Annotated in this window: 47 protein-coding genes, 2 pseudogenes and 1 CRISPR repeat array (1 of these 50 running past the window's edge); of the genes and pseudogenes, 20 read left to right on the top strand and 29 right to left on the bottom strand. The window is 69.4% G+C overall.

The window, feature by feature from the left end; genetic code table 11:
- The 5 genes from araB to ABZU75_RS13205 all read right to left on the bottom strand — a co-directional run.
- On the bottom strand, positions 1-299 hold the 5' portion of the coding sequence (gene araB, locus ABZU75_RS13225; RefSeq protein ID WP_355553146.1) for a ribulokinase. Its footprint begins 1378 nt before the window's first position; 299 of the gene's 1677 nt are visible here — the first part of the coding sequence; it begins with the start codon at positions 297-299; its stop codon lies beyond the left edge, outside the window.
- 52 nt (positions 300-351) lie between these two features.
- Entirely contained in the window at positions 352-1338 is a 987-nt protein-coding gene (yjfF, locus tag ABZU75_RS13220; protein WP_355553143.1) for a galactofuranose ABC transporter, permease protein YjfF, read from the bottom strand.
- Positions 1335-2384, bottom strand: a complete 1050-nt coding sequence (locus ABZU75_RS13215) for an ABC transporter permease (RefSeq protein WP_355553140.1) — start codon at positions 2382-2384, stop codon at positions 1335-1337. The genes yjfF and ABZU75_RS13215 overlap by 4 nt, the downstream gene beginning before the upstream one ends.
- Positions 2381-3898 (bottom strand): sugar ABC transporter ATP-binding protein, encoded by a 1518-nt coding sequence (locus ABZU75_RS13210; protein WP_355553137.1) that lies wholly within the window; start codon positions 3896-3898, stop codon positions 2381-2383. The genes ABZU75_RS13215 and ABZU75_RS13210 overlap by 4 nt, the downstream gene beginning before the upstream one ends.
- Before the next feature lie 242 nt (positions 3899-4140).
- Positions 4141-5130 (bottom strand): LacI family DNA-binding transcriptional regulator, encoded by a 990-nt coding sequence (locus tag ABZU75_RS13205; protein ID WP_355553187.1) that lies wholly within the window; start codon positions 5128-5130, stop codon positions 4141-4143.
- 550 nt (positions 5131-5680) lie between these two features.
- On the opposite strand from ABZU75_RS13205, the gene chvE reads away from it, so the two are divergent.
- The 4 genes from chvE to ABZU75_RS13185 all read left to right on the top strand — a co-directional run bounded on the left by chvE (position 5681) and on the right by ABZU75_RS13185 (position 10835).
- Complete coding sequence (gene chvE, locus ABZU75_RS13200) at positions 5681-6817, top strand: multiple monosaccharide ABC transporter substrate-binding protein (RefSeq protein WP_350915129.1); 1137 nt, start codon at positions 5681-5683, stop codon at positions 6815-6817.
- A 95-nt stretch (positions 6818-6912) separates the two neighbouring features.
- On the top strand, positions 6913-8421 hold the full coding sequence (gene mmsA / locus ABZU75_RS13195) for a multiple monosaccharide ABC transporter ATP-binding protein (protein WP_355553184.1): 1509 nt from the start codon (positions 6913-6915) through the stop codon (positions 8419-8421).
- 7 nt (positions 8422-8428) lie between these two features.
- Positions 8429-9676, top strand: a complete 1248-nt coding sequence (gene mmsB, locus ABZU75_RS13190) for a multiple monosaccharide ABC transporter permease (protein ID WP_350956768.1) — start codon at positions 8429-8431, stop codon at positions 9674-9676.
- A gap of 121 nt (positions 9677-9797) precedes the next feature.
- Positions 9798-10835, top strand: coding sequence for a TerC/Alx family metal homeostasis membrane protein (locus ABZU75_RS13185; protein ID WP_355553132.1), 1038 nt, complete (start codon positions 9798-9800; stop codon positions 10833-10835).
- Positions 10836-10884: 49 nt separating this feature from the next.
- Here the strand turns inward: ABZU75_RS13185 and ABZU75_RS13180 are convergent, their stop codons facing one another.
- Complete coding sequence (locus tag ABZU75_RS13180) at positions 10885-11613, bottom strand: maleylpyruvate isomerase family mycothiol-dependent enzyme (RefSeq protein WP_355553129.1); 729 nt, start codon at positions 11611-11613, stop codon at positions 10885-10887.
- Between the two features lie 42 nt (positions 11614-11655).
- Entirely contained in the window at positions 11656-13182 is a 1527-nt protein-coding gene (locus ABZU75_RS13175; RefSeq protein WP_355553126.1) for a protein kinase, read from the bottom strand.
- A gap of 170 nt (positions 13183-13352) precedes the next feature.
- On the opposite strand from ABZU75_RS13175, the gene ABZU75_RS13170 reads away from it, so the two are divergent.
- Both ABZU75_RS13170 and ABZU75_RS13165 read left to right on the top strand, forming a co-directional pair.
- Positions 13353-14066, top strand: coding sequence for a TetR/AcrR family transcriptional regulator (locus tag ABZU75_RS13170; protein ID WP_355553123.1), 714 nt, complete (start codon positions 13353-13355; stop codon positions 14064-14066).
- A 35-nt stretch (positions 14067-14101) separates the two neighbouring features.
- Positions 14102-16279, top strand: coding sequence for an SDR family NAD(P)-dependent oxidoreductase (locus ABZU75_RS13165; protein ID WP_355553120.1), 2178 nt, complete (start codon positions 14102-14104; stop codon positions 16277-16279).
- Between the two features lie 162 nt (positions 16280-16441).
- On the opposite strand, the gene ABZU75_RS13160 is transcribed toward ABZU75_RS13165, so the two are convergent.
- Together ABZU75_RS13160 and ABZU75_RS13155 are read right to left on the bottom strand one after the other, a co-directional pair.
- On the bottom strand, positions 16442-17116 hold the full coding sequence (locus ABZU75_RS13160) for a metalloregulator ArsR/SmtB family transcription factor (protein WP_355553117.1): 675 nt from the start codon (positions 17114-17116) through the stop codon (positions 16442-16444).
- Between the two features lie 5 nt (positions 17117-17121).
- Entirely contained in the window at positions 17122-17637 is a 516-nt protein-coding gene (locus tag ABZU75_RS13155; RefSeq protein WP_355553114.1) for a cupin domain-containing protein, read from the bottom strand.
- 383 nt (positions 17638-18020) lie between these two features.
- Between ABZU75_RS13155 and ABZU75_RS13150 the strand changes: the two genes are divergently transcribed.
- The 3 genes from ABZU75_RS13150 to ABZU75_RS13140 all read left to right on the top strand — a co-directional run bounded on the left by ABZU75_RS13150 (position 18021) and on the right by ABZU75_RS13140 (position 20492).
- Entirely contained in the window at positions 18021-18371 is a 351-nt protein-coding gene (locus tag ABZU75_RS13150; protein ID WP_355553111.1) for a YciI family protein, read from the top strand.
- Positions 18372-18455: 84 nt separating this feature from the next.
- On the top strand, positions 18456-19691 hold the full coding sequence (locus tag ABZU75_RS13145) for a sigma-70 family RNA polymerase sigma factor (RefSeq protein ID WP_355553108.1): 1236 nt from the start codon (positions 18456-18458) through the stop codon (positions 19689-19691).
- Positions 19692-19892: 201 nt separating this feature from the next.
- Entirely contained in the window at positions 19893-20492 is a 600-nt protein-coding gene (locus ABZU75_RS13140; protein ID WP_355553105.1) for a DUF1349 domain-containing protein, read from the top strand.
- A gap of 80 nt (positions 20493-20572) precedes the next feature.
- Here ABZU75_RS13140 and ABZU75_RS13135 read toward each other — a convergent pair whose 3' ends face one another.
- Together ABZU75_RS13135 and ABZU75_RS13130 are read right to left on the bottom strand one after the other, a co-directional pair.
- Positions 20573-21493: a sterol desaturase family protein gene (locus ABZU75_RS13135; protein WP_355553102.1), complete on the bottom strand. Its 921-nt coding sequence runs from the start codon at positions 21491-21493 to the stop codon at positions 20573-20575.
- Positions 21494-21679: 186 nt separating this feature from the next.
- Positions 21680-22897 (bottom strand): acyltransferase, encoded by a 1218-nt coding sequence (locus ABZU75_RS13130; protein WP_355553099.1) that lies wholly within the window; start codon positions 22895-22897, stop codon positions 21680-21682.
- A 221-nt stretch (positions 22898-23118) separates the two neighbouring features.
- Between ABZU75_RS13130 and ABZU75_RS13125 the strand changes: the two genes are divergently transcribed.
- Both ABZU75_RS13125 and ABZU75_RS13120 read left to right on the top strand, forming a co-directional pair.
- Positions 23119-24069, top strand: coding sequence for an ATP-binding cassette domain-containing protein (locus ABZU75_RS13125; RefSeq protein ID WP_355553096.1), 951 nt, complete (start codon positions 23119-23121; stop codon positions 24067-24069).
- Positions 24066-24875 carry an ABC transporter permease gene (locus ABZU75_RS13120; RefSeq protein ID WP_355553093.1) on the top strand — a complete coding sequence of 270 codons (810 nt, stop codon included), beginning with the start codon at positions 24066-24068 and terminating at the stop codon, positions 24873-24875. Before ABZU75_RS13125 ends, ABZU75_RS13120 begins: the two co-directional genes overlap by 4 nt.
- On the opposite strand, the gene ABZU75_RS13115 is transcribed toward ABZU75_RS13120, so the two are convergent.
- The 17 genes and pseudogenes from ABZU75_RS13115 to ABZU75_RS13035 all read right to left on the bottom strand — a co-directional run bounded on the left by ABZU75_RS13115 (position 24857) and on the right by ABZU75_RS13035 (position 42290).
- Entirely contained in the window at positions 24857-28009 is a 3153-nt protein-coding gene (locus ABZU75_RS13115) for a BTAD domain-containing putative transcriptional regulator (protein WP_355553090.1), read from the bottom strand. The genes ABZU75_RS13120 and ABZU75_RS13115 overlap by 19 nt on opposite strands.
- A 175-nt stretch (positions 28010-28184) precedes the next feature.
- Complete coding sequence (locus ABZU75_RS13110; RefSeq protein ID WP_355553087.1) at positions 28185-28994, bottom strand: 3-deoxy-manno-octulosonate cytidylyltransferase; 810 nt, start codon at positions 28992-28994, stop codon at positions 28185-28187.
- Between the two features lie 26 nt (positions 28995-29020).
- Positions 29021-29584 (bottom strand): NUDIX domain-containing protein, encoded by a 564-nt coding sequence (locus ABZU75_RS13105; RefSeq protein WP_355553084.1) that lies wholly within the window; start codon positions 29582-29584, stop codon positions 29021-29023.
- A gap of 5 nt (positions 29585-29589) precedes the next feature.
- Positions 29590-30711, bottom strand: coding sequence for an adenosylhomocysteinase (locus tag ABZU75_RS13100; RefSeq protein ID WP_355553081.1), 1122 nt, complete (start codon positions 30709-30711; stop codon positions 29590-29592).
- A gap of 33 nt (positions 30712-30744) precedes the next feature.
- Positions 30745-31542, bottom strand: a complete 798-nt coding sequence (locus tag ABZU75_RS13095; RefSeq protein WP_355553078.1) for an NAD-dependent epimerase/dehydratase family protein — start codon at positions 31540-31542, stop codon at positions 30745-30747.
- Positions 31433-31762, bottom strand: a pseudogene (locus ABZU75_RS13090) (NAD-dependent epimerase/dehydratase family protein); the annotation flags it as partial. The pseudogene ABZU75_RS13090 and the gene ABZU75_RS13095, both read right to left, overlap by 110 nt.
- Positions 31763-31793: 31 nt before the next feature.
- Positions 31794-32633, bottom strand: coding sequence for a phosphotransferase (locus tag ABZU75_RS13085; protein ID WP_355553075.1), 840 nt, complete (start codon positions 32631-32633; stop codon positions 31794-31796).
- Complete coding sequence (locus tag ABZU75_RS13080) at positions 32630-33268, bottom strand: histidine phosphatase family protein (protein ID WP_350915182.1); 639 nt, start codon at positions 33266-33268, stop codon at positions 32630-32632. The genes ABZU75_RS13085 and ABZU75_RS13080 overlap by 4 nt, the downstream gene beginning before the upstream one ends.
- Positions 33265-34035 carry a phosphotransferase gene (locus ABZU75_RS13075; RefSeq protein ID WP_355553071.1) on the bottom strand — a complete coding sequence of 257 codons (771 nt, stop codon included), beginning with the start codon at positions 34033-34035 and terminating at the stop codon, positions 33265-33267. Before ABZU75_RS13075 ends, ABZU75_RS13080 begins: the two co-directional genes overlap by 4 nt.
- Positions 34032-34874 carry a class I SAM-dependent methyltransferase gene (locus tag ABZU75_RS13070; protein ID WP_355553068.1) on the bottom strand — a complete coding sequence of 281 codons (843 nt, stop codon included), beginning with the start codon at positions 34872-34874 and terminating at the stop codon, positions 34032-34034. The genes ABZU75_RS13075 and ABZU75_RS13070 overlap by 4 nt, the downstream gene beginning before the upstream one ends.
- 34 nt (positions 34875-34908) lie before the next feature.
- Positions 34909-35427 carry a topology modulation protein gene (locus tag ABZU75_RS13065; RefSeq protein WP_355553065.1) on the bottom strand — a complete coding sequence of 173 codons (519 nt, stop codon included), beginning with the start codon at positions 35425-35427 and terminating at the stop codon, positions 34909-34911.
- Between the two features lie 96 nt (positions 35428-35523).
- Entirely contained in the window at positions 35524-36606 is a 1083-nt protein-coding gene (locus ABZU75_RS13060) for a hypothetical protein (RefSeq protein ID WP_355553062.1), read from the bottom strand.
- Positions 36591-38315, bottom strand: a complete 1725-nt coding sequence (locus ABZU75_RS13055; RefSeq protein WP_355553059.1) for a carbamoyltransferase C-terminal domain-containing protein — start codon at positions 38313-38315, stop codon at positions 36591-36593. The genes ABZU75_RS13060 and ABZU75_RS13055 overlap by 16 nt, the downstream gene beginning before the upstream one ends.
- Before the next feature lie 5 nt (positions 38316-38320).
- Entirely contained in the window at positions 38321-39259 is a 939-nt protein-coding gene (locus ABZU75_RS13050; RefSeq protein ID WP_355553056.1) for a thymidylate synthase, read from the bottom strand.
- Positions 39260-39325: 66 nt separating this feature from the next.
- Complete coding sequence (locus ABZU75_RS13045; protein ID WP_355553052.1) at positions 39326-41077, bottom strand: hypothetical protein; 1752 nt, start codon at positions 41075-41077, stop codon at positions 39326-39328.
- Entirely contained in the window at positions 41074-41778 is a 705-nt protein-coding gene (locus ABZU75_RS13040) for an HAD family hydrolase (RefSeq protein WP_355553049.1), read from the bottom strand. Before ABZU75_RS13040 ends, ABZU75_RS13045 begins: the two co-directional genes overlap by 4 nt.
- A 44-nt stretch (positions 41779-41822) precedes the next feature.
- Entirely contained in the window at positions 41823-42290 is a 468-nt protein-coding gene (locus ABZU75_RS13035) for an ATP-binding protein (protein ID WP_355553046.1), read from the bottom strand.
- Positions 42291-42576: 286 nt separating this feature from the next.
- Between ABZU75_RS13035 and ABZU75_RS13030 the strand changes: the two genes are divergently transcribed.
- The gene (locus tag ABZU75_RS13030) at positions 42577-43449 is read left to right on the top strand and encodes an SDR family oxidoreductase (RefSeq protein WP_355553043.1); all 873 of its coding nucleotides are present in this window, start codon (positions 42577-42579) and stop codon (positions 43447-43449) included.
- A gap of 2 nt (positions 43450-43451) precedes the next feature.
- On the opposite strand, the gene ABZU75_RS13025 is transcribed toward ABZU75_RS13030, so the two are convergent.
- On the bottom strand, positions 43452-44522 hold the full coding sequence (locus ABZU75_RS13025) for a hypothetical protein (protein ID WP_355553040.1): 1071 nt from the start codon (positions 44520-44522) through the stop codon (positions 43452-43454).
- A 1118-nt stretch (positions 44523-45640) separates the two neighbouring features.
- Between ABZU75_RS13025 and ABZU75_RS13020 the strand changes: the two are divergent.
- The 8 genes and pseudogenes from ABZU75_RS13020 to cas6e all read left to right on the top strand — a co-directional run.
- Positions 45641-45892: pseudogene (locus tag ABZU75_RS13020) on the top strand (HD domain-containing protein); the annotation flags it as partial.
- A 579-nt stretch (positions 45893-46471) separates the two neighbouring features.
- Complete coding sequence (locus ABZU75_RS13015) at positions 46472-46714, top strand: hypothetical protein (RefSeq protein WP_355553190.1); 243 nt, start codon at positions 46472-46474, stop codon at positions 46712-46714.
- Positions 46711-49074, top strand: a complete 2364-nt coding sequence (gene cas3 / locus ABZU75_RS13010) for a CRISPR-associated helicase Cas3' (protein WP_355553037.1) — start codon at positions 46711-46713, stop codon at positions 49072-49074. Before ABZU75_RS13015 ends, cas3 begins: the two co-directional genes overlap by 4 nt.
- A gap of 8 nt (positions 49075-49082) precedes the next feature.
- Complete coding sequence (casA, locus tag ABZU75_RS13005; RefSeq protein WP_355553034.1) at positions 49083-51071, top strand: type I-E CRISPR-associated protein Cse1/CasA; 1989 nt, start codon at positions 49083-49085, stop codon at positions 51069-51071.
- Positions 51064-51672, top strand: coding sequence for a type I-E CRISPR-associated protein Cse2/CasB (gene casB, locus ABZU75_RS13000; protein ID WP_355553031.1), 609 nt, complete (start codon positions 51064-51066; stop codon positions 51670-51672). The genes casA and casB overlap by 8 nt, the downstream gene beginning before the upstream one ends.
- Positions 51669-52790 carry a type I-E CRISPR-associated protein Cas7/Cse4/CasC gene (gene cas7e / locus ABZU75_RS12995; protein ID WP_355553028.1) on the top strand — a complete coding sequence of 374 codons (1122 nt, stop codon included), beginning with the start codon at positions 51669-51671 and terminating at the stop codon, positions 52788-52790. The genes casB and cas7e overlap by 4 nt, the downstream gene beginning before the upstream one ends.
- 5 nt (positions 52791-52795) lie before the next feature.
- A complete protein-coding gene (gene cas5e / locus ABZU75_RS12990; RefSeq protein ID WP_355553025.1) occupies positions 52796-53527 on the top strand; it encodes a type I-E CRISPR-associated protein Cas5/CasD in 732 nt (243 codons plus the stop codon).
- The gene (gene cas6e, locus ABZU75_RS12985) at positions 53524-54189 is read left to right on the top strand and encodes a type I-E CRISPR-associated protein Cas6/Cse3/CasE (protein ID WP_355553022.1); all 666 of its coding nucleotides are present in this window, start codon (positions 53524-53526) and stop codon (positions 54187-54189) included. Before cas5e ends, cas6e begins: the two co-directional genes overlap by 4 nt.
- Before the next feature lie 149 nt (positions 54190-54338).
- Positions 54339-57284: a CRISPR direct-repeat array (repeat unit 28 nt; unit sequence GTCGGCCCCGCGCCTGCGGGGATGGTCC).
- Positions 57285-57288 lie beyond the last annotated feature (4 nt).

Here is a 57288-nt window from a genome sequence, read left to right as displayed (position 1 = left end):
GTGCAGGCGGTGAAGTCGGTGCCCAGGCCGACGACCCGTGACGGGGAGATCCCGGCCGCCGCCACCGCCCCGGGCACCGCCACGCGCAGCACCTGCCGCCAGTCCTCGGGCGACTGCAACGCCCAGTCGGGGCCCAGCCGCACGGCACTGCCGGGCAGCCGTTCCTCGATCACCCGGTGTGCGTACTCGTGCACGGCCGTGCCGACCTCGGCGCCGTCGCTCACCCGCACCACCACGGCGCGGCCGGACAGCGTGCCGAAGTCGACACCGACCACGTAGCGGTCATTGTTAGCGTTCACACAATCTCCAGGACCTCGACGGGGTAGGGCTCCCGCGCGGGAGCCGGGGGGTTCAGGTGCGCCGCGCCGCACCGAGGCGTTGCAACAGGATGAAGGCGAAGAGCAGCAGGCCGATGAAGATCTTGGTCCACCAGGAGCTGAGGGTCCCCTCGAAGCTGATGATCGTCTGGATCAGCCCGAGGACGAGCACGCCGAGCACGGTGCCGAGCAGGTAGCCGTACCCCCCGGTCAGCAGCGTGCCGCCGATCACGACCGCGGCGATCGCGTCCAGCTCCATGCCGACCGCGTGCAACCCGTAGCCCGACAGCATGTAGAAGGAGAGCAGCACGCCGCCCAGCGCGGAGCAGAATCCGCTGATCGTGTAGACCGCGATCTTCGTCCTGGCCACCGGCAGGCCCATGAGCAGCGCCGACTGCTCGCTGCCGCCGGTCGCGTAGACGTTGCGGCCCAGCCGGGTGTAGTGCAGCACGTACGCTCCGGCGAGGATCACCACGACGGCGACGAGCACGCTCGGCGAGACGAACGCGCCGCCCGGCAGGTCGATCCTGGCCTGGGCGAGGCCGGTGTACGTCGGGTCGGTGATCGAGATCGAGTCGGTGCCGATGGTGTAGCAGAGCCCCCTGGCCAGGAACATGCCGGCCAGGGTCACGATGAAGGGCTGGATGTCGAAGTAGTGGATCACGCAGCCCATGGCGAGGCCGAGCACCGCGCCGACCGCCAGCACCAGCGGGATCACCAGCGCGGGCGGCCAGCCCCCGTCCGTCACCAGGCTCGCCGAGATCATCGTGGCGAGCGCGACCACCGCCCCCACCGACAGGTCGATGCCGCCGGTGAGGATCACGAACGTCATGCCGACCGCCACGACCAGCAGGAACGCGTTGTCTATGAAGACGTTGAGCACCACCTGCCCGGACGCGAAGCCCTCGTAGCGGATACCGCCGGCCACGAACATCGCGAGGAACAGCCCGCCGGTCACCAGGACCGGCAGGTACTTGCGGGGGATCGACCGGTTCGGCGAAAGCACGCCCAGGCTGGTCATATGGCGACCCTCACCTTCGTGTCGGCGCCGGTGGACGCGGGTGGAGCGCCACGTCCTCGGCGGTGGAACACCTTCTCCCTGAAGGTCGGTGACTGCAGCAGGCAGACCAGGGTGACGACGAGCGCCTTGAAGAGCAGTGTCGTCTCCGGCGGCACGCCGATCGAGTAGATCGTGGTGGTCAGCGTCTGGATGATGAGCGCGCCGAGCACGGTGCCGCCGAGCGAGAACCGGCCGCCCGCGAGCGAGGTGCCGCCGATCACGACCGCGAGGATCGCGTCGAGCTCGATCCAGAGCCCGGCGTTGTTGCCGTCGGCGCTGGACACGTTGGAGCTGATCATCAGCCCCGCGATGCCGGCGCACAGGCCGCAGAACGCGTAGACCACGATGATCAGGCCCCGGGAGCGGATGCCCGCCAGGCGGCTGGCCTCGGCGTTCCCGCCAACCGACTCGATGAGCAGGCCGAGGGCGAGGCGCCGGGTGAGGAAGGCGGTCACCGCGAGCACGACCAGCACGAGCAGGATGCAGAAGGGCACGGTGAGCCAGTAGCCGCCGCCCACCAGCTTGTACGGCACGCTGTTGACGGTGATGATCTGGCCGTCGGTGACCAGCTGGGCCAGCCCCCGCCCGGCGACCATCAGGATCAGCGTCGCGATGATCGGCTGGATGCCGATCCCGGCGACCAGGAACCCGTTCCACACCCCCAGCACCAGGGAGAGCACCAGCGCCAGGCCGATCGCCGCGAGGACGCCGCCCACCGCGTTCTGGTCGTCCAGCTCGCTGATCCGCAGGCAGGCGAGCGCCCCGGAGATGGCCACCATCGATCCCACGGACAGGTCGATGCCGCCGGTGGCGATGACGAGTGTCATGCCGACCGCCACCAGGATCAGCGGCGCGCCGAAGCGGATGATGTCGATGAGGCTGCCGTAGAGGTGGCCGTCCTTCATCTGCACCGACAGGAAGCCGTCGGTGAACGCGACGTTGGTCGCCAGCAGCAGGACGAGAACGAGCGTCGGCCACAGCAGGCGGTGCCTGGCGAGACGGTTCATGGGCGGGCTCCGCTGGCGATCGTCTCCATGAGGACGTCGACCGTGAGGTCGTCGTCGTTGGGCAGCTGCGCCACCAGGTGCCGGTCGCGCAGCACGCCGACCCGGTGGCTGAGACGGAGCACCTCCTCCAGCTCGGCGGAGATGAACAGCACGGCCATGCCCCCGTCGGACAGGGAGACGACCAGGCGCTGGATCTCGGCCTTGGCCCCGACGTCGATACCGCGGGTCGGCTCGTCCAGGATGAGCAGCCGTGGCTCGACGATGAGCCAGCGGGCCAGCAGCACCTTCTGCTGGTTGCCGCCGCTGAGGTTGCGCACGAGCTGTTCGGGATTGGGAGGGTTGATCCGCAGCGCGCCGATGTACTTCTCCACCAGCTCGTCCTGGCGGCGGCGCGGTATGGGCCTGGCCCAGCCGCGCGCCGCCGCCAGGGCCAGCACGATGTTCTCCCGTACGGTGAGGTCGGCGATCAGGCCCTCGGTCCGCCGGTTCTCCGGGCAGAAGGCGACTCCCCTGGCGGTCGCGGCGCGCGGGGTGCGCAGCGAGACCGGCGTACCGTCGATCGCCACCTCCCCGGTTCCCGCGTGGTCCGCGCCGAAGAGCAGGCGGGCGATCTCGGTGCGGCCGGAGCCGAGCAGCCCGGCCAGGCCCACCACCTCGCCCTGGTGGATGGAGAGCGTGAACGGCCGCACGGCCCCCGCCCTGCCGAGTTCCCTCGCCTCGATGACCACGTCGCCGGTCCGCGCCAGGTCCTTGGGCTTCTCGTCGAGCCGTGCCAGGTCGGCGAGCTCATTGCCGATCATCTTGCCGACCAGCTCGACCTGGCTCAGCTCGGCGGTGAGGTACTCGCCGACCAGCCGGCCGTTGCGCAGGATCGTCATCCGGTCGGCGATCTCGTAGACCTGGTCGAGGAAGTGCGAGACGAACATGATGGCGATCCCCTCGTCCTTGAGCCGCCGCATCACCTCGAACAGCTGCGCGACCTCCCCCGCGTCCAGGCTGGAGGTCGGCTCGTCGAGGATGAGCACGTTCGCGGAGATGTCGACGGCCCGCGCGATCGCCACCATCTGCTGCACGGCCGGCGAGTACGAGGACAGCGGCGCCGAGACGTCCAGGTCGAGGTCGAGCCTGGCGAGCAGCTCGGCCGCGCGCCGCCGCGTCTCCCCCCACCGGATGCGGCCGAAGCGGCGCGGCTCGCGCCCGATGAAGATGTTCTCGGCCACCGAGAGGTTCGCGCAGAGGTTGAGCTCCTGGTAGACCGTGCTGATCCCGGCCCGCTGCGCCGCCAGGGGCCCGGCGAAGGCGACCGGCGCGCCGGCCAGCTCGATCTCGCCCGCGTCGACGTCGTACACGCCGGTGAGCACCTTGATGAGCGTCGACTTCCCCGCGCCGTTCTCTCCCATCAGCGCGTGCACCTCCCCCGGCAGGAGTCTGAAGTCCACGCCGGTCAGCGCCTTGACGCCGGGGAACTCCTTGCTGATCCCGATCATCCGCAGGATCGGGTCGGGTGCGGCCATGCGACTCCCTTTCCTCCCAGGAGACGGGCCGCCCGCGAGGCGGCCCGCCGGGTCAGTTGCGGCGGGTGGGCGGCGCCGTTCCGGCCCGCTCCCGCGTGAGGATCGTCTTCGTACGGGCCGGCATCCGCCGGCCCGCCGCGACCTGCTCGACCGGGTCCGCCGGCCGGGCGTCCGGTGTCGGTGGGGTTCGCTGGGACTCGTCTGGCCGTTAACGCTAACATCAACGGGCGGGCTTGTTCGCGTCACGCGTGGACCGGTGCGGTGCTGGCCCTGGCCACGAACCTCGGCGGAACGACGTGCCGCTCGTGGGACCATTCCGCGCCCGCCTCCATCTGCCTGAGCAGCAGTTCGATGCTCCATCTCCCGACCGCCCCGAAGTCCTGCCTGACCGTGGTGAGCGGCGGGGTGAAGAACTCCGACTCCGGGATGTCGTCGAACCCCACGATGCTGATCTGCTCGGGCACCCGCACTCCCAGCTCGGCGAAGGCCCGCAGCGCACCGAGCGCCATCTGGTCGTTGGCGACGAACACCGCGGTGACACCCGGCACCGCCGCCAGGCGCAGACCCGCCTGGTAGCCGGAGCGCGGGCTCCAGTCACCGGGTAGCGGTTCGGGGATCGGACGGCCCGCGGAGACCAGCACGTCACGCCAGCCCTCGATCCGTCCCTCGACCTCCAGCCAGTCCGGCGGGCCGCCGATGTGCCAGACGGTCTCGTGGCCGAGGTCGAGCAGGTGCCTGGTGGCCAGCCGGGCACCGTGGACCTGGTCGACGCTGACCACCGACACGTCGCCGGAGTGGCCGCCCTCGACGGCCACCACGGGGATGTCGGTGGGCACGTCGGCCAGCGCGGGGGCGGCCGAGCGCTGCGGCGCGACCACCACGATGCCGTCGACGCCCTGCTCGGCCAGGTAGCCGAGCGCGTCGCGCACCCCCGCGGTGTCGATGGTCTTGAGGCTGACCATGCTGACGAAGTAACCCGCCGACCTGGCGGCCTGCTCGATGCCGTACACGGTGCTCGCCGGCCCGTACAGGGTCGTGTCGAAGCTGACCACGCCGAGGGTGCGGGTATGCCTCGTGACCAGGGCGCGGGCCACCATGTTGCGCCGGTAGCCGAGCTCGTGGATCGCCGCCAGCACCCGGGCGCGGGTCTCGGCACGGACGTTGGGGTGATCGTTGAGCACGCGCGAGACCGTCTGGTGCGACACGCCGGCCTTCGTGGCGACATCCGCCATCACCGGCGGGCGGCGCTCGTGGCTCGGGCTCACGGTCGGCTCCTTCTGGTGGCTTGGCACAGACTGTGAGCGCTAACAACACCTCGCGTCAAGCACCCGCCACATTGCAGTCTGGTTACACGGGAACCATTCGTTAACGTCTACTTGACGGCACCGTCATCACGCCCTTAACTGTCCCATACCCCCGTTGTTAACGCTCACATCTCCTCCGGGAAGGTCTTCATGACGCGAGGACTCCTGACCGCCCGGGGGTTGACAGCCGACCGACTCAGGCATTTGATGTCTCGTCACACAGCCGGCCGGATCTCCGCGGAGTCCCGCGCCGTCGTTGTGAACGCTCACAAAATGCTCACGGAATTGCTCACGGACCTGCTCATGGACGGTGGAGCGAGCCGGGTCACGGCTCGCTCCCGCATCGCCGCGGGCACGGCCCCGAAGGAACGCGCCCCGGTGGCGGCACGCGCCGCCCGCTCCCGGGACGCGCCGCCTCCCACCTCTCCCGCGGCCCTCCCCCGGCCAGGACCCCGGACCCCCACACTGGAGGTATTCGATGAAGTTCGCGAAGCTGGTCACCTTCTCGGTGAGCCTGGCTCTCGCCATGGGAGTGACGGCCTGTGGCTCAAGCGTCAAGACCGTCGACCAGGGCGCGTCGGAGGCCGCCTCCGCGGCGCCCGCCGACACCCTGGTCGGCGTCACGATGCCGACCAAGTCCTCCGAGCGCTGGATCCACGACGGTGACAACGTCAAGAGCGCCCTGGAGAAGCTGGGCTACCAGGTCGACCTGCAGTACGCGGAGAACGACATCCCCACGCAGGTCAACCAGATCGAGAACCAGATCACCAAGGGCGCCAAGCTGCTGATCATCGCCTCGATCGACGGCACCGCCATCACCACGCAGCTCCAGCAGGCGGCCGACAAGAAGATCCCGGTGATCGCCTACGACCGGCTCATCCGCAACTCGCCGAACGTCGACTACTACGCCACCTTCGACAACTTCAAGGTGGGCGTGCAGCAGGCGACCTCGCTCCTGGTCGGCCTGAAGCTGAAGAAGGAGGACGGCTCCGACGGCGACGCCAAGGGCCCGTTCAACATCGAGATCTTCGCCGGCTCGCCGGACGACAACAACGCCACCTTCTTCTACAACGGCGCGATGGAGACCCTGAAGCCGTACATCGACTCCGGCACCCTGGTCGTCAAGAGCGGCCAGACCGACTTCAAGACCGTCGCGATCCTGCGCTGGGACCCGGCCACCGCGCAGAAGCGGATGGAGGACCTGATCACCAAGTCCTACTCCGGCGACACCTTGGTCGACGGCGTGCTCTCCCCGTACGACGGTCTGTCCATCGGCATCCTGTCGGCGCTGAAGAGCAGCGGCTACGGCACCGCCGGCCAGCCGTACCCGATCGTGACCGGCCAGGACGGCGAGGTCGCCTCGGTCAAGTCGATCATCGCGGGTGAGCAGTACGCGACGATCTACAAGGACACCCGCGAGCTGGCCGCCGTCACCGTCGAGATGGCCGACGCGGTGCTCAAGGGCGGCAAGCCCGAGGTGAACAACACCGAGGACTACGACAACGGCAACAAGGTCGTCCCGTCCAACCTGCTGGAGCCCGTGATCGTCTACAAGGACAACTACAAGAAGGTCCTCGTCGACTCCGGCTACTACACCGAAGACCAGCTCAAGTAGGAGCACCGGCGCCACCCCCGCGGGCGTCCGCGGGGGTGGCGGGGCTCCCCGAGGACGCCGAGGAGGCGGACGGCTTGACCGACGACATACTCCGGATGCGCGGGATCACCAAGACGTTCCCGGGCGTCAAAGCCCTGCAGGACGTCAACCTGGCGGTACGCAGGGGCGAGATACACGCGATCTGCGGGGAGAACGGCGCCGGGAAGTCGACGCTGATGAAGGTCCTGTCCGGCGTGTACCCGCACGGTTCGTACGACGGCGAGATCTTCTTCGACGGCGAGCCGTGCCGCTTCTCCGACATCAGGGACAGCGAGAAGCACGGCATCGTGATCATTCACCAGGAGCTGGCGCTCAGCCCGTACCTGTCGATCGCCGAGAACATCTTCCTCGGCAACGAGCGGACCAGCCGCGGCCTGATCGACTGGAACCGGACCAACGCCGAGGCCGCCGAACTGCTGGAGCGGGTCGGGCTGCGCGAGAACCCGGTGACGCGCTCGATGGACATCGGGGTCGGCAAGCAGCAGCTGGTGGAGATCGCCAAAGCGCTGTCCAAGCAGGTCAGACTGCTCATCCTCGACGAGCCGACCGCCTCGCTCAACGACGAGGACTCGGCGCACCTGCTCGACCTGCTGCGCGGGCTGCGCGAGGAGGGCATCACCTCGGTGATCATCTCGCACAAGCTGAACGAGATCCAGGCCGTCGCCGACTCCACCACGATCCTGCGTGACGGCCGGACGATCGAGACCCTGGACATGCGGGGCGACCGGGTCACCGAGGAGCGCATCATCGCCGGCATGGTGGGCCGCGACCTCGAACACCGCTTCCCGCCGCACGAGCCGAGGATCGGTGAGGAGGCGCTGCGGATCGAGGACTGGACGGTGCACAGCCCCAGCCAGCACGACCGCGTCGTCGTCTCCGGCGCCAACCTGACGCTGCGCCGCGGCGAGATCGTCGGCCTGGCCGGCCTGATGGGCGCCGGCCGCACCGAGCTGGCGATGAGCGTGTTCGGCCGGAGTTACGGGGTCGGCATCTCCGGCCGCGTCTACAAGAACGGCGGGGAGATCCAGCTCCGCACGGTCGGCGAGGCGATCGGCCACGGGCTCGCGTACGCCACCGAGGACCGCAAGCGGTACGGCCTCAACCTGATCGACGACATCAAGCGGAACGTGTCGGCCGCCGCGCTGGGGAAGCTGGCCAGGCGCGGCTGGGTCGACGACAACAAGGAGTACCAGGTCGCCGACGGCTTCCGGGAGAGCATGAACATCAAGGCTCCCAGCGTGCTGTCGGTCACCGGGAAGCTCAGCGGCGGCAACCAGCAGAAGGTGGTGCTGTCGAAGTGGATCTTCACCGACGCCGACGTGCTGATCCTCGACGAGCCCACCCGCGGCATCGACGTGGGCGCCAAGTACGAGATCTACTCGATCATCAACCAGCTCGCCGACCAGGGAAAGGCCATCCTGGTCATCTCCTCGGAGCTCCCCGAGCTGCTCGGCGTCTGCGACCGCATCTACGCCATGTCCGCCGGTCGCATCACCGGTGAGGTCCCCCGGGCCGAGGCCACCCCGGAACGGCTCATGCAGCTCATGACCAAGGAAAAGGAGTAAGGGCACGATGGAGGTCCCGACCCGTGAGACAGCGCCACCGAGCGGCGGCCTTCCGGTGGTCCCCGCGAAGACGCCCGCCGGCCGCCTCTCCGTCAACCTGCGACAGAGCGGCATCTACATCGCCTTCGCGCTGATCATCGTGCTGTTCTCCATCCTGACCGACGGAGAGCTGCTCAGCCCGCAGAACATCTCCAACATCATGGTGCAGAACTCCTACGTTCTGATCCTGGCCATCGGCATGATCCTGATCATCATCGCCGGTCACATCGACCTCTCCGTGGGCTCGGTGGTGGGACTCACCGGCGCGATCGCGGCGGTGCTGATGGTCGACATGGACGTGGCCTGGCCGCTGGCGATCCTGATCACGCTGGTCGCGGGTGCGCTGATCGGGGCCTGGCAGGGCTACTGGATCGCCTACTTCGGCATACCGGCGTTCATCGTGACCCTGGCCGGAATGCTGGTCTTCAGGGCGCTGACCCTGACCGTGCTCGGCAACCAGGGCATCGGCCCCTTCCCCGACGAGGTGCGGACCCTCGCCAACGGTTTCGTGCCCGGCTTCTTCGGCAACATCGGCCTCGGCCCGCTCGGCGGCGCCGACCTGCTGACTCTGCTCGTCGGCCTGGCCGCGGTGGCCGGGATCGCCGGCACCCAGTGGCGGGCCCGCCAGGCACGGCTGGGCTACCGGCAGAAGGTCGACGCGCTGCCCCTGTTCCTGCTGAAGATCGGCGCCGCCGCCGCGGTGGTGATGGTGGTCATCGTGCAGCTCGCCAGGTTCAAGAACCTGCCCTGGGTGCTGGTGCTGCTGGCGATCCTGGTGCTGGGCTACACGCTGCTGACCAACCGCGCGGTCTTCGGCCGCCACATCTACGCCATCGGCGGCAACCTGAACGCCGCGAGCCTGTCCGGCATCAAGGTGAAGTCCGTCACGTTCTGGATCTTCGTCAACATGGGGGTGCTCGCCGCGCTCGCCGGGATCATCTTCGCCGGGCGGCTGAACCAGGCCGGCCCGACGGCGGGCAACGGCTTCGAGCTGGACGCCATCGCGGCCGCCTTCATCGGCGGTGCCGCGGTCCAGGGCGGGGTGGGCAAGGTGGTCGGCGCCCTCACCGGCGGCCTCATCATGGCCGTGATCAACAACGGCATGTCCCTGATCGGCGCGCCCAGCGAGCGGGTCATGCTCTTCAAGGGCCTGGTCCTGCTCGCCGCCGTGGCCCTGGACGTCTGGACCAAACGCCGGGCCGGCTCGGCCCGCTGACCCCGCTCCCCTCACGCGCCCGCGTCCGTCGCGCGGGACGGCGAGCTGCCCGGTGGCTCCCGGGTGTGGACCCCCTTACCTGAGGGTAAGCGAGGATTCTCACCGGCTGGAGGGGACACGGATGGCGATCGATTCGATAGGCGTGTGGATCGCGGTCGTCGTTCTGGTGATGGCGCTGCTCGTCCTCGACTTCGTGGTGGCGGCGCGCCGGCCACACGCCGTGGGCATGCGCGAGGCCACCGCCTGGAGCGTCTTCTACATCGGCGTGGCCATCGCCTTCGGCCTGGTCCTGTGGTGGCTGGCCGGGTCGGCGCTCGCGGCCGAGTACTTCGCCGGGTGGCTGGTGGAGAAGAGCCTCTCCGTCGACAACCTCTTCGTCTTCGTCATCATCATGGCGCGCTTCTCCGTGCCCCCGGAGAACCAGCAGAAGGTGCTGCTCTTCGGGATCGCCACCGCCCTCGTGCTGCGCGCCGTCCTCATCGCGGTCGGCGCGGCGGCCATCAGCCTCTTCTCCTTCACATTCCTGCTCTTCGGCCTGCTGCTGATCTGGACGGCGATCCAGCTGGTCCGGCACCGGAACGAGGAGCCCGACATCGAGAGCAACCCCCTGATCCGCTTCGTCTCGAAGGCGCTCCCGGTCACCGAGAACCTGCATGACGGCAAGCTCGTCGTCCGCGAGGACGGAAGGCGGATGGTCACCCCGCTGTTCGTGGTCTTCCTCGCCATCGGAAGCACCGACCTGCTGTTCGCCCTCGACTCCATTCCGGCGGTCTTCGGCGTCACCACGCACCCGCTCATCGTCTTCGCCGCCAACGCCTTCGCGCTGCTGGGGCTGCGCGCCCTGTACTTCCTGATCGAGGGCCTGCTGGAGCGTCTGGTCTACCTGTCGATCGGCCTGGCGGTCATCCTCGGCTTCATCGGCCTGAAGCTCATCCTGGCCTTCCTGCACGAGGACGTCTCCACGTCCTTCCCCGAGATCCCGACCCCGCTCTCGTTGGTAGTGATCTTCCTGGTGCTGCTGGTCACCGTCGTCTTCAGCCTGCGCAGGGTGCGCGCCCACCCCGAGGAGCGCGCGCGGGCGGGCACCCTGCACCGGATGCGCCGCAAGGACAGGAACGGTGGCCAGGGCGAGGGGCGACAGGGGCAGGACGACCGCTGAGGCCCGGCGGGAACACCCGGACGAACGTGCCGGGGGGAGCGCCGAAAGCTCAGGCCAGACAGCGCAGGGCGGCCCTGAGCCTGCGGTCGAGGGGATGGTCGACGGGGTGGTCGTCCGGCAGGCGGCCGACGGTCGCCGCCACGAACGCCGGGGGCCCCAGCTGCTCGCTCATGTCGTAGGCGTGCACCCAGATCCCGTCGGCGGTCAGCTCGACCTGGACCTTCGACCCCTGCTCCGCGAGCGCGAACGCGCCCACCCTCGCCCGCCACCAGACCCGCTCGTCCTCCTCGTCCTCCGCGACGGGCGCGCCGACGTCGTCGGCGTGGGTGGCGTACTCCGAGTCGTAGTGGAAGGTCTGCAACCCCACCGGGTACGGTCCCGCGAGGGTCGGCAGCAAGGCGTCGCGGCCGAGCTCGCGCATCCGCTCGCGCGTCTCCCCGTTCTCGCGCCGCCACTCCTGGAGCACCTCCTCGACCGGAACGTCACGGCGGCGCTCCACGCACCAGGCGTTGAAGGCGTTGAAACCGCCCTCCACGCCCTCGCTCCTGAGCATCGTGACGAACCCGTCGATGTCGTCGTCCAGACAGGCGTGGTTGTACAGCTCCTCCCCCGCCAGGTGCCCGAGCACGTCGCGGACCGACCAGCCCCCCGCCCGCGAAGGGCGCCGCCAGCCCTCCGCGTCGAGCCCGGAGAAGAAGCGGTCAAGGCGGAGGGCCTCGGTGTCGAATATGTCGAACGGGTTGAGATCCGCCAGCGGATCCTTCGATTCTGCGGTCATACATCAGCAGTACCCGGGAACGACGGGCGTCCCCGCCCCACGCTAGTCATCGTCGTCGTCGCTGCTGTGATGAAGCGGCCCGGACTGGTCACCGTCCACCTGGCCGTCCACCTGGGAGGTGAGCCCCGAGGTTCGAAGGAAGTCGACGAGCGGCCCCTCCGAGGCGATCCTGCCCTTCCGCTGCGCCTCGCTCAGCTCACGGCCGAGCTTGCGCAGTTCGTCACGGGCCTTCCCGTTGTCGCCCTCCTGGATTTTCCCGGCGAGTTTGACGATCCTCTCGCGGACCTTGCGGGCCGTCTTGGGGTCGATTCCCCCCTGAAGCTCCTGCGCGGTGACCGCCTGTCCCAGGGCCGCCAGGCGCGCCTGCCATCCGCCCGCCGCCGGCGCGGTCCGGCTGGGCGCGGGGGACGGCGCCGCGGACGCGCTCCGCGAGACGGCCGGTGTGGGCGACGCGGGCGCGGACCGCTCCGGGGGCGCCGCCGACGTGATCGCGGGTGGCACCGCCGCGGTGCCCTGTCCCACCGGATCCGGCGAGGCCGACGCCCACAGGGCCACCAGCACCGGCAGGGCCACCACGCCCAGCAGGATCGCGACGAACATGCCGGGTGGGCTCTCCCGCAGGAACCTCGTGGCACGCCCCACCCACGCCTCCACCGGCGAGCCGTCCTTCCCTTCGGGGACGGGAGGCACCGAGGGCAGGACGGAGGTCGGCGCCGGGGGCCCGGACGCGTGCGGCGTCCTGCGGGGCGCCGCGGCCAGGAGCCCGCGGACGACCTCTCCCCCGGTGGGCCGCGCGGCGGGATCCTTCTCCAGCAGGGCCAGGACGAGCCTCTCCAGCTCCGCCGGGATGCCGGGCCGGTAGCGGCCGGGCGGGTCCGGCCGGGCGCCGACGTGCTGGGAGATCACCTCCGTCGCCGTGCCGACGAACGGGGGCCGCCCGCAGAGCAGCTCGTAGCAGACGCAGCCGAGCGCGTACAGATCGGCGGCCGCGGCTCCAGGCTCGCCGCGGATCTGCTCGGGCGACAGGTAGGCGGCCGTGCCGATGACGGTGCCCACCGAGGTCAGTCGCATCGCGGCCTCGGTCGCGACCCTGGCCGTACCGAAGTCGACGACCTTGAGCGCCCCGCCCGCGCCCAGGTGCAGGTTCGCCGGTTTGACGTCGCGGTGCACGACCCCGGCCTGGTGCGCGGCGTCCAGCCCGAGCGCGATCTGCCCCGCCAGGCGGCACGTCTCGGCCACGCTCAGCGGTCCGCGCTCGGCCAGCTCGGCGGCGAGATCCCGGCCGGTCAGCAACTCCATCACCAGGTACGGGCGGCCCTCGTGCTCGCCCATGTCGAGCACGGTCACCACGTTGGGGTGGACGATGCGCGCGGCGGTCCTGGCCTCCCTGGCGAACCTCTCGCGCACCGCGGCGTCGGCCACCTGCGGTGCCAGGATCTTGACCGCCACCGGCCAGCCGGGGCGCAGGTCGTAACCGCGCCAGACCTCGCCCGTGCCGCCGCGGCCGATCAGCTCGTCCAGCCGGTACCGCCCGGCGAGCACCACGGCCGCCCCCTCCCAAACCCCCATGATCTCCCGCCATCAACTCCGAACCCGGCAATTGGCACACCACTGTAGGGGTGCCTCGCCGGGATCGCAGGACAAGATCGCGTTCCGGTTCCCCCGGACCCGCCGCTTTCCTTGCCAATCCACTCATTGATGGATTGCGAGGTAGGGGCATCGCGGCCAGACTGTCCGGCATGAGGAAGAGCGAGGAAGACGTCTCCGCACCCCCGGCCCGCCGCCGGGGACGCCCGCCCAGGGACAGGTCCGCGCCGTCCACCTCCGACCGCATCCTCGCGGCGGCGACCGACCTCTTCGCCCGGCACGGGGCCGACGGCGTCTCCATGCGCGACATCGCCGCCCGGGTCGGGATCGACGTCTCCAGCGTGCACCACCACTTCCCCTCGAAGGCGTCGCTGTACGACGCCTGCTTCGCCCGCGTCTTCGAGCTGGAGCGGGCGACGCTCACGCCGCCGGTGCGCGCCCTCCTCGCCGCGGCGCGTTCCGGACCGGCGGCCGACGTGGTGGGCGCCATGCACGACCTGGTGGACGCGTTCGTGGACTTCCTCGACGACCACCCCCAGACCACGTTCCTGTGGCTGCGCCGGTGGCTGGACCCCAGCCTCCACCTGTCGCTGGACGAGGCGTACTCGCTGCCGATCTACGGCGAGATCGAGCGGGCCCTGCTGGAGGCGGCCACCCGTGGCCTCCTCGTCGAGCCGACGCCGCACATCACCGTGCGCGGCCTGGTCTGGGCGGCCCACGGCCACGTGACCGCCCTGGCCGCCCTGACCGCCCGGGGGGGCGACCCGGTGGCCGCGGATCGCGAGAGGCGCGAGTTCCGCGCCTACGCCCACCGTTTCGTCGACCGGCTCTACGCACCCCCTGGCGCGGGCGCCGCGGACGGCTAATATTCCATCATTCGATGGAATATGGGAGGCAGCGGATGAGCTCAGCGGAACCGGGCCGGGGAGTGACCGCCGGAAGCACCGGAGCGCCGGCCGAGGAGGTGTCCGCCGGTGCGCCTGGCCGGGGAGTGACCGCCGTCGTCGGTGGCGGCGCCGCGGGCATAGCCGCGGCCAAGGCCCTCATCGAGGCCGGCCTGCCGGTGCTCGGCGTCGAGCGTGCCACCTCCCTCGGCGGCCTGTGGCGGCTGGACGCCGACACCGCGTCCTACGAGGGTCTCCGCCTCAACACGAGCAAGCCGCGCACGGAGTTCTCCGACTTCCCCATGCCCGCCGGGTGGCCCGACTACCCGACCCGCGCCCAGATGCTGGAGTACCTGCGGTCGTACGCCGAGCACTTCGGGGTCGGCGAGAGTTTCCGGTTCGCCACCACGCTCGAATCGGCCCGGCGTGCCGGCGACGGCTGGGAGCTGGCGCTGACCGGCCCCGACGGGCCGTACCTCGAGACGGTGGAGCATCTTGTGGTGGCCAACGGCCACAACCACGAGCCCCGCCACCCCGAACCGCCGTACCCGGGGACGTTCACCGGCACCGAGTCGCACGCGCACGGCTACGTCACCCCCGCCGAGCTCGCCGGGAAGCGGGTGCTCGTCGTGGGCACCGGCAACTCCGCGATGGACATCGCCGCCGAGCTCGTCGGCCACGCGTCCACCGTGCTGCTCTCGGCCAGGCGCGGTGTCTGGGTGCTGCCCAAACGGCTGCTCGGCCGCCCCTCCGACCAGCTCAACGGTGCCCTCGCCGCCCTGCTCCCCTGGCGGGTGCGCCAGGTGGTCTCCCAGGCGGTGCTCAGGGTCGCCGACCGGAAACCCGCCGGGCCGCGCCTCCCCGCCCCCCGTCAGGGTGTGCTCCAGGACCACCCGACCCTGAGCGACTCCGTTCCCGAGCTGATCGCGAGAGGAAGGATTCTCGCGCGGCAGGGCGTCACCCGCCTGGACGGCTCCCGGGTCCACTTCGCCGACGGACAGGCGGACGAGGTGGACCACATCGTGTGGTGCACCGGCTACCGGGCCGTGACCCCGTTCCTCGACGCGGACACGGTGCCCGACCCGGCGAGCCTGCTGCTCTACCGCCACGTCTTCCCCATCGGCGACGACTCGATCAGCTACGTCGGGCTGATGCAGTCGACCGGCTCGGCGTTGCCCGTCGTCGAGGCGCAGGGCCGCCTGGTGGCCGCCGTGCGGACCGGAACCCATCGGTTGCCCGATCCGGAGAGCGCGCGGAGGATCGCCTCGGCCGAGCTCGACGCCGCGCGGGGGCGCTGGGGACAGCGCAGGCCCCACATGCGGATCGACGTCGACCAGTACCTCCGCGTCGTGAACCGCGAGCTGCGCCCGTCCCCGGCGCGCGCGCTGGCCGGGCGCCGGATCCTGGTCACCGGCGCGGCGGGCACCTTCGGCAGGGCGATGAGCGCGCGGTTCACCGCCCAGGGCGCGCGGGTGGTCGGCCTGGACGTCGTCCGTCCCACCGCCCGCCCCGACATACCGATCATCGCGTGCGACATCACCTCCCAGGAGTCCGTCGACGCCGCGGTGGCGGAGGCCGCGGCCCTGCTCGGCGGCATCGACCTGCTGATCAACAACGCCGGCCGGGGCGGGCCCGCCCCGGCCGAACTCGCCCCGGGCGACGAGGTGGAGGCGCAGCTGCGGCTGAACCTGCTCGGCGCCTGGCGCGTGACGGCGACGGTCATGCCCCACCTGGTACGCGCCAGGGGGCAGGTGGTCTTCATCGCCTCACGGATGGCGGTCCTGCCGCTGCCGCTGGCGGCGGCGTACGGCGTCTCCAAGCGCGCGCTCGCGGCCTACGCCGACGCGCTCCGTCTTGAGGTCGGCACGCACGTCGGCGTGACGACCGTCTACCCCAGCATGGTCCGCAGCCCAATCCACGACAGCACGAAACAGGCCGGGCTCTCCCTGGACGCGGTGTCTCGGCCGGAACCCGTCGAGGGCGTGGTCGACGCGATCGTCCGCGCGGTCACCGCCCGCCGCGCCCCCCGTGACGTGGCGACCACCCGCCGGGGACGTGTCGAGATGATGGTGGGCAGGCACGCCCCCGCCCTGGCCGACCGTCTCGTCCGGCGCACCGTCGCCGCCCGCATGGCGGCCGGTGACTTCGCAGACGCCCCCCTCGCAGCGGGCATGCTGCGCCGGCACCGGAGCTAGCCGGAGAGCGGCACCGTTCACCGCCCGGAACCAACGACCACCCGCCGCGAAGAGGCCGGCGCGGGGACCTTCGTCCCGGCAGTCGACAGAGCAGCCCGCTGCTGCGAACCGAACATGCCGGGAACGGTAGTGATCTACTCCGACGATTCGGCCGCGGGCCCGTTACCGGGCCGTGGCGGAACCGGTCTGCAGTCGTCTCCCCGTGCGTCGCCAGCGGGTGAGCCCGCCGTCCAGCGGGCGCGCCGGAAAGCCGTGGTCGCGGAGCAGGCGCACGGCCTCCGGGGAGACCACGCAGTAGGGGCCGCCGCAGTAGGCCACGATCTCCATGTCCCTGGGCAGCTCGTCGAGACGGTCCCGCAGTTCGGCCAGCGGAATCGACACCGACCCCGGCACATGGCCGCGGGCGTGGTCGGCGGCCGAGCGGACGTCGACGATCACGATGTCGGGGTCGTCGAGACGTCCGGCGAGCTCGTCGGCGGTCACCGCCTCCAGGACCGCGACCTCGCCGAGATGCTCGGACACCGCCTCCCGCAGATCGGCGAGCCTTTCCGCGGCGAAGTCCTGCAGCTCGCCCAGGAAGCGCGAGACCCGCTCGTCGGCCAGCCGGTAGTAGACCCGGGTACCCGCCTTGCGGCTCGTCACCAGGTGAGCCGCGCGGAGTTGCTGCAGCTGGGCCGAGGTGTTCTTCAGCGGGATGTCCGCCTCCTCGGACAGCTGCTCGACGGTGCACTCTCCCTGGTCGAGCACGTCGAGCAGCCTCAGCCGCACCGGACTGGCCAGCGTCCTGCCGATCCGGGCCAGCTGCCGGTAGATCGGTTCCTCGGGAAACTCCGCCATGACCGTCAGACCATGTACTGGTCGTGGCGGAGGTACACGTCCGTCCACTCCGCGTCGCTGAGCCGGCGCCCGCTGGCCGCGATCTCGGCGAGCTCCTCGAAGTAGCCCTCGCGGGGTGCCCCCGGTGCGAAGAGCAGCAGCATCGAGGCCGGTTCGCCGGACTCGTTGCGGAAAGCGTGCACCCCGCCCTCCGGGACGTACAGGAAGTCTCCCGCCGTCGCGTCGGTCCAGATCTCCCCGTTGAACAGCCGCACGGTCCCGGAGAGCACGAAGAAGGACTCGGAGATCGTCCGGTGGAAGTGCGGGTCCGGGCCGGACGGCTTCGCTCCCATGTCCCAGCGGTACAGACCGAACTGCCCGTTCGTCGAGGCGCCGGTGCCCAGATAGCGCACCTCCGTCCCGCCTTCGCCTATCACCAGGTCCGGCCCCGCGCTCGCCGGCCGGAAGAACCCACTGCTCTCGCCCGCCTCGCCCAGGTAACGAGGCTCCGGGTACGACATCGCGTCCTCCAGTTGATCCATTGCAGCCTATATTCTAAAGAACTATAGAGCATGGGAAGATTAAAAGACCCCGCCGCGACGGTCCCGGTGAACGGTCAGCGAAGGAGCAGGTTGAGCAGGACCGTCAGGAGGACGGAGAGCAGCACGGAGACGAGGATCATGGTCAGGCACCCGGCCCAGCCGCCCAGGATCCTGATCTCCGTCTTCCCGATGCGTATGCCCTCGTGCTACCCGGCGACGACCGGGGAAACCCGGTCCCTCGCCTCGCGGCCGATGCTCGCCGGTGAACGTGAGGCCGGAAACATTCTCCCGGAACGGGGGTGCTCGATGTCGATTCGGCCCGACGCCGTTCGTGTAATGGGTAGGACGCCGACGGTGGCGTCGCACTCGCCCAGGAGGACCCGATGAAGCAGTACCTGCTCAGCATCTACCAGCCCGACGGAGAGGCTCCCCCGCCCGAGACGCTGGAGCCGATCATGCGGGACGTCGACGCCCTGGACCGGGAGATGAGGGCCGCCGGCGCCTGGGTCTTCTCCGCCGGTCTGCACCCGGCGAGCACGGCGACCGTGCTGCGGGTCAAGGACGACGAGGTGCTCATGACCGACGGGCCCTTCGCGGAGGGCAAGGAGCACCTCGGCGGGCTCACCGTCGTCAGGGCGCCCGACCTCGACTCCGCGCTCGAATGGGGCCGGAAACTCGCCCGCGCGACCACCCTGCCGGTCGAGGTACGGCCGTTCCAGGGCGAGGCGATCTGATGCCACGTCAGCCGACCGGGAACCCGAGGCCGTCCGGGGCCGGCCTCGGCTTCCCGGGCCGGTGAGATGGGGAGCCTCGCACCGATGCCCGGCAGGCCGGCCCTTCCTCCCTCGGAGATCGCACGCGTGTTCGCCGAGGAGTACGGCCGCGCGGTGGCCGTCCTGGTCCGCGTCTTCGGTGACATCGACATCGCCGAGGAGGCGGTCCAGGACGCCTTCACCGTCGCGGTGCAACGCTGGCCGTCGGCCGGACCGCCGCCGAGCCCGGCGGGATGGATCATCACCACCGCGCGGAACCGAGCCGTCGACCGGCTGCGCCGCGAGGCCTCCCGCGAGGACCGGCAGGCCCAGGCCGCCCTGCTGCACGCCCGCGACGGCCGACAAGAGGAGGGACCCGTGCGCGACGACCGGCTACGCCTGATCTTCACCTGCTGCCACCCCGCGCTCGCCCCCGCCGCCCGGGTCGCGCTGACACTGCGACTCCTGGGCGGGCTCAGCACCGCGGAGATCGCGCGTGCCTTCCTGGTGCCCGAGACGACCATGGCCCAGCGGCTGGTCCGGGCCAAGGGCAAGATCCGCGACGCGCGGATCCCCTACCGGGTCCCTCGCGACGCCGACCTCCCCGACCGGCTCCGGGCCGTACTGGCGGTCGTCTACCTCATCTTCAACGAGGGCTACACGGCGAGTGCGGGCGAGCGTCTGGTCCGCGAGGACCTCTGCGCCGAGGCCATCCGGCTCGGCCGGCTGCTGGCCGACCTGATGCCCGACGAACCGGAGGTCATGGGACTGCTCGCGCTCATGCTGCTCGTCGAGTCGCGCCGGGGCAGCCGCACCGGCCCCGGCGGTGAGCCGGTGCTCCTGGCCGACCAGGACCGCGACCGGTGGGATCGCGACCTCATCGCCGAAGGCCAGGCCATCGTCCGGCGCTGCCTGCGGCGCGACCAGCCGGGTCCCTACCAGATTCAGGCGGCGATCAACGCGGTCCACAGCGACGCGCCGGTCCCGGCCGCCACGGACTGGTGGCAGATCCTGCGGCTGTACGACCAGTTGCTGGCGCTCGCCCCGAGCCCGGTCGTGGCGCTCAACCGCGCGGTCGCGGTGGCCGAGGTCGAGGGTCCCGACGCGGCGCTCATCCTCGTCGACGGCCTCGACCTGGACGGCTACCACGTGCTCCACGCCGTCCGTGCCGACCTGCTCCGCCGCCTGGGGCGCACCGCCGAGGCGGCGTCGGCCTACCAGGCGGCGATCGCCCGCACCGAGAACGCGGCCGTACGCGACTTCCTGCGGCGCAGCCATCGGGCGCTCACCGGAGCCGGATGACGGATGACTGCTGCTGGATTCCACATGCGGACAAGGTGCTTTTATCCGCCTTTGTGGGAGCGGTACCATCAGGCACGCCAAGGATGATCCACAAGCTGCTCGGAAGTCAGCCTGACCGGCGTCAGCTGCCGGACGCGGATCACACTCGACGTCCGGTGAGCCTCCGGTGACGAGTCCGCCCCGTACGAGAAGGAGAATCCCATGAGCCGGCCGGTCGTTCTGCCCGCCTTCCCCGCTCCGCTGCGCTGGTTGAACCCGCCGGTCGGGTGGAGCGTCGACGGGGACGACGCGCTGGCCATCGAGGCGGGCCCGAACACCGACCTGTTCACCGACCCCGGCGGCCCCGACCGCTTCGCCAACGCCCCCGCCCTGGTCGGGCGGCTGGACGGCGACTTCACGCTGAGCGCCCGGGTCAGGGTCGACCTGCTGACCACCTACGACGCCGGGGTCCTGGTGCTGTACGGCGACGAGCGCACCTGGGCGAAGTTCTGCCTGGAGATGTCCCCGCAGGGCAGAGCCACGATCGTCTCCGTGGTGACCCGCGGGGTGTCCGACGACTGCAACTCCTTCACCGTCGAGGGCGACGACCTGCGGCTGCGAATCTCCCGGATCGGCTCCGCCTTCGCCTTCCACGTCTCCACCGGTACCGACTTCTGGCAGCTCACCAGGTACTTCGCGCTCGACGGAGACCCAGAGATCGGCTTCCTGGCGCAGTCGCCCACCGGCCAGGGCTGCACGGTCCGCTTCGAGGACATCCGGCATTCAGCGAAACGCCTCTCCGACCTGCGGAACGGTGAGTGAACCCGATCCGACGCCGGTCCCGGCTTCGTCATAAGTGGAAAGACGCGCTTTCCCGTGACACCGAGGAGCGCGGAACGACGTCAGGACTGCATGGCCGGGACGAACTCGAGTTCCGAGCCCTGTCTGGGCTGCCAGCCCGGCCTGCCGAACACATATCCCAAGCGCTCCTTCCACGAGCGCGCCATGTTGACGTCGCGGACGATGTCGATGTACTCGTGAAAGGCGACTTTCAATGGATTGTAGGTGTTGATGTTCTTGGTCAGACCGTAGACGGCCTCTTCATCCTCACTTTGAAAGGTGCCGAACATCCGGTCCCAGACGATGAGGATGCCGCCGTAGTTGCGGTCGAGGTACTTGTCGTTCACGGCGTGGTGCACTCGGTGATGGGACGGCGTGTTGAAAACGAATTCGATCATCGGGTGCAGACGGCCGATGCGCTTGGTGTGCAGGCAGAACTGGTAGACGAGATTCAGCCCGAATGCCAGCGGGATCACGTACACGGGAAATCCCGCCAGAGCCACGGGCGCCAGGAAGGCTATGCGGTGGACTCCGGTCCACGTCTGGCGGATCGGCGTCGAGAAGTTGAAGTACTGGCTGGAGTGGTGGACCACATGGCTCGCCCAGAAGATCCGCACCTCATGGGCGACCCGGTGCTCCCAGTAATAGCAGAGATCCACCAGCAGCATGATGACCGGCCAGGACCACCAGGTGACCTCGATCCTCAGCGGGGTCAGCGCGTGGGCGGCTTCCCAAACGATCACGGAAACGGCTACCCAGATCAGGCCGATCACGGCATACCCCGCACCCATCACCATGCTGGTGAGGGTGTCTTTCAGCCCGTATCCCCTCTGCTCGGCATCTTCCTCCCGGTGGAAGGCGAAGATCTCCAAGCCGATCAGCAGCAGGTAGGCGGGAATCGCGATCAACGACGGATCCATGAACACTCCTGAAATCATCCCCGGCTCGGTGGGCGATGAAGAAATAAGTAAATCGATGCTCAATGATAGGGCAGTTGCAGATGAAACAGCTGGGGAGGAGCGTCACAGGAGCCGACCGGCCAGGGCTGCACCGTCCGTTTCGAGGACATCCGCCACTCGGCGAAACGCCTCTCCGACCTGCGCGGCGGCGAGTGCTCCGGAATGGCGGAGGAACGTGACCGCGGTGGCGTCGGCGCCGAGGGCGGTCCGCTACCCACGCATCCCGAACAGGAACCGGGTCACCCGGGTACGGCGCACCAGCAGGTCGTAGGCGGCCACGGTCAGGGCGAGCGAGGCCGCGACGATCACGAGGTACTTGACCACGATCGGCGCGTGCCAGCCGACCACGCCGTACGCGACCGCGACGACGATCGGCTGGTGCAGGACGTACAGCGGCAACGCGGCGACGGCCAGATAGCCGTACAGCCGCCGGCCCCGGCCGTCCGGCGTGTCCCGCGCGGCGGCCGGTGCCCCGCGACGACGGTCGAGAAGTCCCAGGATCGCGACCAGCCAGCACCACCCCGCCATGCCGTACAGGGTGCGGACACCGATCGAGAGGGCGGTCAGGTCCGTGAAGGGGTCGCCTCCGGGAGTGTTGCCCGCGATCAGGAAACCCGGCATGCCGATCAGGAACAGGGTCAGGCCGAGCACTCCGGCCGGCACCGCGTCCCGGCGCATCGCCGCCCGGAACCGCTCGTCGGCGGCGAGCACGAACCCGTACAGGAAGAACAGCAGGTACGCCCAGCGACTCCACGCGGCGAACCCCTCCTCCAGGCCGGCCAGCGCGCTGACCACCGCGACCGGGACACCCGGCAGCAGCACCGCTCCGCGCCGCCGCACCGCCGTGGCCAGCCGGTCACGGATCCGCCGGCCGAGGTCGTGGGGGAACCAGCGGACCAGCGGCGCCAGCAGCAGCGAGAACGCGAGCAGCATCAGCACGAACCACAGGTGCCCGACCTCGAAGTGCTCGCCCTGTATGACGAAGGGGAACTCCGCCAGATCCAGGCGCACGTCGAAGAAGCGCGGCAGGAACCGCAGGTACGACTCGTGATAGTCAGGGTCGGCCCGCAGCCGCAGCCACTGCGGCACCGGGATGATGGTGAGCGTCGCGAACACCAGCGGCACGCCGAGCCGCAGCAGCCGTTCCACGGCGAATCCGGCGGGATCGCGCCGGCGCAGCGAGTGCCACGAGCCGAGACCGGCGATGAGGAAGAGCATCGGCATCGCCCACACCACGCCGAGACCTGCGGCGATCGTGGTCGCGTCGGTGGTCTCGGCGTTCTTCACGTAGTAGTCGTCACGGGTGTCGAACACCAGCGCCGAGTGGAAGAACACCAGCCCGACCACCACCAGGGTGCGGATCGCGTCCAACTCCGGCCGCCGCCCCGGTCGCGCGGCCTCGAATGGTTCGATGTGTGTCGTCGCCATCCCACCTCCGCCGCTCCGCGTACCCGGATCAGTCTCGTGCCTGCACTCCTTCCCGCGCTACCGGGATGCGGGCCGGAGAGCGAATAAATCCACTCGGTCCTCCCAGGGCGTGTCAGACCGGGCGGCCCGCTGACATGGATCTGTGCCACGGCTGACATGCGTGCCGGTCAGGGTGCGTGGGGTCAAGACCACCACTCAGGACCACCACTGTGGAGGACATCATGCCCCTTGCCTTCGAGGCGGAGGGACTGGTCAAGCGCTACCGGAAGACGACCGCGCTCGCCGGGATCGACCTGGCCGCCCGGCAGGGCACGGTTCTCGGGGTGCTCGGGCCGAACGGCGCGGGCAAAACCACGGCCGTGCGCATCCTGGCCACGCTGCTGCGACCCGACGAAGGACACGCCACGGTCGGCGGGCTCGACGTCGTACGGCACGCCGCCCGGGTACGCCGTCTGATCGGGCTGACCGGGCAGTACGCGTCGGTCGACGACGACCTCACCGGTATGGAGAACCTCGTGCTGATCGGGGAGTTGCTCGACCTGCGCCGAAGCGAGGCGAAGGCCAGGGCGACGGAGCTGCTGGCGAGTTTCGGGCTCGCCGAGGCCGGCGGGCGGGCGGCCAAGACGTATTCGGGCGGCATGCGGCGCCGCCTCGACCTGGCCGCCGGTCTCGTCGGCCGTCCCGCCGTCATCTATCTCGACGAGCCGACGACCGGTCTGGACCCGGCCAAGCGGGACGACGTGTGGAACATCATCCGCTCGCTGGTCGGCGACGGGGTCACCGTGCTGCTGACCACGCAGTACCTGGAGGAGGCCGACGCCCTGGCCGACGACATCTCGGTCATCGACCACGGACGGGTCATCGCGCACGGCACCCCGGCCGAGCTCAAGCACGTCGTGGGCGGGCAGACGATCCTCGTCCGGCCCGCGGACCCGGCCCGGCTGGCGGACGCCGCCGCGCTCGTCGGCGCGGTGGTCGGCCGCGCCCCCGAATCACCCGGCCAGGGCGTGATCACCGTTCCCGTCGAGAGCGACACCGCGTTCACCGAGATCGTACGGCGGCTCGACCAGGAGCGGATCTCGGTCACCGAGCTCAGCCTCCGGCTGCCCAGCCTGGACGAGGTCTTCTTCACGCTCACCGGACGCCACGCCGAAGAGAAGAACGCGGCATGACCCTCACCGTGGAACGCGCGCAGGCACCGGCCCCCGTCCAGACCCGGCCCTTCGGGCTGGTACGGCACAGCCTCGCGCTCGGCAGAAGAAGCCTGACCAAGACCCTGCGCACCCCCGAGCAACTGCTCGACGTGACGCTGCAGCCGATCGTCTTCGTGCTGGTGTACGTCTATCTGCTCGGCGGGGCGGTGGCCGGTTCCACCCACGAGTACCTGCAGTTCCTGCTTCCCGCCATCATGGTGCAGACGCTGACGTTCGGCGGGATGGCCACCGGGGTGAACCTCAACACCGACATCGGCAAGGGGGTCTTCGACCGGTTCCGCAGCCTGCCGATCGGCCGGTCCGCGCCGCTGATCGGCTCGGTGCTCGGCGACCTGATCCGCTATCTGGTGGCCGTCGTCTCCCTGTTCGGCTGCGGCTTCCTGCTGGGGTTCCGGATCCAGACCGACCTGCTGTCGGTGCTGGCCGCGTGCCTGCTCACCATCTTCTTCGCGTTCAGCCTGAGCTGGGCGTTCGTCCTGATCGGGATGCTCATGCGCAACCCGGGCGGGGTGCAGGGGACGGCCTTCATCGTGCTGTTCCCGCTGACCTTCGGCACCAGCATGATCACACCGAAGGAGACCCTCCCCGGCTGGCTGCAGACCTGGGTGGAGATCAACCCGGTCGCGCACGCGATGGACGCCTCGCGCGCCCTGATGCTGGGCGGGCCGGCGACGGGTCCGGTGATGTGGACGCTGCTGTCCTCGGCGCTCTTCCTGGCGGTGTTCGCGCCGCTGGCGGTCCGCGCCTACCGCCGCCGTACCTGATCGAGTGCGGCGGCACGGTCGAGTGCCATCCCCCGCGCGTGGGCGGCGTCGTAGGCGGCGTCGCCCAGTTCGTCTCTGAGCCGCCGGGTCAGCCGGGCGATCTCAAGGTTGAACCCGTCGGGGGCGCCTCGGAGCCGCTCGGCGGCGCCGAGAATCTCCGCCGCGCCGGTCAGGTCACCTCGCCAGGCTCGCAGGGCCGCCGCGGCGATGCCGACGCGGCCCAGGACCGGCATGTCCTTCCCTTCCAGGGCCCAGTCGATCGCCTCGTCGAGCCGCCGTTCCGCGGTCACCGGATCGTCCCGATCGATCGCCAGATGGACCATCGCCTGCAGGATCAGTGCGTGGAACTGCGGGGCGACGAACACAATGTCCTTGGTGCCGGTCGCCGCCGCGTCGTAGTGCCGCGCCGCCTCGTCGAGGGCACCCGTATGGCGGGCGAGATCGCCCAGCGCGAGCCGGGCGAACGCGACGTGCCGCTGTGACCACTGCCGCGCCGTGGGTTCCGCCATCGCCAGCAACTCGGCGCGTGCCCTCTCCACATCGCCCTGCTGCGCCCGCGCGGCGGCGAGCGTGATCCGCTGGTGGTCGGCGTTGTCATCGGGGTTGAGGGCGTGCAGCAGCCGGATGGACTCCTCCAGCGCCTCGACGGCCTCGTCGAAGTCGCCGAACGCCAGATTGGCCTCCGCCAGCGGGCCCAGTACCTGGGCGAGCCCCCACCGGTCCCCCAGGTCGCGGAAACCGGCGGCGGCCCTGAGCAGGTCGCGGCGTGCGCCCGCCTGGTCTCCCTCGTTCTCCAGGAGGGCCGCCCTGATCCTGAAGAGCATCGCACGGGTCCACAGGTGGGGATGCGACAGCCGCCGCTCGACAGCGGCCACGCCCCGGACGGCGTCGTCGGTGAAGATCGCGAGGACGGGTTCGAGCAGGGCGAGGAACGGGTCCTCGGTGTCGGGATCGACGGCGGCGGCCAGCGACCGGAGCCGCTCGACGGTGTCCCGCAGGTTCACCTGGTCGCCGGAGAGCATCTTGTTGAGCATGTGGAGGAGGGTGGCGACCGGCCGGCGCTCCGAGGACACCTCGCCTGGAACGTCGAGGGCGAGACGGAGCCAGCCCACGGCCTCGGCGTAGTTGTCGCGGATCATCCAGAAGACGCTCAGCGCGACGGCCAGCCGTACCGCCGTGTCGGCGTCACCCGCGTCGACGGCGAAGTGCAGGGCGGCGAGCAGGTTGTCGCGCTCGGCATCCAGCACGGCCAGCCAGACCAGCTGCCGTTCCTCGCGCAGACAGGGTTCGGCCGTCTCGGCGAGGTCCAGGAAGTACGCCGCGTGCGCGGCCCTGACCTGGGCGACCTCTCCGCTCTCCGCCAGCCGCTCCAGCCCGTACTCGCGGATCGTCTCCAGCATGCGGTAGCGCGGCTGCGGCGCCTCGACCACCTGCAGCAGCGACCTGTCCACCAGCGCGCCGAGCAGGTCCAGGGCCGTACCCGGCTCCCCGCACACCCGCTCGGCGGCCTCCACCGAGATCCCGCCGGGAAACACCGCGAGCCGCTCCGCGAACCGGCGCTCGTCGTCGTCGAGCAGGTCCCAGCTCCAGGCGACGACCGCGCGCAACGTCCGATGGCGGGGCAACGCGGTACGGCTGCCGCCGGTCAGCAGCCGGAACCGGTCGCCGAGGCGCTCGGCCACCTGCGGCGCGGTCAGCGAACGCATCCGCGCGGCGGCCAGCTCGATCGCCAGCGGCAGCCCGTCCAGCCGACGGCAGATCTCCACCACCGCCGCGACGTTCTCCCCGGTGACCGCGAAGCCTGGCCGTACCGCGGCGGCCCGGTCCGCGAGCAGCCGCACCGCCGGGCTGGTCCCGGCCTCCTGGGTGGAGGCGCCCGGCTCGGGCAGTCCAAGCGGGGCGACCGGAGACAGGACCTCGCCGAGTATCCCGAGGGGCTCCCTGCTGGTGGCGAGCACCCGCAGCCTCGGGCACCTCCCCAGGAGGTCCTCGACCAGGTGGGCCGCGGCCTCGACCAGGTGCTCGCAGTTGTCCAGCACGATCACCGTCTCGGCGCGCGAGAGCGCCTCGACCAGGCGGCTCATCGTGTCCCTGGGCGTGCTCTGGGCGTCGAAGGAGCCCGTCTCCCTGACACCCAGCACGCCGAACACCGCCTGGGGCAGGTCGGCCGCATCGGTCACCGCCGCGAGCTCCACCAGCCAGACGCCACCCGGCCGCCGCTCGGCGATCCTTCCGGCGACGGTGGTCGCGAGCCGGGTCTTGCCCGCCCCGCCGGGACCGACCAGCGTGACCAGCCGTCCTTCCTCCAGCAACGCGCCGACCCGCCGCACCTCGGCCGCCCGGCCGACGAAGCTGGTCAGCGCGGTCCGCAGGTTGCCGTTCGGCGGGCGAACGGGCTCCGCCGGGCTCTCCTGAAGCAGCGCCAGGTGAATCTCCCGCAGCTCAGGTCCCGGGTCGGCCCCCAGCTCGTCCGCCAGATGGAGCCGGATCCTCTCGTAGCCGGCCAGCGCCTCGGCCTGACGCCCCTGGGCGTGCAACGCCCGCAGCAGCAGTCCCTGCAGCCGCTCCCTCAGCGGGTGACGGGCCGCGGGCTCGGAGAGCTCGGCCACCAGGTGGGCATGGCGCCCGGACGCCAGTTCCGCCTCGGCGCGGTCCTCGAGCGCGGCCAGGCGCGCCTCGTCCAGCCCGGCCGCGTACGCCGTGGCGAAGGAGGCTCCGGAGGCGTCCGCCAAGGCGGGACCTCGCCAGAGCGCGAGCGCCTCACCGAGCAGGGGGGCGGCGGCGGCCGGATCCCCGCCGTTCAGCGCGCGCCTCCCCGCTCGCGCCAGCCGCTCGAACCGGTGCGCGTCGACCGCGTCCGGCGGCAGGTCGAGCCGGTAGCCGCCGGGAGCCGACCGCAGCACCGACGCGTCCGGCAAGGCACGGCGCAGCCTGGCGATCAGCGACCGCACCGCGTTGGCGCGGTCGGCCGGCTGCTCCTCCGGCCAGAGCGCGTCCGACAGCTCGTCGGCCGTGACGACCCTCCCCGCTCCCACGGCCAGCCGGATCAGCAGCACGCGGAGCCGGACGCCGCCGATCTCGACGCTCTCACCGCCCGCCGTCACCTCCAGCGGGCCCAGGATCCCCACACGCATGAAGCCAACTGTCCCACGCCACGGGAGTCCGGCCCCGCCCGGCTGGGAACACGTCACCCCTGACCGGCCCCGCGGCGGCCAGGTGGGTCGGCCTGTGCTCGCCCTGCCGGATCCCGAGGTTGTAGGACCACACTCGGGCGCCCTCGATGACCTTGCCCCCCACTACGGTCGGCCATTACAGCCTCGGTATCCCTGCGGATGAAGTCACATCCTTGGGCCAGCCACTACCGTCAGCTGGAGGAGCCGCGTCCAAGGACAGGCGGGCCCGTCTGAGATCTTCCGGAGTGTCCACGGCCATGCCGTCATCCTCCACAAGCAGGACCCTGACCTCCATGGAGTGTTCGAGGAAGCGGAGCATCTCGACACCCTCGGCCTGTTCGAGCACGCCCTGAGGCAGTGCGCGAAATCTCTCCAGGGCCGCGACAGTGAACCCGTACAGGCCCAGTTGCCGGACGTAAACGGGACGCGAGTCGCGAGGGTACGGAATGGGCTGCCGGGAGAACATCAGAGCACCGCCGTCAGCACGGGTGACGACCTTGACCACGTTGTGGTCGAGTACGGCGGCGGCCTCCCGCAGCGGGGCACAGGCGTTGACTGCGGCGACCGGCGGATCAGAAAGCGCGAGAGCGTGAGAAACCGCGTCGATCGCGGCCGGAGAGACGAACGGCTCGTCGCCTTGGACGTTGATGTAGCCATCGGCCTTCACATAGCGGAGGCATTCGGCGACCCGATCGGTGCCGGTGGGATGGTCTCCGGTCAACAGGCAGGCCATGTCGAGCCGGCGGCATTCTTCTTGAATGCGCGGATCATCGGTGGCGATGAAGGTTTCCACGATGCGTTCGGCCTGCTGGCAGCGCTGGTAGACGTGCCACATCAGGGGCTTGTCTCCCAAGAGTGCGAGCGGCTTGCCGGGGAACCGGGTTGAGCCGTACCGGCAGGGGATCACGGCGACGTGGTGCGGGACGGTGCCTCCCGATAAGGACATGAGTACGACTCCTGAACGAAGAGGGTCTACGAGGACAGGAGCATCGCGAGCTTCGCCGCGACGCCGGGTGAGGAGCAGTCGACGGGCTCCACCCAGCGGTGGCCGCCAACCTCCTCGGGTTGCAGAGTGATGTCGATATCGCACCGGCCGGTGGTCCGGAACGCGAAGCGGAAGTCGAAGTGCAGGTGCTCGGGCTCGGACTTGGCCGGGTTGGCGGGGATGGTGTGGATGTCGATGTCCAGCGGCATCCCGTCCATGGTGAAGTCGCGGCTGATCGCGTCTACGGGGATGCCGGTCTCTTCGGTGAGTTCACGGAGCGCCGCAGCCGGGAGGTCGGCATCGGTGCTCTCCAGGTGGCCGCCGGGCAGGAGGAGCCGATCCAGGGCATTGTGGTGGATGTGCAGGACCTGCCCGCACCGGTCGATGAGTACAGCGCTGCAGGTCACGTGGCCGGTGAAGGTACCTCGGCTGGCAAGGTGACCGGGCGCGATCAGAGCTTCGGTCAGTGGGATGAGAGCTCCGCGCTCGTCCGGGTGGCGTGCGAGATAGGCGTCGAGAGCGGCGCGGATGTGGTCATGGCTGATGGACATGTGGGTCACCTCTTGAAGTAGTCGAGCCAGATCTCCGCGATGACCTGACGCGCGTCGATGGTGAGTTCATGCAGGCCGGGGGCATGGTCGTCACTGGTCAGGAGGGCGGTGACGGCGAGTATCTCGGCCTGCACGAGGTGGATGTAGGGGCCGACCGTCGCGCCGTGCAGGAAGTTGACGGCGTTGCCGTCGGCCAGGACGTAGAAGTAGTGGCCGGTGGTGGAGTACCGGGTGACATGGGGGCCGACCTCGGCGCGACGGTAGAGAGGCGTGAGGGCGGTCAGTTCGAGTTCGTCCTCGGAAGAGGTGACCGAGGCGATGTAGGCGCCGTTCGGAAGCGCGGTGAAGTCCTCGTGCCTCAGGGCGAGGTTTCCGGTGGCGCACACGATGAGCCCGCACCCGCGGATGGCCTCGGCACGGGTGACCGGCACGTGGAAGCCGTGGGAGCGAGCCTGGACCCGCTTGACCGGGTCGTCGTCGTAGACGGTGACCCGGACGTTCTTGGCATGGAGCATCCGGGCGATGGAGCCACCCAGCTTGCCGTACCCGATGACGCAAGCGTCGAGGCTGCCGAGGATGTCGCCGCGGGAGCGAATCAGGGCCTCGGTGGAGAACACGATCGAGTGGCCGACCAGATGGTCTTCAGGTTCCTTGAGCGGAGAACGGGCCACGGAGTAGACGGGGCAGGGCAGCTTTTCGAGCGCTAGATAGCGCTGCAGACCGTTCTCCGTGTCCTCGACGACACCACGGATCCGGCCGGAGAACTGCGCGCAGGCCACCTCCAGACTGGCGGCGAAGTAGCCGCCGATGTCGAGCAGCAGCAGGTCCTGACCGGCGGCGGTCTCCTCCAGGTAGTTCAGCGCGCTGGCGGGATCGGCGAATCGGGTCCGGCTGAGCGGATCGAGGGTGAAGTGCTTGCGGGCCTCGGCTGCGGCCGACTCGAAGATGGACCTGGGCTTGGGCAGAACGGCCGCCACGCGGGTCAACCGGGCCATCGCGTGAAGGAAGGCCGGACGTTCAGCGAGCAGGTGCGTAATGATCACGGAGGAGACCGGCTCGGGGTCGGGGAAGCGCTCGGTGACGCGCCGGAAGAAGGCATCCAACCGTGCTTTCTCGAAGCTCTCCACAAGGAATTCCCTTGGTAGTCGGGCGGCATGTGCTCAGGCGGCGGCGTGCTGGTGGGAGGCGAGCCAGTCCAGTTGCGCGGCCATGCCGGTGATCAGGTCGATGTGGGGGTGCCAGCCCAGCAGGCGTCGCGCGGTGCGGGGGTCGGCGTGCGTGGCGGGGACGTCGCCGTTGCGGGTGCTGGCCGTCTCGACCAGAACCGGCTCCCCGGTGAGCCGACGAGCGATGTCGATGACCTCGTTCAGGGAGGTGGTGGTGCCTCCGCCAACGTTGATCACACTGTTGCCGGCAGGGGCCGTTGCGGCGGCGATGGTCGCGGCGACGACGTCGGTGACGTAGGTGAAGTCACGGCGCTGGTTGCCGTCGCCGAATAGCCGTACGACCCGGCCCTCCATAGCCGCGGTGAGAACGCGGTGGATGAACATGTCCTCGCGCTGGCGCGGCCCGAAGACGGTGAAGTAGCGCAGCGCCACGACGCTGGTGGCGCAGTCGGGACGGGCGGCGTGTGCAAGGCAGAGCTGTTCCTCGGCGAGTTTGGTGACCGCGTACGGCGAGGCGGGCCGTGGATGGTCGGTCTCCCTGCTCGGAGTTCCGCCGGTGGCTCCGTAGACGCTGGAGGAGGAGGCGACGACGAGCCGCGGGACACGGAGCCGGGTGGCGGCTTCCATGATCCGCTGGGTGGCGAGGATGTTGCAGGCGACGTAGTCGCCCCCAGGAAGGCCGCACGCCGGGGATGCCGGCGAGGTGGAACACCGCGTCCGCGTCGAGTAGGAGGGGTTCGACGGCGCAGGTGAGCAGGTCCGCGGTGATGGAGATGAATCCCGGCTGGTCATGCAGGACGGCCAGGTTCGCGGCGGCGATGTGGTCGGCTCCGGCATCTCGGCGATCCACCCCGATCACAGTCACGCCGTACTGGAGCAGGGCCAGTGCCAGATGGGAGCCGATGAATCCGGCGGTGCCGGTGACGACGGCTCGGCGCGGCCTTCCCAGGGATGCGCCGGAAAGCGGTGTTCCCAGGTGTTCGTCGGAAAGTGGGGATAGGGCCTCGGACATGAGGAGGTCTCCTGCTGGATGGATGACGTGGTCAGATGAGCTGGTCGAGCAGCGTGCGGCCGTGTACGGCGAGTTGGGGATCGCCGCTCTCATGTCCGCGGACCAGCGCGGTGAGCGCCTCGATGACGCCGAACCGGATGAGCAGATCGCGCTCGGTCTCGTCCGGTGGCCGACCGTAGCCATCGAAGAACGTCTCGCGGAGGTGGGGGTTCAACCGCCAGTGGCGGTGTTCCAGCCGGGCGAAGTCCCGGACGCGGGCATCGAGCCGCGCATGCTCGAAGTCGAGCACGCGCACGACCCCATCCGAGCCGACGAGCCAGTTCCTGGGCTGATAGTCCAGGTGACAGATCGCGCCGTCCATAACCGCGATGGCCAAGGCATCGGCGTGGGCGAGCAGCGTACGCCGCTCGCCCACGCTGATCAGCCCGGCGGTGTGTGCGCGTCCGGTCCACCAGCGGGTCCGCCCTGCCAGATAGGCGGGGATGGCATCTTCGGACTCCGCTGGCACGACCTGATGAAGAGCACGGAGGGTGGTCCCGGCGGAGTGATAGGCGTCCCGCTCCGCCTGTGAGCAGGGAGGAAGGTCGACGGCGCTCTGCCCGGAGAGCAGGGTCAGTAAGAGAGAGCGGGTGACTGGATCCGCCGCGACCATTTTCGGGGCATGGTCACCCAGGTGAGGGACCACAGTGATATAGGCATGTGCCTCCTGCCGGAAGCGACCGTCGTCAGTGTGCCGCTTGACCACATGGAGGACGTCACGGGCGTCGACGAGCGCCAGCAGGTGCGATGGCAGCCCGGGCATGGGCACGGAACTGATCGGGCCGAGGGCCTGGCGGGCGAAGGTGAGGCGCGGGTCCTCGACAGCGATCACAGCGCTACCAGGTGTGCGGTGTCGTTGTGGCGGTCGAGCATCCAACGGCGCCGGCCCAGCCTGTTGAGATGGAGCTGCCAACAGGTCAGCGATCCGTGGTCGACGGTGAACCCGGCCTCGGCCCTGGGAGGGAGGCCGAGCAGGAGGGTATGTGCGGCGAGTACGGTCTCACCGTGCGCGGCGAACAGGACGCGCTCACCGTCGTGGCGTTCGACCAGGCTGGCCAGGAACGCTCCGGCCCGCCGCAGGTAGCCGTTCCATGTATCGGATCCGATGGCCCATGGCCGGTCGGGATGGGCATGCGGACCTCCGCCGAAGCCGGTTTTCACCTCGTGCCAGGGCTGGCCATCTGCGTCCCCGTGGATCGGCCCGTCCAGGCCGGGCTCGATGATCAGCGGCAGGTTCAGGGCTGCGGCGTAGATCTCTCCGGTCTGACGGAGCCGGAGCCGGGTCCCGGCGTAGAGCGCGGTGATGGGCGCGTCGATGTGCTCGGTGGCGATCCGCCGCACGGCCAGAGTCGCCTGGCGCCGCCCCAGCTCGGTCAGACCGGTGCAGGTGCGCGGGCCACCGACCAGACCCGCGACGTTACAACGGGCCTGCCCGTGCCGGGTGAAAACCAGCTCGGTGACGATCATGCGTGTCCTTCCTGTTCGATGACAAGACGCACCTGCGGCCAGGAGTGCCGGTAACCACCTCGTCCCAGGTAGGGAGCGGTGAGGATGCGGTGCAGCTCGGCGTGGCCGAGGAGCTGCGTCATGCTGGTGCCTCCCAGCCGGGCGTCGTGTCTGGTTGCTGCCTGGTTGTAGCCGGCGAGCGCATGCTGGATGGCCGTCAGCTGGAGCGGGCCGTACGTCATGGCCAGGGTGACGACGAGCTTGGCGAGGTCGTAGCCGAACGGGGCGAGGGTGAGGTCGTCGACGTCGACGATGATCGGGATACCCTGCTCGGTGATGAGGATGTTGCGCGGGTTGGTGTCCTTGTAGAACGCCGCCGGTCCGATGGCGACGGCGTGCAGGAGCCTTTTCGCGGCGGCCAGGTCTTCGTCGTCAGCCAGATGATGAGTACGGCGCCGGGCGTCGAGTGCGGCGAGGCGGGGAGCGAGGAAGTCCGCCATCGTGTGGTTTGCGGGTAGCGGGTGAGGAACGCCCAGGTGTGCCCGATGCAGGTCACTCACCCAGGCGGCCCCGTGCGCGTCTCCCAGAAGGGCTGCGAGCATCGGCAGGTCCCGCACACCCGGGTGACGGCCGTGAATATAGGTGAAGTCGATTGACGTCATTCCGACCGCTTCGATACCGGGTTGCCGGAACGGCAGGGCGTGCTCGGCCAACCAGGCATGGTGCCGTACCGCCTGCGCGCGCTCCTCCTCGGTGCTGTAGACCTTGGTGAAGACCGGCGTGTTCATCGCTCACCTCTCGGCTTCCGGGCCAGCAGGTAGGTGACGACCGAGGTGGTGCTCACTGGCTCGTCCGGCAGGCGGGTGCGCAGCGCGGAGGCGATGGCTGTGGGGTCGCCACGCAACTCTGCAGGAAGTTGGTACTTCGGGCTGGTGGCCAGGTATTCGGCGACGTGCCCCAGGCCGGTGAAGGTGAAGCCATGCTCTTCGTGTTCGAAGTACTCGATGGGCAGCACCGGTTCGGTCAGGTCGGCCAGGTTGCCGCTGTGTACCGCCGCGTACAGGCTTTCCCGGTACGACGCGTCTGGATCGAGCCCGGCATCGGCGACGAGGATGTCCAGGTCGTGGTAGCTGTCAGCGGACTTGGTGACCAGGATGGCGATGCCGCCCGAAGTGAGAGCGCGGGCGATCTCCGCGATCACCGCCTCCGGCCGGGGTGCGTGGTAGAGGCAGAACGCGGCGACGGCCACGGTGCACGCGCCCGTCGGTACGGGCAGGTGATGGAAGTCCGCCTGGACGAAGGACACCGCGCTGTCCGTGACGCCGAGGCGGGCGCGGGCGTCGTCGAGCATCGCCGCTGAGGCGTCGATACCAATGAGCCGTCTCGGTCGTAGGCGCTCGGCCAGGACGCGGCTGCTGGTCCCGCGCCCGCATCCGACGTCGATCACCAGCGGTACCTCGGGGGCAGGTAGATGCGCGGCGGCCAGGTCGGCGATGACCTCGGCGACCGCCCGGCCCCGGGTCTTGGCACGGTGCAGGGCCGAGGTGCGAGCGGCCAGTCGGGAGGCGTGCCGGTACAGCTCCTCCTGCACTGTCGCGTTGAGAAAGGGGTTGGTGGAGGTGGTCATCGGCTCCACCTCCCGATACGGGGGATGGAGCGCGTTATGCCTGGTGTGCGGCTATCTGCTTCAGCCAGCGGCGAGTGTGACGGCGGCTGGTCAGCAGTATCACGTCGGCGTGCCCGCCGTACTCCTTGATCTTGGCCAGCACGCGGGGCCGCATCCTGCGCCGATAGGTCGCCACGTAGCGCAGCACCCCCCAGTGGATGCGGTTGTAGATCCCGCTGTCCCGGTCCTGGCCGTGGCCGTGCTTGAGCTGACGGGAGAAGACTCCCCACAGCGCCACGACGGTGGGCACGTCCATCAGGATCACGGTGTCGCAGGCCTCCAGCCGCACCTGGAGCGTGGAGTTGTAGTTGCCGTCGATCACCCAGCGCTCGCCGCGGACCAGGTCGCGCTGGAGCGCCTCGAACTTCTCGGGTGGCAGCGGATTCCACGCGTCGTCGTAGTAGACGACGTCCAGATGAGTCACCGGCGCGTGCACGACCTTGCCCAGCTCGCGGGCGAGGTGGGACTTGCCGCTGCCTCCGCAACCCACGATGGCGACCCTCTGCATCTGCATGATGCTCCACGATAGTCAGGGCGGTGACCTGCGACCGGACATCGGCGTGGGCTCGTTCGGGTACGGCGGACCCACTGCCCGAGGCAAGCGAAGGGATCATCTGACTTCCCTTCCTGAACTGACCGCCTCGATACGGGCCCGCGGTCCGGCGAGGTCGGCCAGCACCGCTTCGAGGGCCCGGATCTGGGTGCTCAGCCGGAACAGTTCCAGGTGGTGCAGGCATTCGGCGATCAGCCGCATGTGCTCTCGGCTGCCCGCGATGGCACGTAGGCGGGCCAGCTTGCCGATGACATCGGTCCCGTCGCGGACGATCAGCCAGGGAGGGACGAACCGTTCGACGTGCCAGATGTCCGCAGGGGCGAGTGGCAGGCATCCGGCCAAGACCGCCTCGAAGATGCGCTGGGTCACCTGACCGGCCGCCGCGTATCTCTGGGGCAGGAGTAGCACGGTCGCCAGCGCGCCGCCGTACAGCTCGTGCACCTGAGGAAAGGGAATCCTCCCGAGGAAGATCACGTACGGCCAGCGGCCGGTGTCGGGCCACTTGCCGGCGACCCGGTGCGGGAAGCGTTCGGCGGCGGACGCCAGGTAGGTGTCGAACTCCTCGTCCCTGTCGTACTGGTTGCCCACGTAGCCCAGGGTGATCGGCCGAGAAGCAGCCGCCAGGGCACGCGGATCGGCGCTGTCCAACAACGCGTCATCGACAGGGAACAGCAGGCTGTGCGCTCCGGCGGTCGGCGCGAGAGCGGCCTCGCACACGATCACGCCGGGCCGGTGGCGCCACGGGCTACCGGCGGGCAGCTGCCGGTCCTTGTCCCAGATCACCGTCGGGGTGCTCCGGACAACGGTGTAGTGATCCAGGAGTTCGTGCTGCCGGTGCAGGTCGCAGGTATGTTCGGGAGTCCCGCACGAAGTGGTGTTGCGGCCGGGGATGATCCAACGCCATTCCAGGAACAGCACGTCGATCTCGGGGAGACCTCGCTCGAAGGCGTAGCGACCGCCGAGGTCGTCACCGGCCTCCAGCCGGTCGCGGTCGGCCTGGAGGAAGACCAGCCGGTGGCCCCGCCCGATCAGCGCGTCGACCAGGGGACGGCGGTGGCTGCGTCCTCCGTCGGGAGTGTCGGTGATCCCGGGGCCGAGGAAGCCCCAGAAGCTGTATCCGATGATCACTTCGTCACCCACCTGCCTTCCAGGAGCAGCGCGTCCAGCCCGGAGACGGCCAGGCAGTCCAGAGCCATCCGCGGCGTTCCGCAGATGGGCTTGCCCTTGACGTTGAGGGAGGTGTTGATCAGGACGGGGACGCCGGTCCGGCGGGCGAATGCCTCCAGTACGGCGTGCATGAAGGGGTTCTGATCTTTGGTGACGGTCTGGAGCCGTGCGGTCCCGTTGGCATGGACGATCGCCGGGATCCGGGTACGGGCGAGATCGGTGACGCCGGAGGCCATGGACATGAACGGGGCGTCCTGGCCGAGGGTGAAGTAGTCGGCCGCATGGTCGGCGAGGATCATCGGGGCGAACGGCCGGAACGGCTCGCGGAACTTCACTGTGGCGTTCAGCCGCTCGACCACGCCTTCGCTCAGAGGGGAGGCCAGGATGGAGCGGTTGCCCAGTGCCCGAGGGCCCGCTTCGATCCGCCCCTGGAACAGCCCGACGATGCGTCCGCTCGCAAGCTGCTCGGCCAGATGTTCGGCCGGGTCACCCTGCATGTGTTTCAGCGCGAGGGTGGGCCATGGCGACAGGTCGAGTTCCGGTTCGGCGAAGGCCGGGCCCAGGTAGCAAGCTCCGGCGATGCCGGACAGCGGTCGGCCACCCGCATCGAGATGGACGGCCGCAGCCGCTCCGATGGCGGTTCCCGCATCCCCCGGAGCCGGCGGGACGAAAACCTCCTCGAAGATCCCGGCATCGATGATCCGGCCGATACTGACGCAGTTGGCCGCCACTCCTCCGCCGACACACAGGCGGCGTGATCTGGTCAGAGCCCGGGCGCGGCGGGCCAGGTGCAGCATGACCACATCAGTGCGTTCCTGCAGCGCGGCGGCCAGGTCCCGGTGAACCTGCTCAACGGGGGCGTGCGGGTGACGGGAAGGGCAGGTCTCGGCGACGAAACGGGGCGACAGACGAGGGTAACCGGAGGACAGGACCCGGATCGGGAAGAGCCTCGGGTCCAGGGTGAAACCGTCCGAGGTAAGGCAGATGGCCCGGGTGAAGAGCTCGCGGAAACGCGCCGGATCGCCGAGGGCGGCCAGCGCCATCACGGTGCCCTCCTCGTCTCCACGCCGCCAGCCCAGGTGTTCGGTGACCGCGCCGTAGGCGTAGCCGAGCGAGGCGGGATCGTGCAGGGCATGCAGAGCGCGGATCTCGGGCTGGCCGGGGGTGCGCTGGCGGGCGACGGCGACTGTGGTTGTCTGCGTCTCGCCCAGGCTGTCCACGACAAGCACGGCGGCCGCGTCCCAGCCGGAGGCGGCGAAGGCGTACATCTGGTGGGTCCGATGGTGCAGGACCGGCCGTACTCGCGCGCCTGGGAACATCCGGCCCAAGACTTGGACACGGCGGGCCGTACGTAGGGCGACCTTGGCGAATCCGGCCGCCCGGGGCAGCGCCCGTCCCCGCGTCTCGGCCGAGCGCAACAGGCGAGCCGCGTCGGGGACGGCGTCCAGGTAGCGGGGACCGCAGAAGTTGTAGGCGATCGCGTCCACGTCGGCGGCGGTGATGCCGGCCTCCCGCAGCAGCCACCGGACGGCATGGTGGGGGTAGTCCCTGGTGTGCTTGATCTGCGACAGGCGTTCCTCCTCGACGAACCCGACCAGCTTGCCGTTCACCAGCAGCGCCGCGGCGGAGTCGTGGGTGTAGGAGCACAGGCCCAGCACGACCGGGAAGGGGGGTGTCGTCATCGGGCTCACCGGGTCTCCGCCGTCGCGCGCGACCTCAGTTCCTCGTACCAGGCACGCAACGCCTCCCCCAGCGGCCCGCGCGCCTGGTCGGCGAGATGCTGGGCGCCGACGCGGTCGCCGCTCTTCCATAGCCGGTAGCTGTGGAGCACCTCAGCCGCGGTGTCCCAGCCGGGATGGCCGGTCAGCTCGCCCGCCTGGGTCCGCACCAGGAGCGCGTCGAAGCCATGCCACGGTGTGGTCATCGCGGGGAGTTCCGGCGTCTCGGGGATCGCCCTCAGCGTGGCGGCCTGGTCGATGTCGCGTTCGTAGATGTGCAGGGAGTCGACGTGGTGGTGGTAGTCGCCGAGCTCTGCCTCCACCCATCCGGCCATCAGCTCGTGCAGGGTGGTAGTGAAGAACAGGTCATACGGCAGGCCCACCCACACGTCCTGGCCGCGCATGGTGGTGGACATGTGCAGCCGTCCCTGCCGCAGGTGGAAGCGGAAGCCGAGGGTGCACGGGACGTCCCGATGCCCCGCGGTGTCCTGAGTGGGGTCGTACAGCTGAACCACCGCGCGGCGGGAGTCCGGATCGGCTTTTAGGGTCTCGATGACCCGTGCCAACTGGTCGATCCGCCCACCCCAGCGGCGCATCCGCGGGCCATAGGCGCCGCGCAGGACTCCCCCGTCGGCGAACTGGCGGAGCCGTCCATTGAAATCGAAGATCCATGGGTCGTCAGAGCCGGACAGGATCCACACGGTCTCGGCGATGGCGAAGGCCGGGTTGAGGATGCGGGCCGGCGGGGCGAACAGCAGTCTGGCCCGTGGCCGGGTCAGCCTGAGGTTCACGTCCAGAACCTCTCGCGTGGCCATGCCTCGCGGGCTGACGGTCCGCCCGCCGTTCATGGCCAGAGCTACCGTCCCGCCGAACAGCCCGGCGACGCTGTCGGCCGTCAAGGTCATCATCAGGGTTTTCCTTCCTGGCCCGCCATCAGCGGGGCATTGTTGTCGAGAAATGCGGGCCGTACGAGGTCAGCTCGACGGGCCGAGGACGAGTTTCGCGACGGCGGCAGCGGTCGCACCGTCCCAGCGGCACACGGCGTTCTTCGCCCTGCCGGGGACGGGTGTCTGATGAGGGGATGCGGCCAGGTGAGACAGGGCCGCGGCGACATCGGCCGCATCCGCGCAGGCACGCGCCGCCTGATGTTCGGCCAGACCGAGGGTTTGCTCGCCGGGCAGGCGGAGTTCGAGCACCGGAACGTCCAGCAGCATCGCTTCGATGCCACAGGTGGAGGAGACCGTCACGATGGCGTCGGAGCCGGCCAGGCAGCCGCGTGCCCCTGTCGCCGGATCGGCGACGGCCACTTTCAACCCGGAAAGAGCCTCGAACACGTGCGGGTCCTGCGCAGGATGAGGAGTGATGACCAGTTTCCAGCTGCCCTCCGCTGCCTGCATTCCACGTAGGAGGATCTCCGCCTGGGCGCGCAGACTGCTGCGGGAGAACGGCTGGCAGGCCCAGAGCACGATCCGTTCCGGTGGTCGGCCGCCTTCCGAAGTGAGCAGGCTCTCCAGGTAGCGGCGCTGACGTGGGCGATCCACCGAGGCGAGTGCGTCAAAACGTGGCTGGCCCAGTACGTGGATCTCGGCGTCGTCACGCCGTACCCACCCGGCGGCCGACGTGGCGTCCCGCTCACCCATGACGACGATGTGACGGCAGTGCAGGGCGGGCCAGGCCACCGATCCGGGAATCCACGCTCCGTGCTGCACGTAGACGGTCCGCACGCCGATCCGGTCGGCGGTATGTACGGCGAGCGCACCAAGAGGGCTCGTGTCATTGCTGACCAGCATCGTCGCGGGCCGGGTGGCGGCGAGAACACCGTCCAGCCATGCTTCGGTGTTCACGGTGGCGCACCAAGACAGCTGAGTGCATCCCGCGCTGTATTCCAGCAGCCGGGCCGCGAGGCCAGCCAGCCGGCCGAGGAGGATCCGATGCGCTCCGATCAGCACGGATTGGCCGTCGCCCGGCTGCCGCATGGCATGGAGGGTGGTTGCAAGAAGCCCTCCGGGGGCGAGCAGTCGGCCGCGGGGAATCCGGTGGACCGTGATCAGCGGATCATCGACCTTCGGGCACCGTTGTGCAGGGTCGGTGGCCAGATCCAGCAGCAGGCTCCGCTGTCCATGGCGGCTTACCTCCGCCAGGACCGGGAGCAGCGTCCCGGCGTGGCGCGACGACCACGACACGGCCACCACCGCCGCCGTCGGGGAGACGTGGATGTCCCGGATCTCTGCACTGGCGAAGGAGCGGGGTGGCGGCGTCGGCGTGGCGGAGACCTCTGCACCGAGGAGGTAGGCGATTCCCGGCCAGGTGACCGTGTAGGAGCGGTACTCCTGGGAGCTGCTGTCGCGCTCGCCGATCAGCGTCTGTCCGGGCGGGACGGCGATGGGACCGGGGGCGCCCGCGAACGGCGGCCAGGCCGACAGGGCGAGCAGTTTACGCACGACCTGGGAGACCAGCCGCCGTACCGGCACCTGGTGGACGTGCAGCCACGAGGCGCCTCCCGGTGTCGCGGCGAGTTCCGAGGCGAACGATCCGAGCTCGTCCATCACGTGCTCGACATGCCGCTTGATCTCGTCGGGATCGATCTCGTCCACGTCGAGTTCCTCCACGCGGATGCGCGGTCCCGCTGCTGAGGGCGTGAGGCTCGCGGTGCGCATCAGGTCCCAGCTCGGCGTGGCTGACGGCCGCCCTGAGAAGATCAGCGTGAGGTCGTCGGCAGTGGTCATCTGGGGCTCCTCAAGGGAACCGGTGAGGACGCCGCGGGAGCCTGTAGGTTCCGCCCGATCTGGACGAGGCGGGCGGGAGTCTCCACGACCACGGGAGACGGTGTGGTGGGAGCCCCGTATCCCCATCCGGCGTGGATATACCGCACGCCTGCGCGCAAGGCGGCCTCCTGGTCTACCGCCATGTCCCCGAGGTAGACGGCTTGTGCCGGATCCACCCCGAGCTCGACCAGGGCCAGCAGCAGGGCATCGGGGGCGGGTTTACCGCGCTCGCTGCCGGGAGTACGCACTGTGCCGAACGGACAGCCCAGGCGTTCCAGGAGCGGTGCCGCCCGGTTGAGCGGCTTGGCGGTCACCACCCCAAGCGACCAGCCGTCCCCGGCGAAGGCACGCAACGCCGCCTCGATTCCGGGAAACGGCGGGGCGAGGTCGGCCCACGTGACGGACGCCTCGTCGTAGGTGGCGTGCAACAGCTCGGCCTCGCGCAGGCCAAGCTGCCGCATGATGTCGGGGAAGGGACGGCCGATGTGGCGTAGATAATCCTCGAAGGGGACGTCCACGTTGTGACGTTCCTGAACGAGCTGCCAGGCCCTGCACATCACGACGCGGGTGTCGAACAGGACGCCATCCAGATCGAGCAGCAGCGCTCTGCGGGGCTCGAGGGCAGGCGATTCATCGTGGGAGCCAGCAGATGGGGAGATCACGGTCGCGGTTCTCCTTGCTGAGATGGATCAGGGGATGTCACAGGTCACGCGGAGGACGTACTGCCGCGGCGCAGGAAGGTGGTGATCTGCTTTCCGTTTGCGACGACGGGAGCGGCGGTCCATGACTGAGCGAGAGCCGTGATGATCTGCAGCCCACGGCCGTTCTCCTGATCGTCAAGAGCGATTCGGGGCACGGGCAGGCTCGGCGAGCCGTCCTGGAGATGGATGCCCACGGCGTCCGGCCGCAGTTCCAGGAGCAAGGTGACGCTCTCAGTGCTCTGACCCATGAGAACGGTGAGATCTTCCAGCCTCTGGCTTCGACCGTGACGGAAGGAATTGGTGACCAGTTCGCTGACGATCAGGACGGCGTCATCGATGAGATCCTGCTCTCCCCACGCGCGCAGGATGTCGGCGGTGAAGACGCGCGCCCTCTTCGGGGCGAGCGGATCGACGGCCATCTTCAGCTGGGCGTGAAGTGTCACGACTGGAAGTTCCACGTCGGCGGCGCTCATCACGGCTGCTTCCAGCCGACCGCTCCGGATGCGTCGTTCCGTCTTTTCGCGTAGCAAGAGCGCTGCGGGCGCGAGGTGCTGGAGATGCCATCGACGGCCATAGTCGGATTCCTTTCTGGAGACCAGACGGGGGACACTCTGTGCTCAGCGACCGTCACCGTTCGAAGCGGTAGGGCGCCGTGCTCAGGCAACCCCTCTGGCGGCCGTTCCGGAAGGATGCATCGATGGTGTTTGCGGGCACGCCGGGGTGCACGCAGGTTGTACGCCTCACGCGAGGTGCTGCTGCATGCTCACCAGGAACCATTCGGCAAGATCGTGGAGTGTTGGCACAGGGAGGGGACACGACATGGACGGCAGTCATGCCGACCCGGCAGGAATCGCCGGATTCACATTGACCGGGAAGCGTGTTGTCGTCACGGGCGGATCACGCGGGCTGGGCGAGCAGATCGTGCGGCGTCTCGTGCTCGAAGGCTGCTCAGTGGCGGCATGCGCCCGCAGCGAGGAGCACCTCCGTCAGATGGCTGAATCCCTGGGGGGTCACGGTGAGAACGCGCTGTTCACCAAGTCCCTGGACGTGACCGCCCCGGAACTGCTGGAGGAGTTCGTTGCCGAAGCGGCTTCTCGATTCGGCAGGCTGGACGGTGTCGTGGCGTGTGCCGGTGGGGCGAGAGGCGGAGCGCTGGGCTCGGCGACGTCACAGGACTGGACGGCGACGTGGGAGCTGAACGTCGGGCACGCGGCCCGGCTCATCTCGGCCGCCGCCCCGCATCTCCGTGCGGCGGGTGGTGGATCCGTCGTGATCGTCTCGTCGATCTCCGGCTGGAAACCCGGACCTCAGTCCCAGTACGGCGCGGCCAAGGCCGCGCAGATCCACCTGGCCACCTCGTTGGCCCGGGAGCTCGGAGCGGATGGAATCCGGGTCAACGCCGTCTCTCCAGGCTCCATGCTCATCCCGGGCAAGCGGTGGGATCGGATGCGCACCCAGCATCCCGAACGGTTCGCCGCGTTCACCCGCGAGTTCCCCTCCGGGCAACTGGTGGATCCGGCCGAGGTCGCGGCGGTGATCGCCTTCCTGCTCTCCGACGCGGCGAGCGGCATATCAGGGGCGAACATCCCGGTGGACCGGGCGCAGAACGCGCCGACCCCGGACGGTTACTGACCTCAGGCCGCACCGAGCACGGGCCGGGCCTGCCGTTCGAACCGGCGCACCAGCGGCTCCGCGTGGTGCGGCTCCAGCCTGGTGCGGAAGTCGCGCAGGGCCTGCACCGACCGTTCGGAGTGGACCGTGCCCAATAGGTTCAGGGCGGTGCTGGCCGCATCGATGGCCTCGTCCAGGCGCCGCTGCTGTAGATGCGCGGTGGCCAGGACGGACTGGCTGATGGCCTGGCGTCGACGCCGGTCGGCGTTGGCGCGTACCGAGTCGTCGGCGAGGTGTTCGGCGCGGCGGGCATCGCCCAGGTCACGGAAGCAGTGCGCGGCCTCGGCCTCCAGGTAGTGGTGGTCGAGGTAGCGGACCCAGGGCGACTCCTCCGAAGGACCGTCGCTGGCGTCCAGGGCGGCGTCGGCGGCCTTCAACGAGGCAGCGGCCTGCGCCGAGTGCTTGAGGGCGGCGTGCCCGCGAGCCGCCATGGCGTGCAGCCGCATCAGCCCGAGTGGGCTTCCCGCATTCTTGGCTGTGGCCAGTCCGCTACGCGCGAGGGCGACTCCCTCGTCGGGACGGCCGAGGCTGGTGGCCAGATGGGACAGGCCAGCCAGGATCTGCCCGCCCAGCACCCGGTCCCCGCCTTCGGCACAGAGCCGTAGCGCCTGGATCATGTAGCGCTCGGCCAGGCCGTACTCGGCCGAGTCATAGGAGCTCCAGCCCGCCATCGCGGCCAGCTTCGCCGCCGCGGTGAACAGCCGGCCGCGCTGGCACTCGGGTGCCCCGGACCGCTGGAGCATGGGGACGACCTCGGCGGTGAGGTAGTGCACGACACTGGAGCGCACCTGTCCGCCGCCGAAGCGGTTGTCCATCTCGTCGAACATCGCGATCATCGCGTAGACACGCTCAGCGGGGCCACTGTTCGCGACGGCGGCCAGATGTGTGGCCTGGTCATCTTCGAGAAGCCAGAGCAGCCAGCGGCGCTGAGGGTCCATCAAGGCCGTGGCGATGAAGGGCACACTGCCCAGCAGCGCGCGGCGGGAGATATCGGTGGAGCCGAGTTCGGCAAGCGTGTGCAGAGTTTCACCCACATCTTCACCATAGGCGAGCGAACGGGCCACGACGGGACGCTGAGGCTCCGCCAGAAAACCGATGTCGACCGGACTGAGAGCGCGTCCGAGGCGTTCGGCCAGCGCAGCGGCTATGAACTCCGGGACATGGCCCCGTGGATGCATCCCCTGTAACCAGCGAGTGACAGATGCCTTGTCGTAGCGCGTCACCACTCCCTGGTGTCCCGCCAGCTCGTTCACCCGACGCGCGAGCGCACCGTGGGAGCACCCCGCCTCGGAGAGCATCGCAGCCAGCGTCGTGTTGCCGCCCAGGAGTGCTCTGTCACCGCCCATGCATTGATGATGCCTCCCGAAAGGGTGCCTGTCCCAGCATCCGGACCGACCTTGCTATCGAATACAACCCTTCGTACAACCGGCCAACCTTTGTCCAAGTAGCGGTCAGGCCGTGTACGGCCCGGGGCATGTCGACCGATTCACACACATAGCGCCAGGCGGTTGTGCAGCACGAACGGCCGGGCACGTCCACGTTGCGTCTCGGTGTCAACGTCGGCTGAATTCTGGTTCTGGCCTCCTGCCGTCAGGCAGATTCCAGCATTTGTCGCAATGCTCCTGGCATGTGAAGGGGTGTGGAGTTAGAGAGACGAGGACTCAAGCAGCAGTTGAAGCTTGAGGACGCGCACTGGCCCCTGATCCTTGCCGACGTCGGACAGTCGAAGTATGTCGTCAACACAGGTCAAGATCACAGTTCAGCGAGAACCATTCCCACGGGTGCGGAGCCAGCCGACAGCAAGGCGTTTCAGTCTTCGCCTTCGAGATCATCCCCGCAGGTGCGGGGCCGACCGACCGGACTCCTATATGGGCCATCCCTGCAGGCGCGGGGCCGACCACACTCGCTGACCTGCAGGGTTATCGGCGGCGCGTGTGGATCTCGAGCACTTTCAAAGAACGCGACATTTTGCGTATTTCCGATTTTTCGATCAAGTTGTCAAGCATCTCAAGAGGTGCGATCGGTGACCTATGGATAGGCCGTAGCGCCTGGAGGTTCTGTAGTGAGCAAGCGTAGCCGCTCGGCTGGTCAAGACCTCCCGAATGTCAGCACTTACGGACACAGCAACACCAAAAGGATTTATTTAACAAATATGGGCGTTTCGCTCTTTTGGTGCAAAGGAGGGAGAATTTGTGGTTCGTGGATTTTTGTCGGTGGTGACGGCTTAAATAGCCACATGCTCGATGGGGAGCCGCCGGCTGGCCGTTTCGACGGGCTTTCGGATGCGGCGTGTACGGTCTGGTCCAAGCACGACCGTGATGGTGATGGGTGGTTGCCGTCGTGGCGGCACCTGGCCGACAGCGGTGCGGTAGCCGGACTGTTGGGGGATCGCTGGCTTCCGGCGCAGGTGAGGCGGCTGATCGCCGAGGCGCTTCCCGCGGGCGCCGCTGATGGGCGGCAGTTGGCGGGTTCCTCACGATGTCGGGAAGACCACGTCGGCGTTCGCCTGCCAAGTGGAGTCGCTGACCGACGTCATACACGCGGCCAGACTAGGCATATCAGCATTCCGGAAAATGCCGGATCGCCGGCTGGCTCCGCAGGAGCTAGCCGGGCAGGTGTCGCTGGGAGATTCCTTTGGTCCCTGCTCACTCGAAGACAAGTCGTAAGCGGTAGCACCCACCTCTTCAATACGAGCTCATTCTTGTTTTTGAAAGCGCGGAAAAAATCTTGCCCAGAGCATTACGATCAGCCCTTGGCGGCTGCAGGGCAGGCGCTGAGCCTTGATCTCCGACCGTGGAGATGCCCCCTCGTAAGCGGGCTCACCGACAGGACTCCCCGTGTCTACGGGGATGCAGTCCACAGGTTTTCTTACGTCGAGATGGCGTTGCGTGATCTCGACGTGCGCCGAAATGACGAGTGGCCCCCGGTGCAACGGAGGCCACTCTGCTTCCGCACCCCATTAGACATAGGAGGAAGCTTGTCCATGCTAGACGAGTTCGAGAAAGTGAAAGGGCCGAGCTCTGACGGCCGGGTAGACGTACGCATGCCGGCCATCGTGTGCGCCGCGACTGCTCTTGCTTTTTGTACCGCTGCGCCCGTCTGGGCTGTGGTTGATCGTGTGCTCGGTGGTACGAGCGGCCCCCTCGTACCGCTCTTGGCCGCACTCGCAGCAGCCGGCATCCAGTTCCTGAAGACCTTCGATCTGCTCCACCGCATCATCCGATGAGCGCCGATGCGGCCCTGTGGGCCGCTTGGGCCAAGGCGGATAAGGAGGGTCAGTGTCACCCTCTCGCGGGGCATGTCCTTGATACGGCTGCAGTAGCTGAGCAGCTGATGGAGCTTCTGCTCGGGCCGCGGTGCCGGGAGGAGTTGCGTGCGGCGTTCGAGCCGCTCGGGCAGGCCGAGAGGTGGATCGCGACCCTGTGCGGTCTTCATGATCTCGGGAAGTACAGTCCCACGTTTCAAGGGCTGCAGGTGGAGTTGGCCGTGGCGAGGTTCGACGCGTCCGCGGCGGCCGATGTGAGGTCGGTGCGCAAGAGGGCAGGGCTGGGGCGGCGTATCGACACACCGCACGGCCTGGTGACGACCTTGCACCTCAAAGACCTTCTGCTGCAGTGGGGGGCGTCCCCGGATACGGCTGAGGTTCTCGCCGTTGCCTTGGGCGGCCATCACGGTCATTTTCCTGACGGGGCCGCTGTGAGGCAGGCGCGGCGCGAGGTCAACAACCACGGCGGACACCGTTGGAGGGGCTGGCGCGACGACCTGGTCAGCGAGGTTCTGGCGGTGCGCGGATTGGCTGAGCCCAGCGAAACGAGCTGGCAGGACGTGCACGTGAGCGTCGGGGCCGCGGTCGGGTTCGCCGCCCTGACCACGATCAGCGACTGGATCGCCTCAGACACCGAAAACTTCCCCTACGCCGATGGCCGTGACCTTCCCGCCTACGCCCACCAGGCAGAGGAGTTGGCGGTCCTGGCCGTGGACAGGCTCAGACTTCGCCCCTGGACTCCGCCTGTGCGGTTCGGTGAGCTGTTTCCCGGAAAGCCGCCGCGGCCGGTGCAGGTCCTCGTCGAGCAGATGACCGTGGACCGCGACGAACCCACTCTGATCATCGTGGAAGCTCCCACCGGGGAGGGCAAGTCGAAGGCGGCGCTGCAGGCCGCAGCGGCCCTGATGGCCAAGAACGGCCTGATGGGCGTCTATGTCGCCATGCCGACTCAGGCGACGAGCAACCAGATGCTGGTCGAGTTGGAAGAGCTGATAGCCGAACTGGGTGATGACGTCACGGTCCGGTTGATCCACTCCACCGCCAAAGATCATCTGAGTGAACGGGCCACTACGCCTACCGGCGTCGGGTGCGACGAGCAGCAGGAGGGAGATGTCGGCGCCCAGGAGTGGTTCACCCGCAAGAAGAACCTGCTCGCCCCTGTGGGGGTCGGCACGATCGACCAGGCGTTGAAGGCGGTCATCCGATCGGGTCATGACTTCGTGCGATTGGCCGCTTTGGCGAACAAGGTCGTCGTGATCGACGAGGTGCACGCCTATGACACCTATATGTCGACGTTGCTCGACCGACTGCTGGCCTGGCTAGGGCGGCTGGGCACATCAGTGGTGATGTTGTCGGCGACGCTGCCTTCTGGCCGGCGGCAGGAGTTGGTGGCGGCCTGGCAGTCGGGGTTGTTGCGCTGCCTGCCGCGGGAGGCGCCCGCGGTGGAGCCGTGCGCCGGCTACCCCCGGGTGACCTTGGCCGGCACGGGCAGACCGGTGGCCAGGGCCGCGGGGGTGTCGAAACTCAACACCGACCGCACGCTCCGGTTGAGCCGGGTCCGTGATGAGGACGTGGTCGACTGGGCGCTCGGGCAGGCGGCAGGTGGCAGGTCAGTCGTGGTGATGCACAATCTGGTGCGCCGGGCGGCGGCCACCCATGCGGCGGTGGAAAAGCGCATCGCCGCCCAGCCAGAAAACCTGCGGCCACGACTGATCATGATCAATGGCCGGTTGGCCGCCGGCGCCCGCCGCGTGGTCGAAGCCGAGCTTCAGGCGGCTTTCGGGGAAGGGGGGGAGCGGCCGCGGCAGGGAGCGATCGTTGTCAGTACCCAGGTGCTGGAACAAGGGCTGGATCTTGACTTCGATGCCATGCTCAGCGACCTGGCGCCGGTGGACTGGCTCATCCAGCGGGCCGGCCGACTGCACCGCCACAGCCAGGACGCCGCACGCGGTGAGCCCGTCCTGGCGATCGCCGGGGTGGTCGACACCGAGACCGGGCCGCGTTTCCCGCCCTACCTTGAGACGGTTTACGCGCCGATGACGCTGCTGCGCACCTGGGCGCTACTGCGACACCGAACCAGTCTGAACCTGCCGGGTGAGGTGCCCGGGCTGGTCGATGCGCTCTATGGGGCGCCGGAAGCAATCGCGTGCCCCGCCGGGTGGGAAGAGACCTGGCGCGTGGCGGCCGAAAAGCTGGAGCGCAGGCAGAAGGCGGCGGAACGCAACGCCCGGCTGATGTATCTGCCCCACCCCAGCGCGGTAGCTCATCTGGACGAGTTGACCAGGCACAGCAAGCACACCGGCCGAACGCGAGACAGGTGATACACCCCGTGAATTCCCCCGACGACGAGGACGTCGTCTTCGTCGACGTTGTGCTGCTTCGCGTGGCCCCCGACGGCCGCACCATCGCGGTCGGCGGCGACGACGTCGTGATCGACCTGACCGCTCCTGATCCTCCGCCCGCGCACACGTTGCAGACCTTGCTGGATGCCTCCGTTCAGCTAGCCGCGCCGGGCGAGTTGCCCTCCGCCGTGGTGCGGGCCATCGCCGCGACGCCCGTGCCGCAGCTTTTCCGCCGCTGCCCCTGGCTGCATAAGCACCGGGTGTTGCTGTTCGCCCAGGACAGATGCGCCGTGGGGGGGAGCATGCTGCGCTATCACGACCAGCGCGGCCTGCACCTGGAAGAACCCGCCCCGGCGCCGCCGGTCGCTGAGGTGGGGGCTGCGTCTTTTGATCTGCTGTCGCGGCCGTGGATTCCCGCCGTCGGGCTCGATGGCCAGGCCAGGCTCATGGGGCTCGAAGACGTCATCGCCGCAGCGCATACGATCCGGCGCCTCGCCGCTGAGACGCCCACGATGACGGCGGCGCTGCACCGGCTCCTGCTCGCGGTCTTTCACCGCGCCTACGGCCCGGCGAGCGAGGCCGACTGGGGGCGGCTGTGGGCGGCGGAACAGTTTCCCGCCGATGCGCTGCGAACCTACCTGGATCGTCACCGCCACCGCTTCGACCTGCTTCATCCCCGGTTGCCGTTCATGCAGTGCGCGCAGTTGGCGACCCTGGCTCCGGCTACCGCGGCCAAGCTCGTCTCTTATCGTGCGGTCGGCAACAACGTGACGCTGTTTGACCACACCACCTCCGCCGATCAGGTGACGCTCTCTGCGCCGGAGGCGGCCCGGTGGCTGGTCGCCCTGCAGGCCTTCGATCCGGGAGGCATGAAGACCCCGTATGAGAAGGACAAGTCTTCTGAGCGCGCGCCGTGCAACTGGTTCGGCGTCGTGCTGGTGGAAGGGAGCACCCTCAAAGAAACCCTGCTGCTCAACGCCCTCATCTACCGCCCCGAGGGCGAAAAGCCCGCCATGACCACCCCCCAGGACGCGCCGGTGTGGGAACAGGAGGCCGGGCCCTCACCGAGACCGGACAAGCGCACGGCGCGCGGCTGGACCGATCTTTTGACCTGGCCGTCGCGGCGGGTCCTGCTGTCTGCGGCTGGGAGCGGTCAGGACACGCTGGTGGACGGCGTGGTCATCACTCCGGGAACGCGGCTGGATGCGCGTCTTGCCGATGAGGAGATGATGGCGGCCTTCCGCAAGCCCCGCGACGCCAAAGGCCGCTTCAAGCGGGACGCCCCCCTGCTGGGGGTCCGGCTGCATCCTTTGCGGGGTATCTGGCGTCACAGCGTCGAACTCCTGCTGACCGAGCTGTGGGAGGAGGGCAAGAACCGGCAACGTCCCGGCACGCTCGACCAGATAGCCGACCTGGCCGAGCGCCGCTACCTCCCCGACGACACCGTCTACACCCTGCGCGTCTTCGGGCAACGTCTCGATGCCAAGGCATCGGTGGTGGAGACCTGGCTGGAGGAGGAGATTCCCGCACCCGTTGCGCTCCTTCGCGCGCGTGATGAGAGCCTGGGCGCGATCATCGGCTGCGCGATCACCCTGGCCGATGAGGCCGGCTCAGCGCTTCGCGCATTGCGATCGGGCTACCACCATGAGTTTCGCGACAACTCCGCCGCCGACATCGACGGCCTGTACTGGCCGCGGCTGTCTCAGCCGTTCGGAACGTTCCTGATCGAGGTGGGCGATGCCCGCAACGCCGGCCGATCGGAAGCGCCCGCCACTCGGGCGTGGGGCCGGCACGTCACCGAGCTGGCCCTGGCAGCCGCGGCCCGCTGGGTCGCCGGCTCCCCCGCCGAGGGCCGCGCGATGGCCGCCTTGGGAAAACACCACGGCCTGTTTCGCACCCGGCTCACCCTCGCCGAACGCAGCTTCCACACCCAGCTCGCCGCTTACTGCAATGGAGCAGAGGACACCGATGCCTGATCCGCTCGCCATGCGGCGAGATGCCTACGTCACCTATCTCTACCGTCTTGACAACGATCTGCGCTCACGAGACCCGAGGCGCTCCGCGCAGGCGCGCCGCTCGCTGGCGCGCCTGCGACACAGCTTCGTCGAGGGCAGGCAGTACCAGGCCTATGCGATCGTGTTCGGCCACGAGCCGCCCCACGACAGCGCCGAGCAACAGGTATGGCTGCTGGTGGGCGGCCTGTTCGCGCTGCATCCGCTGCCCTGGAAAGGCGGCGGCGCCGGGCCTCGCTCCCTGGGGGCCTCGATGGGCCGGCTGCACAAGAAGCTGGGCAGCCCGGCGGTGGAGCGGCGATTCACCCAGCTGCTGGCCAGAGACAAACAAGCCCTCCCCCACCATCTACGCCAGACCATCCGGCTGCTGTCGGCCCACGAGGTCCCGGTCCACTACGGGCGCCTCCTTGACGACCTCGTCACCCTGCTCGGCAAGGACCACCGCGGCGACCGGGCCAGCAGCGTACGCCTGCGGTGGGCCGAGGAGTACTACCTGCCCGTTTCAGCCCCAACGACCAAAAGCTCCGACGAGCCCTCCACCGATCTTCCGGAGACCACCCAGTGATCATCGAACTACACCTGCTTCAGTCCTTCCCGGTCAGTAACCTCAACCGCGACGATGTCGGCCAGCCCAAGACGGCCACGTTCGGCGGGCACGTGCGCGGCCGCATCTCCAGCCAAAGCCTCAAGCGCTCGGCGCGGCTGCTGTTCACCGAGTACGGCCTGGACACCACCGAGGTGGGGGTGCGCACCAAACGACTGCTCGACGGCGTCGTGGAAGGCCTCGTCCAGGAAAGACACGACCCCGAGCAGGCCCGCGCGGTGGCGATGGCCGCCCTGCAGCAACTCGGGTTCGGCCTCGATATCGGCAAGGGACTCACCCAGTACCTGCTGTATGTCGGCAGCGAATCGATCGACCAGCTGACCAGGTACTGCCTGGATGAATGGCAAGCCCTAGAGGCGTTCGCCGCGGCCAAGACCGCCGCCCAGCAAGCGAAGATCAAACCCGACAAGGCCGCCATGGCCACGGTGCGCCGCATCCTGGACGCCGGCAGAGCCGCCGACATCGCCCTGTTCGGGCGGATGATCGCCGACAACAAGGACCTCAACGTCGAGGCCGCCTCCCAGGTCGCCCACGCCATCTCCACCCACGTCGTCGTCACCGAGTTCGACTTCTACACCGCCGTCGACGACCTCAAACCCCACGACGAGTCCGGCGCCGACATGCTCGGCACGATCGATTTCAACTCCGCCTGCTACTACCGCTACGCCAACGTCGATGTGACCCAGCTGACCGCGAACCTGCACGGCGACATCGATCTAGTCCAGCGCGCCACCCGCGCCTGGCTGCTGGCCTTCATCAACGCCGTCCCCAGCGGCAAACAAAACTCGATGGCGGCACGCACCATGCCCGACACCCTGCTGGGCGTGACGCGTGATCACGGGGCGTGGAACCTCGCCAACGCCTTCCTCAAGCCGGTCACCGACGATGACCTCATGGCGGGCTCAACCCAGCGGCTCTTCGAGCACTTCGGCAAATTGCGCGGCTTCTTCGGCGCCGACCAGATCCGCAGCGCGAGCGCGGCATCGGTATCGGGACAGGTGCCCGACCTCGACGGCGTGCACAACGTGCACAGCCTTGAGGCCTTCACCACCACCCTGCTCGCCGACGTCGGGGAGTAGCGCAGATGAGCAACACCAGCGCGATGTCTCTTGCGCTGTGCTTGGATGCGCCGATGCAGTCATGGGGCATCCGCTCCCACGGAATCACCCGCGACACGATGGCTGAGCCAACGAAATCAGGCGTCGTGGGCCTGGTGGCGGCAGCGCTGGGAATCGACCGAAACAACGACGCGGCCCTGGCCGAGCTGGCCCGGCTGCGCCTGGCCATCCGGGTGGACCGCGAAGGCAGCATGGAACGCGACTACCACACCACCCAAAACGTCCCCACCACGCACGGCACCGGCCACCGCACCGTCGTCAGCGAACGCTACTACCTGGCCGACGCACTCTTCCTGGCAGTCTTGGAAGGCGATGGGCCCCTGCTGAACAGGGTGGCCGCGGCGGTGAAACGACCACACTGGCGGCTGTCGTTCGGCCGAAAAGCCTACGTCCCCGCCCGCCCCCTGCTGACCCCATCCCAGCAGCCGGCCGCCACGAACGCCGAAGAGGTGCTGGCCACCCACCCCTGGCTGGAGCCCTCACCCCAGGACCGGGCCCGGATGAGAAACCGGCCGAACCGGCCCGCTTTACGCACCGTCGTGGAATGCCCGCCCACCCGGATCGGCGCGCAGGTCCGCCACGACCAGCCGCTCAGCTTCGCCCACGGCAACAGGCGCTTTGCCTCCCGCACCGTCCACATGGGCGAGGTCGCACTGACCGACGACATGATCTCCGCAGGAGAGACCTTGTGTTTTTGACCAAACTCACCCTCAACCAGCAATCCCCGGCTTTCCTGCGCGATGTCGCCGACGTCCACGACATGCACCGAACGCTGATGTCGGCCTACCCCGAGCTGCCACCCACCGCCACCTACCGCAGCGCCCACGGCGTTCTGTGGCGCCTGGACACCGTCGCACCCGCCGGCATCGTGCAGTACGTCCAAAGCCATACCGCCCCTGATTGGGCCCGCCTTCCCGACGGGCTGCTCCTCAAGAGCGCCGAGGTCCGCTCCCTGCAACCCGTACTCGATGCGATCAAAGCAGGCCGACGCTTCACCTTCCGGCTCGTGGCCAACCCGACCCGCTGCATCCGGGTCGAAAACGGCGCAGAAAAACACCAACGCGTCCCTTTGCGACAACATGCCGAACAGATCGCCTGGCTCATCGGCAAAGGCGACCAACACGGCTTCGTCATCCCCGCCAGCCGCCAAGGCCCCCCGGATGTAACCGCGAGCACGATCCCCCGGCTGATCGGCAAGAAACGACAACCACACCCCATCACCATCGCCCCCGTCCGCTACGACGGCCACCTCATAGTCACCGACCCAACCGCCTTCACCACCGCCCTGACCACCGGCATCGGACGCGCCAAGTCCTACGGCTGCGGCCTCCTCAGCCTCGCCCCCACACAAACCCGATAACCCTCCACAAGGCCAGACACACCACCACCTACCAGGTCATTTATAAAGACGACCTCACCGAACCTTGACAACTCAACAGAGAACGTAAGTGCTCCCCACGCCCGCGGGGATGGTCCGCTCGCGCCCATGCCGGCGCCCGTCGGGCCGGTGTCGGTCCCGCGCCTGCGGGGATGGTCCCCGCGCCTCATAGGCGGTCACGCTGGCCTCGGCGTCGGCCCCGCGCCTGCGGGGATGGTCCGCTGACGCGCGGCATGCTCATGGAGATCGCCGCGTCGGCCCCGCGCCTACGGGGATGGCTCGCACTCGGAAGATGAGTGTGTGTTGCTCTGAGTCGGCCCCGCGCCTGCGGGGATAGTCCTACATATTCGGTGCGCATCACATCGGGCCTGCCGTCGGCCCCGCGCCTGCGGGGATGGTCCGGGCGACATGTTGGCCGGGGATGCCCTGTATGGGTCGGCCCCGCGCCTGCGGGGATGGTCCGCGAAAGCATCGGGCGCTCCGAGGGGTGGGGCGGTCGGCCCCGCGCCTGCGGGGATGGTCCGTTGATCGTCACCGTGTTCAGGTTCTCCACCCGGTCGGCCCCGCGCCTGCGGGGATGGTCCCGTCATCAGCAGGCTGTCGTCGCCGGGCGTAGCGTCGGCCCCGCGCCTGCGGGGATGGTCCGGCGCGCTCGGTTACAACTACGGCCACTACAACGTCGGCCCCGCGCCTGCGGGGATGGTCCGATGTCCTCACAGCCCTGGTCACTCGCCTGCTCGTCGGCCCCGCGCCTGCGGGGATGGTCCCGTCTCCTCCAGGTACTCGGCACTCAATATGTCGTCGGCCCCGCGCCTGCGGGGATGGTCCCCTGGAGCGAGAGCGCGAGCAGGAGCGGGCGGTGTCGGCCCCGCGCCTGCGGGGATGGTCCTACGAGTGGATCCTGGTGGACTGCCCGCCCGGCGTCGGCCCCGCGCCTGCGGGGATGGTCCGCGCACCCGTGCAGCCATCCGGGCCGGCGCCGGGTCGGCCCCGCGCCTGCGGGGATGGTCCGAGGTCTATCAGCACGTGACTCCGCGATTGCAGGTCGGCCCCGCGCCTATGGTCCCCACCTGGACAAGGCCCTGAACTGGTCCTGGTCATCGGCCCCGCGCCTGCGGGATGGTCCCTTGATCGCCGCCGACCAGCTGCGGGTGCATCGGTCGGCCCCGCGCCTGCGGGGATGGTCCCTCCCCGAGACGGGCCTGACGCTCAGGCCCGCGGTCGGCCCCGCGCCTGCGGGGATGGTCCCCTGCGCACCAGTGACTGGGGGCGCTACGACCCGTCGGCCCCGCGCCTGCGGGGATGGTCCCTGGGGCCAGTCGGGACGGCGCCGCCCCTGGTGGTCGGCCCCGCGCCTGCGGGGATGGTCCTCTGTTGCACAACCGGCCCAATCGGGCGATTTCGTCGGCCCCGCGCCTGCGGGGATGGTCCCAATCGATATCGGCCCGATGAACGGCCCCGGCTGTCGGCCCCGCGCCTGCGGGGATGGTCCCGTGATCGCGTACGCGGCCGGGTTCTCGCAACCGTCGGCCCCGCGCCTGCGGGGATGGTCCGTGGTCTGTCGGCTGCGTGCCGTCGGCAAGGAGGCCGACCCCGCGCCTGCGGGGATGGTCCGTACCGCGTCCAGGCCCGGACGGAGACCGTGCTGTCGGCCCCGCGCCTGCGGGGATGGTCCGGTGCGCGTCAAGGTCGACGGTATCGGGGTGGGGTCGGCCCCGCGCCTGCGGGGATGGTCCCCGGTCGATCTGGTGATGGCCCCACAGGTCACTGTCGGCCCCGCGCCTGCGGGGATGGTCCCGCCCACACCAGCGCCCCGGCCAGTGCCGCCGCGTCGGCCCCGCGTCTGCGGGGATGGTCCCAACTCCGCCGTCATCACCGACGACATCACCCGGTCGGCCCCGCGCCTGCGGGGATGGTCCGCGTGCCGACACTGGTCTCCAGGGCCGTGGCCCGTCGGCCCCGCGCCTGCGGGGATGGTCCCGTCACTCAGTCCGACCAATGACCAGCGAGTCGTCGGCCCCGCGCCTGCGGGGATGGTCCCCGCTCTTCTTGTCACCGCTCTTGCCGGAGCCGGTCGGCCCCGCGCCTGCGGGGATGGTCCATGGGTCTGCCGTCCTCGGTCGCTCGCGTGACGGTCGGCCCCGCGCCTGCGGGGATGGTCCGACGGTCAGCCTGTGCGTCATATGGTCACCGTCGTCGGCCCCGCGCCTGCGGGGATGGTCCCATTGTCCGTGTCGAGTGGGGGTACCCGATGGCGTCGGCCCCGCGCCTGCGGGGATGGTCCCCGGATGCTCCGGTCAACGGGAGCGATCCCGTCGTCGGCCCCGCGCCTGCGGGGATGGTCCCCTCTACCCGGTCTCCCCGGAGCTGATCCGGGAGTCGGCCCCGCGCCTGCGGGGATGGTCCGATGCGGCACTCGGGGCCCGTGGCGAGGGCGTCGTCGGCCCCGCGCCTGCGGGGATGGTCCCCTCGGTACCTCCCGAGGTAGGCAACTCGGGAGGTCGGCCCTGCGCCTGCGGGGATGGTCCGCCGGAGGCGGCCGTGTACGCGACCCGATCCCGGTCGGCCCCGCGCCTGCGGGGATGGTCCGCGCATCACCCGGGACATGATCCTGTCGGTGGTGTCGGCCCCGCGCCTGCGGGGATGGTCCCCAGTAAGGAGTGGCCCGTGTCCGGTATCACCGGTCGGCCCCGCGCCTGCGGGGATGGTCCGGCCTGCACGATGTGCGCGGACTGCTCGGCGTGGTCGGCCCCGCACCTGCGGGGATGGTCTTGTCGAGCCATTTCGCTGTCTCGATGGCCGCGAGTCGGCCCCGCGCCTGCGGGGATGGTCCCGCCTACAGCGTGGCGTTCTCGGGTGGTACGGCGTCGGCCCCGCGCCTGCGGGGATGGTCCTCTCTGGGCTTGTCGGCCTGCGGCCCGAACGACGTCGGCCCCGCGCCTGCGGGGATGGTCCGCCGTTCCTCGCTCGGGAGGCGCTGCCCAGGGCGTCGGCCCCGCGCCTGCGGGGATGGTCCCTCGCGATCCGGCCGACCGTCAGCTGTTGCCGGGTCGGCCCCGCGCCTGCGGGGATGGTCCCGCC

It is taken from the genome of Streptosporangium sp. NPDC005286, assembly GCF_040607515.1.
Taxonomy (GTDB): Bacteria; Actinomycetota; Actinomycetes; order Streptosporangiales; family Streptosporangiaceae; genus Streptosporangium.
Note: the sequence above shows the minus strand (reverse complement) of the source record. Positions and strands in the feature narration are given on the sequence as shown.

What these genes read in the sequence shown, in the direction of transcription:
- yjfF (WP_355553143.1), bottom strand. Translation starts at nt 1,338, where the DNA reads ATGACCAGCCTGGGCGTGCTTTCGCCGAACCGGTCGATCCCCCGCAAG.
- ABZU75_RS13215 (WP_355553140.1), bottom strand. Translation starts at nt 2,384, where the DNA reads ATGAACCGTCTCGCCAGGCACCGCCTGCTGTGGCCGACGCTCGTTCTC.
- ABZU75_RS13210 (WP_355553137.1), bottom strand. Translation starts at nt 3,898, where the DNA reads ATGGCCGCACCCGACCCGATCCTGCGGATGATCGGGATCAGCAAGGAG.
- ABZU75_RS13205 (WP_355553187.1), bottom strand. Translation starts at nt 5,130, where the DNA reads ATGGCGGATGTCGCCACGAAGGCCGGCGTGTCGCACCAGACGGTCTCG.
- chvE (WP_350915129.1), top strand. Translation starts at nt 5,681, where the DNA reads ATGAAGTTCGCGAAGCTGGTCACCTTCTCGGTGAGCCTGGCTCTCGCC.
- mmsA (WP_355553184.1), top strand. Translation starts at nt 6,913, where the DNA reads ATGCGCGGGATCACCAAGACGTTCCCGGGCGTCAAAGCCCTGCAGGAC.
- mmsB (WP_350956768.1), top strand. Translation starts at nt 8,429, where the DNA reads ATGGAGGTCCCGACCCGTGAGACAGCGCCACCGAGCGGCGGCCTTCCG.
- ABZU75_RS13185 (WP_355553132.1), top strand. Translation starts at nt 9,798, where the DNA reads ATGGCGATCGATTCGATAGGCGTGTGGATCGCGGTCGTCGTTCTGGTG.
- ABZU75_RS13180 (WP_355553129.1), bottom strand. Translation starts at nt 11,613, where the DNA reads ATGACCGCAGAATCGAAGGATCCGCTGGCGGATCTCAACCCGTTCGAC.
- ABZU75_RS13175 (WP_355553126.1), bottom strand. Translation starts at nt 13,182, where the DNA reads ATGGGGGTTTGGGAGGGGGCGGCCGTGGTGCTCGCCGGGCGGTACCGG.
- ABZU75_RS13170 (WP_355553123.1), top strand. Translation starts at nt 13,353, where the DNA reads ATGAGGAAGAGCGAGGAAGACGTCTCCGCACCCCCGGCCCGCCGCCGG.
- ABZU75_RS13165 (WP_355553120.1), top strand. Translation starts at nt 14,102, where the DNA reads ATGAGCTCAGCGGAACCGGGCCGGGGAGTGACCGCCGGAAGCACCGGA.
- ABZU75_RS13160 (WP_355553117.1), bottom strand. Translation starts at nt 17,116, where the DNA reads ATGGCGGAGTTTCCCGAGGAACCGATCTACCGGCAGCTGGCCCGGATC.
- ABZU75_RS13155 (WP_355553114.1), bottom strand. Translation starts at nt 17,637, where the DNA reads ATGGATCAACTGGAGGACGCGATGTCGTACCCGGAGCCTCGTTACCTG.
- ABZU75_RS13150 (WP_355553111.1), top strand. Translation starts at nt 18,021, where the DNA reads ATGAAGCAGTACCTGCTCAGCATCTACCAGCCCGACGGAGAGGCTCCC.
- ABZU75_RS13145 (WP_355553108.1), top strand. Translation starts at nt 18,456, where the DNA reads ATGCCCGGCAGGCCGGCCCTTCCTCCCTCGGAGATCGCACGCGTGTTC.
- ABZU75_RS13140 (WP_355553105.1), top strand. Translation starts at nt 19,893, where the DNA reads ATGAGCCGGCCGGTCGTTCTGCCCGCCTTCCCCGCTCCGCTGCGCTGG.
- ABZU75_RS13130 (WP_355553099.1), bottom strand. Translation starts at nt 22,897, where the DNA reads ATGGCGACGACACACATCGAACCATTCGAGGCCGCGCGACCGGGGCGG.
- ABZU75_RS13125 (WP_355553096.1), top strand. Translation starts at nt 23,119, where the DNA reads ATGCCCCTTGCCTTCGAGGCGGAGGGACTGGTCAAGCGCTACCGGAAG.
- ABZU75_RS13120 (WP_355553093.1), top strand. Translation starts at nt 24,066, where the DNA reads ATGACCCTCACCGTGGAACGCGCGCAGGCACCGGCCCCCGTCCAGACC.
- ABZU75_RS13115 (WP_355553090.1), bottom strand. Translation starts at nt 28,009, where the DNA reads ATGCGTGTGGGGATCCTGGGCCCGCTGGAGGTGACGGCGGGCGGTGAG.
- ABZU75_RS13110 (WP_355553087.1), bottom strand. Translation starts at nt 28,994, where the DNA reads ATGTCCTTATCGGGAGGCACCGTCCCGCACCACGTCGCCGTGATCCCC.
- ABZU75_RS13105 (WP_355553084.1), bottom strand. Translation starts at nt 29,584, where the DNA reads ATGTCCATCAGCCATGACCACATCCGCGCCGCTCTCGACGCCTATCTC.
- ABZU75_RS13095 (WP_355553078.1), bottom strand. Translation starts at nt 31,542, where the DNA reads ATGACCAGCCGGGATTCATCTCCATCACCGCGGACCTGCTCACCTGCG.
- ABZU75_RS13080 (WP_350915182.1), bottom strand. Translation starts at nt 33,268, where the DNA reads ATGATCGTCACCGAGCTGGTTTTCACCCGGCACGGGCAGGCCCGTTGT.
- ABZU75_RS13075 (WP_355553071.1), bottom strand. Translation starts at nt 34,035, where the DNA reads ATGAACACGCCGGTCTTCACCAAGGTCTACAGCACCGAGGAGGAGCGC.
- ABZU75_RS13070 (WP_355553068.1), bottom strand. Translation starts at nt 34,874, where the DNA reads ATGACCACCTCCACCAACCCCTTTCTCAACGCGACAGTGCAGGAGGAG.
- ABZU75_RS13065 (WP_355553065.1), bottom strand. Translation starts at nt 35,427, where the DNA reads ATGCAGATGCAGAGGGTCGCCATCGTGGGTTGCGGAGGCAGCGGCAAG.
- ABZU75_RS13055 (WP_355553059.1), bottom strand. Translation starts at nt 38,315, where the DNA reads ATGACGACACCCCCCTTCCCGGTCGTGCTGGGCCTGTGCTCCTACACC.
- ABZU75_RS13050 (WP_355553056.1), bottom strand. Translation starts at nt 39,259, where the DNA reads ATGATGACCTTGACGGCCGACAGCGTCGCCGGGCTGTTCGGCGGGACG.
- ABZU75_RS13045 (WP_355553052.1), bottom strand. Translation starts at nt 41,077, where the DNA reads ATGACCACTGCCGACGACCTCACGCTGATCTTCTCAGGGCGGCCGTCA.
- ABZU75_RS13035 (WP_355553046.1), bottom strand. Translation starts at nt 42,290, where the DNA reads ATGAGCGCCGCCGACGTGGAACTTCCAGTCGTGACACTTCACGCCCAG.
- ABZU75_RS13030 (WP_355553043.1), top strand. Translation starts at nt 42,577, where the DNA reads ATGCTCACCAGGAACCATTCGGCAAGATCGTGGAGTGTTGGCACAGGG.
- ABZU75_RS13015 (WP_355553190.1), top strand. Translation starts at nt 46,472, where the DNA reads ATGCTAGACGAGTTCGAGAAAGTGAAAGGGCCGAGCTCTGACGGCCGG.
- cas3 (WP_355553037.1), top strand. Translation starts at nt 46,711, where the DNA reads ATGAGCGCCGATGCGGCCCTGTGGGCCGCTTGGGCCAAGGCGGATAAG.
- casB (WP_355553031.1), top strand. Translation starts at nt 51,064, where the DNA reads ATGCCTGATCCGCTCGCCATGCGGCGAGATGCCTACGTCACCTATCTC.
- cas5e (WP_355553025.1), top strand. Translation starts at nt 52,796, where the DNA reads ATGAGCAACACCAGCGCGATGTCTCTTGCGCTGTGCTTGGATGCGCCG.